The sequence below is a fragment of the Rhizobium sp. 007 genome, from assembly GCF_015353075.1.
Lineage (GTDB): Bacteria > Pseudomonadota > Alphaproteobacteria > Rhizobiales > Rhizobiaceae > Rhizobium.
This window is the reverse complement of record NZ_CP064188.1, coordinates 512423-568574: the sequence shown is the minus strand read 5'-3', so window position 1 is coordinate 568574 and position 56152 is coordinate 512423. Positions and strand designations below refer to the sequence as shown.

General features: G+C 58.9%; 58 protein-coding genes, 2 pseudogenes and 1 riboswitch (2 of these 61 cut by a window edge). Of the genes and pseudogenes, 29 read left to right on the top strand and 31 right to left on the bottom strand.

Annotated features, from left to right (window positions below):
• From ISN39_RS23790 to ISN39_RS23765, 6 genes are all read left to right on the top strand, one after another.
• Positions 1 to 1554, top strand: the 3' portion of a protein-coding gene (locus tag ISN39_RS23790; RefSeq protein ID WP_194730699.1) for a DUF3604 domain-containing protein. Its footprint begins 408 nt before the window's first position; 1554 of the gene's 1962 nt are visible here — the last part of the coding sequence; its start codon lies off the left edge, out of view; it ends in the stop codon at positions 1552 to 1554.
• A gap of 487 nt (positions 1555 to 2041) precedes the next feature.
• Positions 2042 to 2797 carry a DUF2092 domain-containing protein gene (locus ISN39_RS23785; RefSeq protein ID WP_246763404.1) on the top strand — a complete coding sequence of 252 codons (756 nt, stop codon included), beginning with the start codon at positions 2042 to 2044 and terminating at the stop codon, positions 2795 to 2797.
• Positions 2794 to 3006 (top strand): hypothetical protein, encoded by a 213-nt coding sequence (locus tag ISN39_RS23780; protein ID WP_022712582.1) that lies wholly within the window; start codon positions 2794 to 2796, stop codon positions 3004 to 3006. Before ISN39_RS23785 ends, ISN39_RS23780 begins: the two co-directional genes overlap by 4 nt.
• 67 nt (positions 3007 to 3073) lie before the next feature.
• Positions 3074 to 4594, top strand: a complete 1521-nt coding sequence (gene gntH / locus ISN39_RS23775; protein ID WP_194730697.1) for a guanitoxin biosynthesis MBL fold metallo-hydrolase GntH — start codon at positions 3074 to 3076, stop codon at positions 4592 to 4594.
• Positions 4595 to 4596: 2 nt separating this feature from the next.
• A complete protein-coding gene (locus ISN39_RS23770; RefSeq protein ID WP_194730696.1) occupies positions 4597 to 5682 on the top strand; it encodes a GTP-binding protein in 1086 nt (361 codons plus the stop codon).
• A gap of 559 nt (positions 5683 to 6241) precedes the next feature.
• Positions 6242 to 6958 carry a DUF4157 domain-containing protein gene (locus ISN39_RS23765; RefSeq protein WP_194730695.1) on the top strand — a complete coding sequence of 239 codons (717 nt, stop codon included), beginning with the start codon at positions 6242 to 6244 and terminating at the stop codon, positions 6956 to 6958.
• Between the two features lie 729 nt (positions 6959 to 7687).
• Here ISN39_RS23765 and ISN39_RS23760 read toward each other — a convergent pair.
• The gene (locus tag ISN39_RS23760; protein ID WP_074072470.1) at positions 7688 to 8086 is read right to left on the bottom strand and encodes a RidA family protein; all 399 of its coding nucleotides are present in this window, start codon (positions 8084 to 8086) and stop codon (positions 7688 to 7690) included.
• A 169-nt stretch (positions 8087 to 8255) separates the two neighbouring features.
• Here ISN39_RS23760 and ISN39_RS23755 point away from each other — a divergent pair, with 169 nt between their 5' ends.
• The 3 genes from ISN39_RS23755 (at position 8256) to ISN39_RS23745 (ending at position 10623) form a co-directional block, all read left to right on the top strand.
• Positions 8256 to 8843, top strand: coding sequence for a TetR/AcrR family transcriptional regulator (locus ISN39_RS23755; RefSeq protein ID WP_083636005.1), 588 nt, complete (start codon positions 8256 to 8258; stop codon positions 8841 to 8843).
• A gap of 697 nt (positions 8844 to 9540) precedes the next feature.
• A complete protein-coding gene (locus ISN39_RS23750) occupies positions 9541 to 10173 on the top strand; it encodes a glutathione S-transferase family protein (protein ID WP_194730694.1) in 633 nt (210 codons plus the stop codon).
• A 306-nt stretch (positions 10174 to 10479) separates the two neighbouring features.
• Entirely contained in the window at positions 10480 to 10623 is a 144-nt protein-coding gene (locus ISN39_RS23745; RefSeq protein ID WP_194730693.1) for a hypothetical protein, read from the top strand.
• A 22-nt stretch (positions 10624 to 10645) separates the two neighbouring features.
• On the opposite strand, the gene ISN39_RS23740 is transcribed toward ISN39_RS23745, so the two are convergent.
• Positions 10646 to 10918: a hypothetical protein gene (locus tag ISN39_RS23740; protein WP_246763403.1), complete on the bottom strand. Its 273-nt coding sequence runs from the start codon at positions 10916 to 10918 to the stop codon at positions 10646 to 10648.
• Between the two features lie 339 nt (positions 10919 to 11257).
• Positions 11258 to 12166 carry a LysR family transcriptional regulator gene (locus ISN39_RS23735; RefSeq protein WP_194730692.1) on the bottom strand — a complete coding sequence of 303 codons (909 nt, stop codon included), beginning with the start codon at positions 12164 to 12166 and terminating at the stop codon, positions 11258 to 11260.
• A gap of 105 nt (positions 12167 to 12271) precedes the next feature.
• On the opposite strand from ISN39_RS23735, the gene ISN39_RS23730 reads away from it, so the two are divergent.
• Together ISN39_RS23730 and ISN39_RS23725 are read left to right on the top strand one after the other, a co-directional pair.
• Complete coding sequence (locus ISN39_RS23730; protein ID WP_246763402.1) at positions 12272 to 13144, top strand: SDR family NAD(P)-dependent oxidoreductase; 873 nt, start codon at positions 12272 to 12274, stop codon at positions 13142 to 13144.
• A 79-nt stretch (positions 13145 to 13223) separates the two neighbouring features.
• A complete protein-coding gene (locus tag ISN39_RS23725; protein WP_194730691.1) occupies positions 13224 to 14045 on the top strand; it encodes an alpha/beta hydrolase in 822 nt (273 codons plus the stop codon).
• Positions 14046 to 14327: 282 nt separating this feature from the next.
• Here ISN39_RS23725 and ISN39_RS23720 read toward each other — a convergent pair whose 3' ends face one another.
• Positions 14328 to 15095 (bottom strand): alpha/beta hydrolase, encoded by a 768-nt coding sequence (locus ISN39_RS23720; protein ID WP_194730690.1) that lies wholly within the window; start codon positions 15093 to 15095, stop codon positions 14328 to 14330.
• A gap of 233 nt (positions 15096 to 15328) precedes the next feature.
• Between ISN39_RS23720 and ISN39_RS23715 the strand changes: the two genes are divergently transcribed.
• Positions 15329 to 15787 carry a MarR family transcriptional regulator gene (locus ISN39_RS23715; protein ID WP_194730689.1) on the top strand — a complete coding sequence of 153 codons (459 nt, stop codon included), beginning with the start codon at positions 15329 to 15331 and terminating at the stop codon, positions 15785 to 15787.
• Between the two features lie 319 nt (positions 15788 to 16106).
• Positions 16107 to 17756: an EAL domain-containing protein gene (locus ISN39_RS23710; RefSeq protein WP_246763401.1), complete on the top strand. Its 1650-nt coding sequence runs from the start codon at positions 16107 to 16109 to the stop codon at positions 17754 to 17756.
• Positions 17757 to 18019: 263 nt separating this feature from the next.
• On the opposite strand, the gene xth is transcribed toward ISN39_RS23710, so the two are convergent.
• From xth to ISN39_RS23685, 6 genes and pseudogenes are all read right to left on the bottom strand, one after another.
• Positions 18020 to 18793, bottom strand: a complete 774-nt coding sequence (xth, locus tag ISN39_RS23705; RefSeq protein ID WP_194730688.1) for an exodeoxyribonuclease III — start codon at positions 18791 to 18793, stop codon at positions 18020 to 18022.
• Positions 18790 to 18981, bottom strand: a complete 192-nt coding sequence (locus ISN39_RS23700; protein WP_194730687.1) for a hypothetical protein — start codon at positions 18979 to 18981, stop codon at positions 18790 to 18792. The genes xth and ISN39_RS23700 overlap by 4 nt, the downstream gene beginning before the upstream one ends.
• 1342 nt (positions 18982 to 20323) lie before the next feature.
• A pseudogene (locus ISN39_RS36675) lies at positions 20324 to 20416 on the bottom strand (exonuclease); the annotation flags it as partial.
• 139 nt (positions 20417 to 20555) lie between these two features.
• Positions 20556 to 20822: a BON domain-containing protein gene (locus ISN39_RS23695; RefSeq protein WP_194730686.1), complete on the bottom strand. Its 267-nt coding sequence runs from the start codon at positions 20820 to 20822 to the stop codon at positions 20556 to 20558.
• A 79-nt stretch (positions 20823 to 20901) separates the two neighbouring features.
• Complete coding sequence (locus ISN39_RS23690; protein ID WP_074072487.1) at positions 20902 to 21168, bottom strand: DUF1488 domain-containing protein; 267 nt, start codon at positions 21166 to 21168, stop codon at positions 20902 to 20904.
• On the bottom strand, positions 21168 to 21479 hold the full coding sequence (locus ISN39_RS23685; RefSeq protein WP_194730685.1) for a hypothetical protein: 312 nt from the start codon (positions 21477 to 21479) through the stop codon (positions 21168 to 21170). The genes ISN39_RS23690 and ISN39_RS23685 overlap by 1 nt, the downstream gene beginning before the upstream one ends.
• A gap of 355 nt (positions 21480 to 21834) precedes the next feature.
• Here ISN39_RS23685 and ISN39_RS23680 point away from each other — a divergent pair, with 355 nt between their 5' ends.
• Entirely contained in the window at positions 21835 to 22053 is a 219-nt protein-coding gene (locus ISN39_RS23680; RefSeq protein ID WP_028739260.1) for a DUF3072 domain-containing protein, read from the top strand.
• 303 nt (positions 22054 to 22356) lie between these two features.
• Here the strand turns inward: ISN39_RS23680 and ISN39_RS23675 are convergent, their stop codons facing one another.
• On the bottom strand, positions 22357 to 23742 hold the full coding sequence (locus tag ISN39_RS23675) for an MFS transporter (protein ID WP_194730684.1): 1386 nt from the start codon (positions 23740 to 23742) through the stop codon (positions 22357 to 22359).
• A gap of 241 nt (positions 23743 to 23983) precedes the next feature.
• A complete protein-coding gene (locus tag ISN39_RS23670) occupies positions 23984 to 24931 on the bottom strand; it encodes a dihydrodipicolinate synthase family protein (RefSeq protein WP_194730683.1) in 948 nt (315 codons plus the stop codon).
• A gap of 159 nt (positions 24932 to 25090) precedes the next feature.
• Here ISN39_RS23670 and ISN39_RS23665 point away from each other — a divergent pair, with 159 nt between their 5' ends.
• Both ISN39_RS23665 and ISN39_RS23660 read left to right on the top strand, forming a co-directional pair.
• The gene (locus tag ISN39_RS23665) at positions 25091 to 26122 is read left to right on the top strand and encodes a LacI family DNA-binding transcriptional regulator (protein ID WP_194731892.1); all 1032 of its coding nucleotides are present in this window, start codon (positions 25091 to 25093) and stop codon (positions 26120 to 26122) included.
• A 199-nt stretch (positions 26123 to 26321) separates the two neighbouring features.
• Positions 26322 to 27038, top strand: a complete 717-nt coding sequence (locus ISN39_RS23660; protein WP_074072491.1) for an SOS response-associated peptidase — start codon at positions 26322 to 26324, stop codon at positions 27036 to 27038.
• Here the strand turns inward: ISN39_RS23660 and ISN39_RS23655 are convergent.
• On the bottom strand, positions 27007 to 27300 hold the full coding sequence (locus ISN39_RS23655) for a hypothetical protein (protein WP_194730682.1): 294 nt from the start codon (positions 27298 to 27300) through the stop codon (positions 27007 to 27009). The two genes, ISN39_RS23660 and ISN39_RS23655, sit on opposite strands and share 32 nt — an antisense overlap.
• Positions 27301 to 27415: 115 nt before the next feature.
• Between ISN39_RS23655 and ISN39_RS23650 the strand changes: the two genes are divergently transcribed.
• From ISN39_RS23650 to ISN39_RS23635, 4 genes are all read left to right on the top strand, one after another.
• Positions 27416 to 27700: a hypothetical protein gene (locus ISN39_RS23650; RefSeq protein ID WP_194732003.1), complete on the top strand. Its 285-nt coding sequence runs from the start codon at positions 27416 to 27418 to the stop codon at positions 27698 to 27700.
• A 352-nt stretch (positions 27701 to 28052) separates the two neighbouring features.
• On the top strand, positions 28053 to 28310 hold the full coding sequence (locus tag ISN39_RS23645) for a DUF982 domain-containing protein (protein ID WP_194730681.1): 258 nt from the start codon (positions 28053 to 28055) through the stop codon (positions 28308 to 28310).
• Between the two features lie 1466 nt (positions 28311 to 29776).
• Positions 29777 to 30223, top strand: a complete 447-nt coding sequence (locus tag ISN39_RS23640; protein WP_194730680.1) for a hypothetical protein — start codon at positions 29777 to 29779, stop codon at positions 30221 to 30223.
• A 1070-nt stretch (positions 30224 to 31293) separates the two neighbouring features.
• Positions 31294 to 33147, top strand: a complete 1854-nt coding sequence (locus tag ISN39_RS23635; protein ID WP_194730679.1) for an ABC transporter ATP-binding protein — start codon at positions 31294 to 31296, stop codon at positions 33145 to 33147.
• 125 nt (positions 33148 to 33272) lie between these two features.
• Here the strand turns inward: ISN39_RS23635 and ISN39_RS23630 are convergent, their stop codons facing one another.
• The 4 genes from ISN39_RS23630 to ISN39_RS23615 form a co-directional block, all read right to left on the bottom strand.
• The gene (locus tag ISN39_RS23630) at positions 33273 to 34226 is read right to left on the bottom strand and encodes a sugar-binding transcriptional regulator (protein WP_022712627.1); all 954 of its coding nucleotides are present in this window, start codon (positions 34224 to 34226) and stop codon (positions 33273 to 33275) included.
• Between the two features lie 21 nt (positions 34227 to 34247).
• Positions 34248 to 35714, bottom strand: a complete 1467-nt coding sequence (locus ISN39_RS23625) for an FGGY-family carbohydrate kinase (RefSeq protein ID WP_194730678.1) — start codon at positions 35712 to 35714, stop codon at positions 34248 to 34250.
• A gap of 65 nt (positions 35715 to 35779) precedes the next feature.
• Entirely contained in the window at positions 35780 to 36736 is a 957-nt protein-coding gene (locus ISN39_RS23620; protein WP_074072500.1) for a transketolase family protein, read from the bottom strand.
• Entirely contained in the window at positions 36736 to 37572 is an 837-nt protein-coding gene (locus tag ISN39_RS23615; RefSeq protein WP_281438334.1) for a transketolase, read from the bottom strand. Before ISN39_RS23615 ends, ISN39_RS23620 begins: the two co-directional genes overlap by 1 nt.
• A 184-nt stretch (positions 37573 to 37756) precedes the next feature.
• On the opposite strand from ISN39_RS23615, the gene ISN39_RS23610 reads away from it, so the two are divergent.
• The 7 genes from ISN39_RS23610 (at position 37757) to ribB (ending at position 44329) form a co-directional block, all read left to right on the top strand.
• A complete protein-coding gene (locus ISN39_RS23610) occupies positions 37757 to 38737 on the top strand; it encodes an ABC transporter permease (protein WP_194730677.1) in 981 nt (326 codons plus the stop codon).
• A 117-nt stretch (positions 38738 to 38854) separates the two neighbouring features.
• A complete protein-coding gene (locus ISN39_RS23605; RefSeq protein ID WP_194730676.1) occupies positions 38855 to 39784 on the top strand; it encodes a sugar ABC transporter substrate-binding protein in 930 nt (309 codons plus the stop codon).
• A 28-nt stretch (positions 39785 to 39812) separates the two neighbouring features.
• Positions 39813 to 41291, top strand: a complete 1479-nt coding sequence (locus ISN39_RS23600) for a sugar ABC transporter ATP-binding protein (protein ID WP_194730675.1) — start codon at positions 39813 to 39815, stop codon at positions 41289 to 41291.
• A gap of 22 nt (positions 41292 to 41313) precedes the next feature.
• Entirely contained in the window at positions 41314 to 42102 is a 789-nt protein-coding gene (locus ISN39_RS23595) for an SDR family oxidoreductase (RefSeq protein WP_194730674.1), read from the top strand.
• A gap of 4 nt (positions 42103 to 42106) precedes the next feature.
• Positions 42107 to 42475 (top strand): triose-phosphate isomerase, encoded by a 369-nt coding sequence (locus ISN39_RS23590; RefSeq protein WP_194730673.1) that lies wholly within the window; start codon positions 42107 to 42109, stop codon positions 42473 to 42475.
• A gap of 78 nt (positions 42476 to 42553) precedes the next feature.
• On the top strand, positions 42554 to 43336 hold the full coding sequence (locus tag ISN39_RS23585; RefSeq protein ID WP_194730672.1) for a glucose 1-dehydrogenase: 783 nt from the start codon (positions 42554 to 42556) through the stop codon (positions 43334 to 43336).
• A 106-nt stretch (positions 43337 to 43442) separates the two neighbouring features.
• Positions 43443 to 43587: riboswitch (FMN riboswitch) on the top strand.
• A 115-nt stretch (positions 43588 to 43702) separates the two neighbouring features.
• Entirely contained in the window at positions 43703 to 44329 is a 627-nt protein-coding gene (gene ribB / locus ISN39_RS23580) for a 3,4-dihydroxy-2-butanone-4-phosphate synthase (protein ID WP_194730671.1), read from the top strand.
• A 158-nt stretch (positions 44330 to 44487) separates the two neighbouring features.
• On the opposite strand, the gene ISN39_RS23575 is transcribed toward ribB, so the two are convergent.
• The 7 genes from ISN39_RS23575 to ISN39_RS23545 form a co-directional block, all read right to left on the bottom strand.
• Entirely contained in the window at positions 44488 to 44760 is a 273-nt protein-coding gene (locus ISN39_RS23575) for a hypothetical protein (RefSeq protein ID WP_239603134.1), read from the bottom strand.
• A gap of 137 nt (positions 44761 to 44897) precedes the next feature.
• Complete coding sequence (locus ISN39_RS23570) at positions 44898 to 45113, bottom strand: hypothetical protein (RefSeq protein ID WP_194730669.1); 216 nt, start codon at positions 45111 to 45113, stop codon at positions 44898 to 44900.
• 75 nt (positions 45114 to 45188) lie between these two features.
• Positions 45189 to 45491 carry a hypothetical protein gene (locus ISN39_RS23565; RefSeq protein ID WP_194730668.1) on the bottom strand — a complete coding sequence of 101 codons (303 nt, stop codon included), beginning with the start codon at positions 45489 to 45491 and terminating at the stop codon, positions 45189 to 45191.
• 284 nt (positions 45492 to 45775) lie between these two features.
• A complete protein-coding gene (locus ISN39_RS23560) occupies positions 45776 to 46018 on the bottom strand; it encodes a hypothetical protein (protein ID WP_074072515.1) in 243 nt (80 codons plus the stop codon).
• A 170-nt stretch (positions 46019 to 46188) separates the two neighbouring features.
• Positions 46189 to 47922 (bottom strand): cache domain-containing protein, encoded by a 1734-nt coding sequence (locus ISN39_RS23555; protein ID WP_194730667.1) that lies wholly within the window; start codon positions 47920 to 47922, stop codon positions 46189 to 46191.
• A gap of 336 nt (positions 47923 to 48258) precedes the next feature.
• On the bottom strand, positions 48259 to 48594 hold the full coding sequence (locus ISN39_RS23550; protein ID WP_348651982.1) for a gamma-glutamylcyclotransferase: 336 nt from the start codon (positions 48592 to 48594) through the stop codon (positions 48259 to 48261).
• Between the two features lie 132 nt (positions 48595 to 48726).
• Positions 48727 to 49596, bottom strand: coding sequence for a hypothetical protein (locus tag ISN39_RS23545; RefSeq protein ID WP_246763400.1), 870 nt, complete (start codon positions 49594 to 49596; stop codon positions 48727 to 48729).
• 373 nt (positions 49597 to 49969) lie between these two features.
• Here ISN39_RS23545 and ISN39_RS23540 point away from each other — a divergent pair, with 373 nt between their 5' ends.
• Positions 49970 to 50314 (top strand): hypothetical protein, encoded by a 345-nt coding sequence (locus tag ISN39_RS23540; protein ID WP_194730666.1) that lies wholly within the window; start codon positions 49970 to 49972, stop codon positions 50312 to 50314.
• Between the two features lie 285 nt (positions 50315 to 50599).
• Positions 50600 to 51049, top strand: a complete 450-nt coding sequence (locus ISN39_RS23535; RefSeq protein WP_022712647.1) for a DoxX family protein — start codon at positions 50600 to 50602, stop codon at positions 51047 to 51049.
• Positions 51050 to 51200: 151 nt separating this feature from the next.
• On the opposite strand, the pseudogene ISN39_RS23530 reads toward ISN39_RS23535, so the two are convergent.
• From ISN39_RS23530 to ISN39_RS23500, 7 genes and pseudogenes are all read right to left on the bottom strand, one after another.
• Positions 51201 to 51504, bottom strand: a pseudogene (locus ISN39_RS23530) (DUF736 domain-containing protein).
• Between the two features lie 106 nt (positions 51505 to 51610).
• Positions 51611 to 52006, bottom strand: a complete 396-nt coding sequence (locus ISN39_RS23525) for a hypothetical protein (RefSeq protein WP_194730665.1) — start codon at positions 52004 to 52006, stop codon at positions 51611 to 51613.
• Positions 51999 to 52244 (bottom strand): type II toxin-antitoxin system prevent-host-death family antitoxin, encoded by a 246-nt coding sequence (locus ISN39_RS23520; protein WP_194730664.1) that lies wholly within the window; start codon positions 52242 to 52244, stop codon positions 51999 to 52001. Before ISN39_RS23520 ends, ISN39_RS23525 begins: the two co-directional genes overlap by 8 nt.
• Positions 52245 to 52626: 382 nt before the next feature.
• Complete coding sequence (locus ISN39_RS23515; RefSeq protein ID WP_194730663.1) at positions 52627 to 53352, bottom strand: ribonuclease activity regulator RraA; 726 nt, start codon at positions 53350 to 53352, stop codon at positions 52627 to 52629.
• Positions 53353 to 53373: 21 nt separating this feature from the next.
• On the bottom strand, positions 53374 to 55110 hold the full coding sequence (gene araD / locus ISN39_RS23510) for an L-arabinonate dehydratase (protein ID WP_194730662.1): 1737 nt from the start codon (positions 55108 to 55110) through the stop codon (positions 53374 to 53376).
• A 55-nt stretch (positions 55111 to 55165) separates the two neighbouring features.
• The gene (locus ISN39_RS23505) at positions 55166 to 56038 is read right to left on the bottom strand and encodes an ABC transporter permease (protein WP_194730661.1); all 873 of its coding nucleotides are present in this window, start codon (positions 56036 to 56038) and stop codon (positions 55166 to 55168) included.
• A 6-nt stretch (positions 56039 to 56044) separates the two neighbouring features.
• Positions 56045 to 56152: the end of an ABC transporter ATP-binding protein gene (locus ISN39_RS23500; protein WP_022712652.1), read on the bottom strand. The gene runs 711 nt beyond the window's last position; 108 of the gene's 819 nt are visible here — the last part of the coding sequence; the start codon falls outside the window, past its right edge; it ends in the stop codon at positions 56045 to 56047.

The window sequence follows — 56152 nt, the reverse complement described above, 5'->3', positions numbered from 1 at the left end:
GGCAAGCCTGCGATGCTCGCCGATCCGACCGGCCGCAAATGGTACGACATGATTCAATCTGGCAAGGGGGCCGATGCAGCGATTGAGATCATCGTCGCGTTTTCCCATGGAACCTTTCCCAAGGATCTGATGTACTTTCCCGGCACGACCGCCTATCGGGGCGCCTGGCAGGAAACTATTGCCGCGGCAGAGGAGCACAACGATCCGGGCCGCTTCACCGCTTTCATCGGCTACGAATGGACATCCAATACCGACGGCAACAATCTGCATCGCAACGTCATCTTCCGCGACAATGGCGACAAGGCGAGCCAGGTTGAACCGTTTACGGTCTATCCTCCCATGGGCAGCGACAATCCGGTCGACCTCTGGAAGTGGATGGAAGCCTACGAAAGCAAGACCGGCGGAAACGTGCTGGCCATTGCGCACAACGGCAACCTAAGCAACGGCACGATGTTTCCGATCGTCGAGGCTTTGGGAAAGCGACTCGACAGCCAATATGCCGAAACCCGCCTGAAGTGGGAACGGCTCTACGAGGCGACGCAGACCAAGGGCGATAGCGAGGCGCATCCTTTCCTGTCGCCGAACGATGAGTTCGCCGATTTCGAGCGATGGGATAAGGGAAACCTCGACGGAAGCGTCGCAAAGACCAAGGAGATGCTGGAGTTCGAATATGCGCGCTCGGCGCTGAAAAACGGCTTGAAGCTTGACAGGCAACTCGGGGTCAATCCTTACAAGTTTGGATTGATCGGCAGCAGTGACGCGCACACCTCGCTGAGCGCGATGGAGGAAGACAATTTCTTCGGCAAAACAGTGCCCCAGGAGCCGAGCCGGCAGCGCACCACCGCCGCGTTCATCGATAACAAGCAGACCGGCGTGAAGATCATGGACTGGGAGGTTTCCGCGTCGGGCTATGCAGCCGTTTGGGCCATGGAGAACACGCGCGAATCCCTGTGGGATGCGATGGAGCGGCGCGAAACCTATGCCACAACCGGTCCACGCATGGCGGTGCGCCTGTTCGGCGGATGGGATTTCAACGCCGATGACGCGAACACCAGAAATCCGGCCATCGCCGGCTATCTCAAGGGCGTGCCGATGGGCGGCGACTTGGTGTCGGCGCCCGAAGGCAAGGCACCGACCTTCCTGGTTGCCGCCCTCAAAGACCCGATCGGCGCGAACCTCGACCGCTACCAGATCGTCAAGGGCTGGGTCGACGCCGCCGGCAACGTCCATGAAAAGATCTATGACGTCGCCTGGTCGGGCGACCGCAAGCCCGGCGTCGACGGCAAGCTGCCAGCGGTGGGTACCACGGTCGACATCAACAATGCGACGTGGAAGAACACGATCGGAGCGCCCGAACTGGTCGCCGTCTGGACCGACCCGGAATTCGACCCCGCGCAAAGCGCCTTCTACTACGGCCGGGTGCTTGAGATCCCGACGCCGCGATGGACCGCCCATGACGCCAAATACTACGGCATTAAAGTGCCGCCGGAAGCCAAGATGGAAATCCAGGAGCGCGCCTACACATCGCCGATTTGGTATTCACCTGCGCCTTGAACAGGCTATCGGCTTTGCGGGTCGCACTGCTCGTGTGTGCGATGCCGCCGCTCGCCTCGACGGGTGGATAACGATTTTAAGCGCTTCACCCATTCCTCTCGACCGAGGCCGAGGAATGTCGGCAACAGCCTATGGACGGAGCTGCATTTGCGGAGTACGTTTAGTAGCAGATGCTTATATTGTGGGCGTTTCGGCCAATGGGGAGCAACTAAAGCCGCTGCCAAATATGTGGCGGGTTTGATTAGCCTGCCTACATGCCTGGGTGACCTCTCACTGCTCAAGATATACACGCTGAACTGGTGTTGTGCCAGTGATGCGTTCAGCTAAATGTGGTCGGGGAAACCATCTCGGGGTCTGGGTCCGAGGTCAGGCGGCCATTGCGTCGTTCCGCCTCAACCACAGATGCACAAAATGAATCCGGATCAGGTCGATACCTGACGAACGTTCAAGGGAGGCTACCTCGATGAGGACGATAGCGCAAACGGCTATGCTGGCACTGATCATTGTGTCTGGAACGGGTTCGAACGCAAAGGCTGGCGAAGCGGAGGCCAAGGAGCTGGTCAAAGCGATGTCCGACTATCTGGCGGGACAAAAAACCGTCTCGTTCGCCTACGATACCAGTTTCGAGGTCGTCACCACAGAACATCAGAAACTGCAATTGGCGAGTTCAGGCAAGGTGGGAATGGCTCGTCCCGACAAGATTCGCGCCACACGGTTCGGCGGGTTTGCCGATGTCGAGATAACCTTCGACGGAAAGTCCCTGACGCTGATGGGCAAGGACGTCAATCTCTACACCCAGTTCGAAGTGCCCGGTTCGATCGACAATCTGATCGAGGAGTTGAGAACGAAGCATCACCTTCCCGTACCGGGCGCTGATTTACTTCAGTCAAACGTCTACGACGAGTTGATGCGCGACGTTGTCGATGTGAAGGATCTCGGCAGCGGTGTGATTGCTGGCACTGAGTGCGATCATCTCGCGTTTCGGACGAAGGACATCGACTGGCAGATATGGATCGCCCAAGGGGAGCACCCGTACCCATGCAAATATATCATCACGTCCAGTCAAATAGACCAGGGGCCACAATACAGCGTCCAGTTCAGCGAATGGAAGAGCGGTGCAGAATTGGACGCGGAGGATTTCAGCTTTAAGCCCCCGACGGACGCCAAGAAGGTCGACGACCCGAAGCAACTTATCGATATCGACGAGCTTCCAGATAACTTTGTCGTAGGAGAGGCCAAATGAACATATCGACGAAACTCAAAATCGCCGTGCTGGCGGGGATGGTGGCGTTGTTCGGGCTGGAACTGGGATCGGAGCTTTCAATTCCGGGCGTGCACAGTTTTGTGGCGACCAGCGAGGCGAGGGTTGGACGACCCCGTACCCCAGTGAGCGTCGCCGGGGTGGCACGGCGCACGGTGCGTCGCTGCGCGGCCGGTGTGTACTACTGCTAGGGTTTTGCCTCAAGGCTGAGGTTGTGAACCCGTCCCGGAGGGCTTCGATCGGTGAGGTAAACGCGCCATGAAACCGGAAACAACAGAAGAAAAGATCATACGCAATGAAGCTGGCGCTGGTCAGCGGCCGATAAGTCGCCGCGAGGCACTCAAGGCAGCAGGACTGGCCGGAGCCGCGGCTCTGTCAACGGCTACCGTGTCATCGGCGCAAACGGCTGAGGAAACACCAGCCGCGGCCCAGGCGAAAAACCCTTATGGTGGGGTGCCGAGCGGCGGGATCACGCTCCCACCCTACTACCGACCCACCCCGGGCCTAGCGAGCAACAACGTTTATTATCCGGGCCAGGAACAGCTCGGACCCGATGAGATGCGGATTTCCTTCATCGGCAGTACGCCGATCCCGGTCACCCGTGCACAGGCCGGCACCTGCATCATGGTGGAGCTCGGAAACGGGAAGCGGTTCTTCTTTGATTTCGGCTCCGGCTGCGTGCGCAACATCATTGCGATGGCCGTGCCGTTGTCGGTGGTCAACGACATCTTCTTCACTCACCTTCACGTGGATCACTACGCGGACCTGCCGTATCTATTCGCTTTCGCCCCCTGGATGGGGCGCTGGAAGCCGCTGCGCGTGCATGGTCCATCTGGCCGTACGCCCGAGGACGGCATCAAGACGATGATCGAGGGCATGAAGATGATGACGCGTTGGCATACGGACTCCTTCAACGCCTGTCCGATCGGCGACGGCTACGAGGTCGAGGTCAACGAGTTCGATTTCCGGGACGACAACGGCGTCTGCTACGACAAGGATGGCGTGACCATCCGTCACTGGCGGCGATCGCACACCAAGGACGGCGCCTCGGCCTACAGGCTCGACTGGAACGGGTTATCGTTCGTCTGGACCGGCGACGGTCGACCGGACGAACGCACTTTGGAATTGGCGAAGGGGGTGGACGTATTTGTGACCGAGGTGCAGCCGGACACGGCCAATCTCCAGGCGATGAAAATGGGCATGCCGTCAGTCATCATGAGTACGACGATCGACCAGGCTCACAGCCCCCATTACGCGGTGGGCTACATGTTCGACAAGATCCAGCCGCGCCTCGCGATGGTCACGCATACGACTTACGACGAGGAGTTGATCCCGGAGATTACGGCCGGGATCCGTGTTCACTATAACGGGCTGTTCCAGTTCGGCGCGCCAGACGTCGTGGTCGTCAATGTTACAAAGCATGCAATTTGGTCGCGCAAGGCAGCAATTCCCGATTCCGGCAACATGACACGTCCGAGCCCTGCCGAGGCCGTTGAGCTATTCGGCCTGACGCCGACAAATCTGAAGGTTACATTTCCAAATCCGCGAAATCCGCTTGCTGATCAATTGGAGCCGGAAACTCTCAACGGGGACATCGACCCCAAGAAATATTACCCACCGGATGTGTATCGCGAACCGAAGAAGGATTACCCGAGGGACTATACCATCGATGTCCGCGAAATGGCTCTGGTGAAGGCAAAACAGGCCCAGACCAAGCTGTCGGAAAAGGCTGCGCATATCCAGGCCATCATCGACGCTATTGAAGGAAGCAGGGAGTAGCGATGGATCGCGACATCATCTTCCCGCCAGGCGATACCGAAGCGGCGTCGTTCTGCGCGCCCCAGCAATCTGCCGCGCAGGCGGTGCCGTTGACCGTCCTCACTGGCTTTCTCGGAGCAGGCAAGACGACACTCCTGAACCGTATTCTCAATGGCGGTCACGGCCTTCGGGTCGCGGTGCTGGTGAACGACTTCGGTTCGATCAACATCGACGCCGAGCTGGTTGTCGGCATTGAAAGCGACGGGGATATCATCAATCTCGCCAACGGCTGTGTATGCTGCAACATCCGCGAGGATCTGGTCGCAGCGGTGACGCAGGTGATGGCTCGTCCTGAAAAGCCCGAATACGTCCTGCTCGAGGCCAGCGGGGTGGCCGATCCTTCCGGAATCGCACTGGCTTTCATGAACGAAGATATGCGCGACCGCATCAGGCTGGACAGCATCATGTGCGTCGTGGACGCAGAGCAGATCTTTGCTGCACCGGAGATGATGGAACTAAAGCTCCGCCAAGTGGCATTTGCAGACATGCTCATCCTCAACAAGGTCGATCTTGTCACCCAGAAGGAGATCGAGCGGATCAAGGCATGGCTCGACGACCGGTTCCACCGCTATCGGCTCGTCCAGACATCCCGCGGCGACGTGCCTTTGGAAATCCTGCTATCGGTGGGTCGATTCGATCCCTCCCGGCTCGATGGCACATCTTCTCGTGACCAGAGCAGCCATCCTCACGACTGTAATGGACATGATTGTGAGCATAGCGCCCACGGCCATCGGCATGACCACTTGCAAGCCTTCAAGACATGGAGCTACGAGACGTACGCGCCACTTTCCCTGGAACCATTGCGGGAAGCGGTGCGCAAGCTTCCTGCCAGCGTCTACCGATGCAAAGGCGTGGTGCATACGGCCGAAGAACCGGGCCGACGGGTCATTCTTCAGGTTGTCGGCAAGCGAGTTGATATCGCAGTCGGGGACGAATGGAATGGCAAAGAGCCACTAACCCGGATAATCGCCATCGCAGCACATGATGGTGTGGATGGAGTGGACCTCCGCGCGACTTTTGACAGATGCCGTTGTAGCTCCGTTTCATAGCAAAGCAGCCATGTCAGAAGGTGGATCGATCCTGTCGAAGCCAGTTCGGTTATTGATCAGGGAGACTACACGCGAGATTCGGCGGGCAAGAAAGCAACTGGATTCAAACAGTGCCGGGCAAGGAATGGTTCACGATGCTGCGACACTCAGGGTCGATGCCTGTGGATCAATGGCGGTTCTGCGATTGACCTTCAGCGTGTCGACGTACCGATCCGGCTCATAGAGATCTCGCGGCCGTGCCGAAAGCTTTGGACGATCCCGCGGGATCCGGCCTCCGCCAATCTAATACCTGATCGCTGGCGAGATGGGCGACGTACCGCACTTTCCTAGCCTGCTCGGCCTTGGCCCGGTGTCGATCCTAACGCCGCCATGGTGCGACAACGAGTATGCTAGGGCAGCCCCGCAGCCGGGATACGAATGCGAGCCTCCAATAGGACGGGCGCGAGCGTTCGAGCAGAATTGGCGAACCGGCGAGATTTAGTGCGCAAGTGCTAACATTAGCGTCTTGTGATATTGTGCCGAGCTGTTGTCGGTGGCCAAATTCACGAGAACGTGCGTCATGATGACAATGACGATTTTATTACTCACTGTGTCGTTTGCTGTCGCGTGGGCTCGGCTTGGCGACATCGGCCATCCCGAACAATTTCTGCGCAACGCCCAGCGAGAAGCGGGCAATGCACAAAGCGACGTGCCAAATATCTTTGGCCGCATCGGCTGGGAGATCGCGGATATTGGAAAGGAATTGGATCGCGTTCGCTCGGAAGCCCAAGTCTTGACCGCAGCTACGGCATTGGAGCAATGGATCACCGCATCACGAAATACTGCCCGCTCCAGCGGAGTGATGCCAATGCCGCCGGCGCTTCGTCAAGCGCTCGGAAACTTTTACGATGAGCAGATCTATGACATGGTGGCTTTCAAAATTGGTGATAGCGCCCCCCTGAACCTCGCAGACCTGGCCATGCGATATGGCGATGCAGACGCGGTTACATTGATCGACACCGTTATTTTCAGAGATGAAGCTGGAGCAAACGATCCTGGGCTATGGGTTCATGAGCTTAAGCATGTTCAGCAGTTTCGGGACTGGGGAACGCGTAGTTTTTCCATACGGTATTTGAGAGACTGGAAATCTGTTGAGGACGAGGCATACGCCGCCACTGACCGATTCAATACGATCCAACAAAGGACAACGCCACAGACCCGTTCGCCCAACGTCATTCAGCCGACGCCCACTGTACCTCAAGCCGTACAGCCTCTGGCCGAATGCAGTCGGTTGTAGGATAGGGCGCGTGGTATGTGGGGAAATTTCCGGCGGCTCGGCCGAGGCCCCTGCGCTCACTTCCCAGATGTCTGAACCTCGTAAATCCGAAGGGCGCTCGACCCTTTCGGGGAGCGCCCTTCGCCGACCCGGACAGCTTCAAACGCGCGACAAGATCGCTGCAGGATGCCATCACATTTGGGTGGTAGCCTCCATATGTGTCGTCGGAAGGAGAATTCAATAGCTCGCCGGCTCCCAATCAGGTTTCACATAGTGCATGTTCTCAATGGCCTCGCCGCTGATGCGGTGATCAACGTCCAGACAGCCACCCAGATGGCATCCTCGTGAAAGAAGCAGGCGGTCCTTCAAACAAAACCACCGGTCATGACGGCTGACCGACATGTGTCCCAAGCCTTCATTTCGATGCACGTGATAGTAGTGGTTTGCGCGAAATGTCTCCGCCGGGCCCCGCAAGCGGCGCGGATGATCGCCTCATAAGTGTCGAAGACGCGGTTTGAGAGCCGGTTGGGCCACGTGTATTGCCGGATGTTCTCGACCGGTTCAGTTCGCGCGAGACGGCAGAAAGCGCGAGCCCCCAGGTGGACATGACGGCTGCTCTTGCAATGTGCGGCTGCATGCGACACCGGCGGCATCTGCTCGGCTTACACCGTCAAACACCGCCGCGAGCGAAAGCCCCGGCTGCCCTGCTACGCTCTGTAAGCTTGAGCAACCGCTCTGGTAGGAAGTAGCTTATGCCGCTTCAGGAATGCGAGCGATGACCTTGATTTCGAAATCAAAACCGGCGAGCCAGTTCACACCGATTGCGGTCCAGTTGGGATAAGGCGGACTGCTGAAGATCTGGTTTTTGACGGCCATGATGGTCTCGAACTGGTTTTCGGGATCTGTGTGGAACGTGGTCACATCGATAATATCGTCGAAGGTGCAGCTTGCCGCTTTCAGTGTTGCCCTTAGGTTGTCGAAGGCCAGTTCGACCTGACGCCGGAAATCAGGTTCGGGAGTCCCATCGGAATGACTGCCGACCTGCCCGGAGACGAAGAGGAGGTCGCCGGAGCGGATCGCGGCTGAATAGCCGTGTGCTTGGTAAAGTGCATGCCTATCGGCAGGAAAAATTGCGTCGCGTTGCGTCATGTGTCGATCTCTCTTCATCTTGGTGGGTGGCACTCGATGAGCAAAACGCTGCTTGCGGAGCTTCACAGGCTGTCGCATCATTGATATACGCCACGTATGCCAAATAGCAGACATACGCCTCGTATGTCAATACATATACGTCACGTATGTGAAAAACAGGAGTCATCAGATGGCAAAGCGACGCGTCGAGATGATGGAAGAGACCCGCGCAAAGCTGGTTGCGGCCGCGCGAAAGGCATTTGCCGAAAAAGGCTACGCTGCCGCCTCCATGGACGAGCTGACCGCCGAGGTCGGCCTCACTCGGGGAGCGCTTTATCACAACTTCGGGGACAAGCGTGGACTTCTGGCTGCCGTCGTCAACCAGATAGACGCTGAAATGGCCTCGCGAGCGCAGGAGATCGGCGGCCGAGCGGAAAACGCCTGGGAAGGGCTGCTTACTGAGGGTACGGCCTATATCGAAATGGCGCTCGATCCCGAAGTACAGCGGATCGTTCTGCTCGACGGGCCAGCGGTCCTCGGAGATCCATCGCAATGGCCTAGTCAGAGCAACTGCTTGCAGGCCACAAAGCAGACGGTAAAGCGGCTGATCGCCCAAGGAATTTTGAAGCCAGTGGATGCAGAGGCGGCCGCCCGGCTTCTGAATGGCGCCGCGCTCAATGCGGCTCTCTGGATTGCGGCCAGCGAAGATCCGAAAGATGTCTTACCGAAAGCCACCCAGGCCTTCCGTTACCTGGCCACAGGTCTGCTTGCAAACTAACGATCTCATCCACGCTGCCACGCGCCGCGATCGTGCGCCTGCCCCGGATGGCAAAAAAATCCCTCATAGCGGCCCTGCCGCCGGTCGCTCGGACCCTTGGCGTCGCGTGCTCTCTACGGCCCGGAACCGCACGAACCGCGATCACGCAATGGTAGCAGGAAATACGAAATGTCTTCGTTACACTTTTGCTTCAAATGCAACCGCAACACCTGCCCTGCCCGGAGAAGCCAAGGATCGGAAGGACAGGGCAGGTGCGGGATTGTCGAACGGACCGTGAAGTTAGGAGCGCGACCCTCCTTCGTCCCGAGAAATCACAATCAAGCCGCCAAGGTGTCGAATTGCCTCGGTGAAAGAAGTTCCTTGCCGCTTGCACCCCTTGGATATCGTGAAAGCAGCACGGATGACTTTTTTTGTGACCCGCTGTCGGATCGGATTTTCCTCCAACGTCCTTGGAATGCGACGACGAATTCAATGATGGGAGGAGAATGAACATGATGATTGTCGCAGGCCATTACAACGTTCCGACCGCTCGGCCGAGGACTGGGGTGCAGTTCCAACTTGGAAATGTCCAGAAACATCACATCGGTCACTCGGGGCCCCGGTTCTGACAGGCTAGGTGGCCGAAGCGTTATGCTTCCCACCCCCTACACACTTGTCAACGCCGTGACGCTGTCTTTTTGAAACTGAGGAAATCAAGATGATGAAACTATATGGATTAGGTCCGACGCGCTCGCTTCGCGCACTTTGGGCCCTTCAAGAGCTTGATGCGGAATTCGAGTTTGTTCCCGTCAATCTCCTGGCTGGCGAAAACCGTCGCCCCGACTTCCTGCGCCTCAACCCCGCCGGAAAACTCCCAGTGCTGGTTGACGGTGACCTTGTACTTACAGAATCCGCCGCGATCGTCATGTATTTAGCAGAGAAGTATGGTGCCAAAGGGCTTATGCCCGCCGACCTAAGGGAGCGGGCGCGGGCGTATCGCTGGTCTATGTTTGCGGTGACCGAACTTGAACAGCCGCTGTGGCGGATCGCCAAGCACACCTTTATATATCCCGGAGACAAACGACTGCCAGAAGACATAGCTCTCGCCAGAGAGGAGTTTATGGCAATGGCGGCAATACTTGAGCGTCACATGGACGGGCGTCAGTTCATCGTCGGCGACAAAATAACCATCGCTGATTGCGTCACCGCCTATGTTGTGGACTGGGGCAATGAAAATGGGCTGGTTGACGGCTTTCCAAATCTCAAAGCTTATCTTGAGCGGATGTACGCGCGTCCCAAGGCGCCGCAGCGCATCGCCGAAGCCCTCGCAAACCTCCAACCTGTTGCCTGATCGAGATCTTCGGAAGTGCGCTCGGTGACAGGCGATGCCTGCATGCTACCCGAAGTGCGTACCGAGAAACTGCTGCCGTGACCTGAAGAATACGACGAGGGCTCGTCCAAAAGGTTCAAAAATGGCGAGCCCTGTCGCACCTCGTGCCGCGGGAGCTCATCTCAATTCCCGCTGCACTGGGAATCACGGTCCTTTGAGTCCCTGTAAAAATGATGCCAAAAGTCAGCACGCCGGCAAACTAGCTAAAAAGGATTAGTACGGTCGCGCACCTTCAGCGGAGGTGCCGCCGGGTTCTTCAGAAGTCAGATGCCTCTTTCTCAGGGCATCGACAATCTCCATGGCCGTGGCTTCATCAAGGCGTTCGAGCGGCAGCGTTCAGCAATGACAGCGACCTTGCGCGTCTCCGTGTCGACAATCGACCAGCTGCCATCTTCGTCGCGTCTGGCGTAATATTGCGGGCTTATTCGAACTATCACCTTGGTCTCTGTTTTTCGGTGAGCTGAACCGAGGTTTCGGTCACGTCAATGTTTTCATCGCCGGCGATGCTAGCAATTAGCCGCTCCAGGCTTTGTTCGTTGGTGACACCGTGCTGATAGAAATAGATGATCTGGCTTGCGAGTTGGTCGCGCTCAGCATCGCTCGTTATGTGATGGGTAGTACAGATGCGATCGAAGATTCTCTTGCAGATTTCAACATCGTCGTTCTGCAAAGGCATTTCACGGGCAGAGAAATGGTCTCTGGTCATGGTTGGTTTCCTCAACACTCCCTAAGAAGCCAACAGAAACCCCGCCAAAAGCGGGGTAAGGTACCTCACGAAGTTATTGCGACAAGGGCTCGTCTAGAGAGGGGTCGAAGGCGAGCCCAAGCCATCAGTCTAGTGCCCAAGGGATGATCCCACTGGACTACGGTGCACGTCGACTTCAGCGACTGGAGGGCGCTAAAAAAGCGTGCAACCAACAACGCGCATGAGAATGAAAAGTTCCCCGGTATACAGCGCATGCTATACGGGCAGCTTCTCTCAACATCGAGCGTGGTTAACATCGACGCCAATATGACGTCTCTGGGCTGACCGCGGCAAGCGCGCTCAGCGTCCTGCCCGCAAGACCTGTCTTGCCAGATCGATGAAGGCGCGCAGCTTCGGTTGGGCTTGAGCGCGCCGCGGAAAGTAAAGGAAAAGACCAGGCGTCGTCGGCAGGAACTGCTCAAGCACACGAATAAGTTGGCCGGCGCGCAATTCCGCTTCTACGGCGATATCGGCGACATAGGCGAGGCCAAGGCCGGCCCGCGCCCAGGAGACGAGCAGCGCACCGTCGTTGACGATCAGGCTACCCGGCGGGTCGACGGAGAAGCTCCGGCCGTCGCGTTCGAATTCCCACCTGTAGAGCGCGCCCGAATTCGGAAAGCGATACCGAATTGCCTCATGGCCCGCCAGGTCCTGTGGTGCCTCCGGTCGGCCGCGAGCGGCGAGATATGCGGGGCTTGCCACGACCGCCCAGGTAATGTCCCGGGAAAGACGCACCGCGACCATATCGCGCTCGACATACTCGCCGATGCGGATGCCGGCATCGAAACTGCGCGCGGACAGGTCGATTGTCGCATCCTCGACCGCCACTTCGACTGCGACCCTCGGATACTCGCGCCTCAGCGCGGGAACGACAGGCTCCATAACCAACGGCACCGCCATGCGCGGCACTGTGAGGCGCAACAATCCCGACGGTTCGTGCACTGAGGCGACGTCCTCGACAGCGGCGATGATTTCGGCGGCCGCAGGAGCGGTGCGCGCCAGCAGAGCCGCGCCGGCTTCCGTCAGGCCGACGCGCCGTGTCGTGCGGATGAACAAAGGCGTCCCAAGCTTTTCTTCGAGGGACTTCACCGCCTGGCTTACGGCAGCTGGCGACACACCCAGTCGCGCAGCCGCTGCGGTGAAGCTGCCCGCCGCCGCCGCCGCAAGGAAAGCTGGGAGGCCAAAGAATGGATCCTGTCGCAAGCTCATGCGTCGATTATTAACCCATGCTTTAAAATGCTGAAAGGAGATTGGGATTTTTCCCGGCAATTTCCTCAGTTAGGCTCTGCCCATCGACGGTATAGGAGATAGGACATGACCGACGCAATTATATCCGACACAATGGTTCTGCCACGCCGCGACATTCTCACTGGCATGCTTGTTGCTGGCGCAACGGTTGGCGCGGGGTTCGCCGCTAAACCGGCAGCGGCGCAGGCTCCCGGTGTCCTTCAGGGTAAAGTCGCAATCGTTACCGGGGGAACGTCTGGCATCGGCGCGGCGACCGCCGGCGTCCTAGCTCAGGCCGGAGCCAAGGTTGCGTTCAACGGCCGGCGAGAAGCACTCGGGCGCGAAGTGGAAGGGCGGATTCGGGCCACTGGCGGCGAGGTCGTCTATATCAAATCGGACGTGCGCGACGCCCATCAGGTCGAGCGTTTCGTAGCTGAAACAGTCGAGCGTTACGGCCGCCTCGACATTGCCTTCAACAATGCTGGCATCGACCTGCCGCCAGCGCCAATCGCCGGCACCGATATTGCCGGCTTCGATGATCAGATTGCGACGAACCTGCGCGGTGTCTTCGTCGCCATGAAATACGAGCTGCCGCATCTCGTCCGCTCCGAAGGGGTGATGATCAACATGTCTTCGATCGGCGGCCGGCATGCCTTTCCAAACATCGTCGCCTACGGAGCTTCAAAGGCTGCCGTCATCCACATGACTCGCGCCGCCGCACAGGAGTACGGACGGCACGTACGCATCAACGCCATCGCGCCAGGAGCGATCGAGACTCCAATGCTCGAGCGGGTGCGGCGCGACTGGAAGGTGACGACCGAACAACTCGTTGGCCCCTACCCTATGCGGCGCGCCGGCACGCCGGAGGAGGTTGCGTCCCTGGTCGTTTTCCTCGCCAGCGATGCCAGTTCCTATATAAGCGGACACGTCATCGGGATCGACGGCGGCGATCTTGCTTAGTTTTCTGGCTCCGAAAGCGGACCTCACCAATCCCCACGGGTCATGCTAACATTATGAAGTTGGCATTGAGGGTGAACGTTTGGTCGAACCGATTTCGCAAGAGCAATTTTCGGCGCTGAAGCGGAACGCCGTTCTTTCGAATGGGCTTCGGCTTGCCTATGTCGAGATGGGCGACCCTGACGGGGTGCCGATCCTCCTGCTCCACGGATTTACCGACAGCGCCAGAAGTTGGAGCCTCGCCGCGCCATATCTCGCGACAGGCTTCCGCGTGGTTGCGCCGGACCTGCGCGGCCACGGGCATTCTGACAAGCCTGAGGGCTGCTACACGATACCCGAGATGGCAACTGATGTCCGGTTCCTCATAGAGACGCTGGGTCTTGTGCCGACCCACGTGGTCGGCCATTCGCTTGGTGGGCGGCTTGCGCAAGCGGTCGCTGAGCGCTGGCCTCGTCTCGTTCGCAAAATCGTTCTCTTATCGACCTCGGCCGCGCTGCGCGAACGTCGGGGGTGGTTGTGGGAAACCATCCAGATGCTCCGCGATCCGATCGATCCAGAATGCGCATTCATACGGGAATGGTGTGCTGGAAAACCTCCGGTCGACGAGAATTTTCTTGCCCATGCTCGACGCGAAAGCGCCGCGTTGCCGTCACGCATCTGGCATTCGATTTATTACGAGCAGCTTGCCTATGACCCGTCGCCACTTCTCCAGGATATTTCCGCGCCGACCCTCATCCTGCGAGGTGAGGAGGATATGATCGCGACTGAGGAACATCAGGCCCAGATGCTTGAAGCGATCGCCGGCGCGGAGCTCATTTCTCTTCCCGGCCACGGCCATAACCTCCACTGGGAAGACCCTGAACGAGTGGCCGGCTTAGTTCGGACTTTTCTGGAACGCCCATGATAAGCCGGAGCTGAGTTGCATTAAGCCCCTTGTGACGGATTCCCTCGGGAACCTCAATGCGCGCAAGCTGTGTCAGAGGAATGCACGATCTCCCGACCTAGGCTTGCCTATCAACTATCCGGAGGCGGCCGGGACATGATGCTCGGCATCAGCCGTGGCACCGGCCAGATCCTTCGAATATCGCAGCAGCGCATTGCGGGAAGCACCCGATTCGCATCGGCACGAAGGTGGGCCGGTGCGAGGACGCACCGGCCCCTTTCGATTGCGAAATGGCGGAGGCCTCTATTGCGCGGCTTCTTCGATCAAGTCGGCGACGACTTGCGGCTTCGAGGTCATCACGACATGGGAAGCGCCTTCGACCACGACAGTGTGCTTGGAGCCTGCCCGCTCCGCCATGAAGCCTAGCGCCTTTGCCGGGATATTCTTGTCACCATCGCCATAGATGAACCATGAAGGCAAGGTTTTCCAGGCGGGCTCGCCGGATTTCTCAGTCAGCGCCGCCTCGGCGATCGGGCGCTGTCCCGCCGCCATAAGAGCGGCTTGTTCCGACGGTACGTCGTGAGCAAACTGCTGGTGGAACTTTGCCTTGTCGATGTAAAGGTCTACGCCGCCATCGGGCAACTTGACGGGGGCCGCGAGCGCTTGGCCAAGTGTGCCACCCGGAAATTTGCCGGCCAGGTCCGCTGCCGCTTCTCCAGCTTCCGGTGCGAAGGCTGCGACATAGACGAGCGACTTGACGTTGTCATGACCCCTTGCCGCGTTCGAGATCACTTGCCCGCCATAGGAGTGGCCGACGAGAACGACGGGGCCTTCGATACTGCTCACGACGTTTGAGACATATGCGGCATCACTCGAAACACTGCGCAGTGGGTTGGCCGCGGCGACGACCGGATAGCCGTCCTTTTCGAGAATTTGGATGACGCCGTTCCAGCTCGAAGAGTCGGCAAATGCGCCATGCACGAGGACGACGGTGGGCTTGGCCGACTGTGCGGCAGCGGCACCTGCAAAAAGAGCACCAGCAAGGGCGACGGCGGTAACAAACTTGGACATGTCATTTCCTTTCTATCGTTGGTGGTTTCAGGTCTCGGAGTGGCTCAGCCGTTTTTAAGTGATGTTCAGTTTTTGAGGCAAACACGTTGGCACTGAAATTAGCGAAACAGCATCCAGCATGTAAGTTGTGTGTGATTTGTTTGCGTGCAATCTAAATAGACGAGCGGGATATTGCAGTCAATAGCTTGCAAACAGATCGCGCACAAGATATTTTCAGAAGGATGGAGAGTGCCATGAACGCCAACGCAGCCGATACTGAACTCGACCTCCCTGATATCGGAAAAATGCTATGTTTTTCCATCTATTCGGCGGGCCACGCCTTCAACCAGCTCTATCGGCCCCTGCTTGCCGATCTCGGTCTTACCTACCCTCAATATCTGGTTTTGGTTTCGCTCTGGAGCCGCGACGGACGCACCGTCAAGGAACTCGGAGAGGCTTTGTTCCTGGACTCCAGTACCTTGACGCCCTTGCTGAAGCGACTGGAGTCGGCGGGTCTTGTCACTCGCACACGCAATCGGCAGGACGAGCGCCAGGTGCTCCTTCACCTCACGGCTGAGGGTCAGGCGCTTAAGGATCGTACCGCGCCAGTTTTAAAGTGCATCAGCGAAGTTGTGGGGATCGATGCCGAAACAGCGCGAAAGATCAAGGTCGCAATCGAAGCGATCCGCGACGCTATCCACGAAAGGGCGTAGAAAGACGCTCCGAGCCGGCCGCAATCTCGCTGATTGGCGCGATAAAAAGCACGAGGCTTCTCTCGTGTGGTTACCATATGAACGTTGTTTGCGTCTCCCGACGGCGTTTGATTGCGAAGCTGGCTTTGGTGGCAGATGCTGCGTCATACCGCACTTTTCGATATGCCGGCAGGATCGCGAGGGATCTGAATGAAGGCCGATTCCGGACACTTTCTTTTCATTTGACGCTCCCTAGTTGTTATCTTGCTGACCAAAGCGAAACCTGATTGAAAAAATGACCTTCAGCATGTCAGCAATGTCTCAACAGCCTGAGGTGGGAATGAAAGATTCTAATGTGGCTGCGTCTATGAACGGTCAAGCTGATGAATTTGTTTCTTATTATGGGAATAGCCTAAGACTGGTAAAATGCTCTGCAAAGGTTGCGCAGGCCTACAGAATCGTAGCCGCGGCCGATGCGACTCTTTGGCAGGTATATCCAGAACTGCTGGACCCCGACCGCAAATCGCTTGTCGAGGCCGTGCTTGCCGGCGCCATCCCGTGCAATATTGCGATTGAACCTGGCGCGTCCAATGACGGGCGCAACCTTCTCCTTTTCAGCACAGAACGGGGACTCGGCGTCATCGAGACGCGAAACGAGGCGGCTCGTTCGAAGGCGCCGAATGGAGATACAGATCGAGCTTTGCTTCTTCATCAGGCTAGGCATGACGCATTGACGGGACTGGCCAACCGTCGCCAGTTCAGCAGCGATCTTCAGGCGAATCTCCCGATGCTTGCCGGGCACAAGCTTGCATTGATGCAGATCGATCTCGATGACTTCAAGCCGGTCAACGACACCCTTGGTCATGGCGCCGGCGATATCGTGCTCAAGATGACGGCGGAACGGATCCAGGCCGTGCTTCGCGACGGTGAGACCGCCTACAGGCTCGCAGGCGATGAATTTGCCGTCATTCAATGCTGTGACGACCAACCCGCTGAAGCAGAGCGTCTGGCCGAATCCCTGGTCCGCGCGTTCAAAGATCCGTTTACCATCGACGGGATCAGTGTGTTTGTGGGCGCAAGCGTCGGAATTGCCATTGCCCCGATTGACGGCACCGACGGCGAACAATTGATGAAGGCTGCCGACATTGCGCTCTACGCGGCCAAGAATGACGGACGCGGCCGGGCGAGAACGTTCAACCGCTCGATGATGATTATGCTGGAACAGCGTGAGATGCTGAGGCGCAGCTTACGCGTTGCCCTCCAGGAACAACAGTTCTTCATCGAGTATCAGCCGCTCGTCGAGATCGGGGACGGGATCATAGGCTTCGAGGCCCTGCTGCGCTGGCGTCATCCTTATGCTGGTGTTGTTCCGCCGGGTCTTTTCATTCCCATGGCCGAAGCCGACGGCCTGATGGGCGATATTGGAGCGTGGGTGCTTGAACAGGCTTGCCGTGAGGCGTCGACCTGGCCCTCGCATTTTATTGTATCGGTCAATCTTTCTCCGGCGGAATTCCTGCGCGCCGGCTTCACCGACCGAATTACCCGCATCCTCGACGAGGTCGGGTTCCCGGCCGATAGGCTGGAGCTCGAAATAACCGAAACCGTCTTGCTTGAGCGCACGACCAACAACCTTGATACGCTCCACACCCTTGAGGTTTTGGGTACCCGGATCGCGCTCGACGACTTTGGCACTCGCTATTCGTCCCTGAGCTACTTACAGAACTTCCCGTTCGACACGATCAAGATCGACAAGCACTTCATCAACGATGTCGAGACGAACCCGAAGAGCCAGACGATCGTGCGCTTCATCATCGGCCTTGCGCATGGATTGGGGATGCGGGTTACGGCAGAAGGCGTCGAGACAGCCGGTCAAGCGGGTTGGCTTGGCAGAAAAAAATGCGACCGACTGCAAGGAAACCTATTGGGCGCCCCGATGTCTGCCGAAGCGATTGGCGATTTTCTGCGTCAATCGTCGTTCGAGATGCTTTAAGCTCTACCAAGCTCGCTCCCCCCGGCAGGGGCGTCCTTCGACCTCAAATCACACACAGGCGATGCGCGCACCTTGTGTTCGTCAAGCGGGGAAAGCCGCGAGCCAGCCGAAGATGCGGCGATATCCGCGCCAGCGGCGCGTGCCCGTCAGCAACACCCCCATCCGGACCTCCTCTGGCGGAGCCCCTGAATCACATCATTCGTCTAAATTCGTAGACGGCGCTCGACCAGCGCCGCCCACCGGCGTGACGATCGCAGTTTTTGTCAATCGCAGATTTCTATCCAAACTGGCGCGTGATCACTCGCGTGCGTTAGCGATCGGACAGACTTGTCGACGCCCGCAGCTACCAGATCGTCGGCCAACGATGCGCTTAGCAGAAAGTGATCGATCCGAAGGCCGGCGTCGCGAGCGAACGCGTTCCGAAAATATTTCCAGAATGTGTAGATGCGTTGATCAGGATAGAGATGCCGGATCGCATCGGTCCAGCCTTGCGAAACAAGATCAGCGTAGGCCGCCCTCACCTCAGGCCGGAACAAAGCGTCGTCTCGCCATCGCTCAGGGGCGTAGACGTCGATATCGGTCGGCATGACGTTGAAATCACCTATCAGCGCGCTTGGAACATCCAGTTCCAGAAGCTCCGCAGCGTAGCTTTTAAGGCGCTCGAACCAGCGAAGCTTATAGTCGAATTTCGGGCCTGGCGCCGGATTGCCGTTGGGAAGATAGATGCACCCGATGATGATGCCGTCGATAACTGCTTCAATATACCGGCTATGCGTGTCGTCAGGATCGCCGGGCAGTCCACGCCTGGTTTTTACAGGCTCCTTTCCTTTCGCCAGGATGGCGACACCGTTCCAGCTTTTCTGGCCATGCCAGATGGCGCCATATCCCGCCTTCTCAAGCGCGCGTCGTGGGAACTTTTCGTCAGGCGTTTTCAGCTCCTGCAGACATGCAATATCCGGCGAGGCTTCCTTCAGCCAGCGCAGGAGAACATCGAGCCGGCCATTTATGCCGTTGACGTTGAAGGTGGCGATTTTCACGACCGACCAGAGCTCGGCGTGGCGGTTGCGCGGTCACATTCGCCGGCCTTTGGCTCGTCTTTCGCCTTGTGACGGCAATCGGCGAAAAGCAAGCCGCCGACGTCGGCGCTCGCCTCAAACCGTCCCTTCTCGTTGCGCCGAGCGTAGCGTTCCTCGGAGCTGGCATCGGTGAGCTTGCGCTTGATCATGTCATTTCATCCTCCTGGTTGCCGTCCCATTCACAACGCATGTCGCGACAATAAGATGCATTGAATCAAAGGCATGTTCTTGGCTTGGAAAGCACGAGACTGAGCGCCGCCGAGCCATTACGGGGCATTTTGTATTAAGATATGCAGCCCGCTGGCCGGAATGGTGCTGCCTTCCCAGCATTTCGAACGGGAACATTTGAACGCCCGACCGTTGCGTAATGGATTTCCGGCCGGGTAAATAGTTCACCCCTGATACGTGCTATGCGCCGTCCTCCATGCCCCACAATCAGCTAGCGCAGGAACTATCGTTTTTGTCATGCGTTCATTTGCCGGACGTGGTCGCTAACGTCCCTCTTCGTCACACTAGCCCGCTTTGGCGGGCATTTTTTTGTACATACGGAGACGGCTTCGGGCCCTAAAGATTGAGTGGATGATGGTTGGGCGTGCTTCCATAAATATTGCGCTCGGCCGCCTGGATGGGGCCTAAGCATCGCTTGCGGTCGGACTTCGGGCGAATTCCAAGCGTCGCGGGACCCTTCTTGCACCGTTCGCGATCAGGTTGCGTCCGCGAAGGGGACGCCCTGACAATTGGGCCAATGCAGATGACGGCAAGCGTGCCATCATCCGCCGTGTCGTGCCCTCGTGTAGCAACGCTTTCGCAAGAGAGCGTGCGAAATCGTTAGAGCGCCAAGACGGATATTTGTGAAGCTGCAAAAAATGTGGGGACAATTACCCAAAAGAGGTAATTCGATTTGGCGGGTTCTCATGCTAGGAAAAACTAACGCGGCAGTTGTATTTAGTCGTCGCGAATTGGGCGGGTCGCATCGGCGGATGCGGCCTGTCTCGTTTTCAAGCCCTGCGGGCCTGGCTGATGTCCACAAGCGTCGCATGAACCCCTCGAGCCACGGAACTGCTCAGCCGTTTTCCGCGGCAGGTGGATCGCACATCGAGGCCCCGCCGCACCAAGCAATGAAAGCCTCAGCCACGATTGCGGGTGGCTCTCGCCGCGGGGGCCGATCGTGATGTGGGAACCGGACTGGCCGAGCTTCATCGGGGCACATGCTCACAGTGTTAACGACGTTGAGGAATCGTGACTCGACTCATCCCCGACCTCGATGGTTCTATTTGAGGACAGGTTGGGGAGTTGGTCGATGGGATATGAGTGGGATGACGCCCGCGAGCGTCGGGCTTACGCTATAAAGGTCGTCTCGATAGTGCTGGCGTCAGCGGTGACGGCAGGAGTTCCAACTTGGATCGTTGCAAAAGCCATGGGGCTTTGAAAGCGTAGCGATCAATCCTCAGAGGCTGGCTCGGCGATACCCGCCGTGACATTTGCGTCTATGATTTTATCGGGATCGTGAGCCGCGCACCAAAATCGGTATTGCGAACCTTCAAGGCAAAGAAATTCGCAGTCAAATATGATTGCAGTCTTCATGACCACCGTCGCTCTTTGGCGAGTCCCTCGGTAGCGGGAATATATGTTACCGTGAAACCGACGACGATCCTTCGGCGACTAACTTCGGCACCGTAACTGATTTTTCGAAAAGGTCACGCCGTCATGGTGAAGACGGCGGTCACAAAGTTTGCGACAATTCATTGCGGACTTTTTGCACGCCCTTGGTTTGCTGAGTAACCTCCACGGCCCTGGAAATCTCGGCTCGGCCGGAGACCCAGCCGGAAAGAGTGATCTCGGCTCCGTGAGCCGATACGAAAATATAGGTCGGATCGATATCGGCGGCACATGCCAACGCGTCGTAAACGGCCGACTCGATATCAGCCGCTTCCGGAAGTGCCGTTGCGGCGCGAGCTACCACACCCAGATCTTTTCTATCGACTGACATACCTTGTCTCCAGGGCTTATCTAAGGTTCTCGATCACACCCGTCCTTGCGGGACATTGACCGCCTATAGATCTAACGGGCTATCGACGGATGTCCTCTGCCGTCAGTGTGTAATTGTTTCTGCGGCTACGGTTATAGGCTTTGGATGCGGCCTCCAGAATCGATGGTCGCTCTGCGTCGAACGCATCGAGGCACTCAATCTCGGACCGACTAGGTTGATCCGTGGACCGCAGAGCGGTCGCTTCGATCAGAAATCGGACTTCGAACATTCCATCGTAGCCCAAGAAGCGGACCCCCTTCCGATTTTCGTCGAAACTGCGACTTCTATTTGGGAAGCTGAGGGGCATTACCACTTCTCTCCATCAGGGTTTGATTGTGTTGATACTTGATCGGAACGAGCAGCCGGGGATGCCGGGGCAGGCATTGCGCTTGAGCTCCCGCGGCCCCCATTCATCGAAGGCTTCAGACCACGTATGACCGGCACGGAGGCTTGCTCGCTGCGGTTGAGAAGCGCAAACAGCAACCCGGCCTCACCGACGCGCGTGTTCAGCACATGCCCGATGAGAAACTTCGTCGCGCTCAGAATGACCGGGAGGTCCTCGATCGGGCGAAGTTCATAAACGCCGGCTTTCGCGAGGACACGATCCATCGTGCTCATAGTGGCGGTCGTAAGATGACTGGAAAGTTTAGGGGACGACATTACCGTCCTCCTGTCGGGGCTTCGAAAGACCGATCCGAAAAGGCGGCGCCCGTTCCAACATGCCACCATCGCCCTTATATGGGGACGCCGATCGGCATTGCAACGACTGCTTGGATCAAATAAAAATTGCACGAGCCGGATAGAGTTCAATTGCCGGTCGCCGGGAAGCTTGCATTCGCAGCTTTGTGGGACGCATGCCTGTCAACTTGCCTGCGCGCTCGACCTCCAACGGGTTGCCGGATACACCGATCTCCTAACTCGGAACCTACGGAACCTTGGGCCGTTTCATCAACGCAACGGAGGAGCTCAAGCGATGACTAAGACGGCAAATACGACCAATTCGAACCTGGAAAAGGATCCTGAAGACTGGGTCAGTGGCGACGAGCCTATGACAGGAGCCCAGCAATCCTATCTGAAGACGTTGTCCGAGCAGGCGAACGCCCCGGAGCTTTTCTCGGTGAAACTGACGAAAGCGGAAGCCTCGAAACGGATCGACGAACTCCGCTCGAAACTTGGCCTTCCAGACCGATGAGACCTTAAGGCACCGCACTGTTGCACCCTTAATTTCGGTCTCGGTGCTTAATAGCGTATGCTTCGTTGGCAAACTCCTCCGCAACAACGTCGAACCGCCTTTGCGCTCCGAGCACGTCCAGGTTCGTGCACCGAACAGTGGGGCAAACCTTGCGGTCGATATCCGTAAGGTGCGTCCGCTGGATCACTTGGCGGTGCTGCGCCATTTTGGCAATGAGGTCTAGATCGCCGTTCTCAAGATCTGGCGGCCTCACACCCGCCAGATCTATACCTCATTGAGGGGACCACCCCCGCCTTCAACGCATTACGGCGACAACTCTTCCAGCACACGGCCCTTGGTTTCGATTGCAAAGAGCGCGGTGATGAGAGCTCCGACCAGCAAGATTGCGGCAAAGGTCGCAAAGACATACCCGATGCCCATCGACGACATTACGAAGCCCACGACGATCGGGCCAGCCGAAGAGCCGAGACGCAGCCAGGCGCTACCCGTCCCCGTTCCGACGGCGCGCAGACGCGTCGGGTAAATCTCCGCCGAGTAAAGGTAGAGCGAGAACGTCACCGTCTGAACGATCGCGTAGGAAAGGCCGGCGAGAACCAGAACCTGGATAGGTGACGTCGCGCCCAGCCAGGCGAGCAGGAGGAGCGGGATTGGTGCGATCAGGAGCGCTCCGGTGTACCACCTCTTGCGGCCAACCTTGTCGATCGATAGTGCGCAGATGATGGCCGCAATAACGCCGCCCACCGACGTCATGAAGCCGTAGAGAATACTCGTTTCCAGGGGCAGGTTGAACGTCTGACGATAGAGCGTCGGCAGCCATGTAATCGTTCCATTGGCAACCATGTAGGCGCAGAACCACATAGCCCAAATCGACAGAGTCCGCTTCAGGTAGATACCCTGAAAAAGCTCGCGCCAGTCGGACTTGCGCCGAGCGGGCACTACGACAATTTGCGGCTCCGGCAGTTCTTTGCCGGCGGCGCGGGCATTGTTTTCCAACCGGGTCACGATGCGATCGGCCTCGTCATATCGGCCGTTGGCTACTAACCAGCGTGGGGATTCATTCAAGAACCAGCGCAGAGGGATCATCAGGATCGCAGGGACGAGGCCGACCACGAACATCGCCTTCCAGCCATAGGCCGGCACCATGAAGTAGCCGATAAGACCGGCTCCGACGAGGCCAAGCAAGAACATTACCTCATAGAGAAGGAAGAAACGGCCGCGCCCCTTGGATCCGATGAGCTCATTGATATAGGCGCTGGCGACCGGCACCTCACCGCCTGTTCCAATACCTTGCAAGAAACGGAATGCCATCATCGTTCCGGCGCCCGCTGCAAACAGGCAAGCAACGTCCATGCTGACGAATAGAAGGATCGTGAAGAGCAAAACCTTCAGGCGACCGATCTTTTCGGCCAACCAGCCAAACAGGACCGCCCCGAGCAACTGCCCGAGATATCCCATAGACAGGATCATGCCGGTCTGGGATGGATTTAACCCCCATTCGCGCACGAGAACTGGCATGGCATAGGCGATTGCGATGACGGTATAGCCGTCAAAGAAGGTCGCGGCGCCGACAATGTTGCGCGCCCAGAACACTTCGCGGGTGACGGGAAGTCGCTCCAGGCGGGCGCTGATTTCGGCCTGAGGGTCAAAGCTGCGCGCTTGGGTGGATGGGATCGGTTGTTGGATGTTCATTCTGTTCCTCCTTTTGCCCCCGCGCTCGTCTCTCTCCCAGCCGAAGGCGCAAATCCACGATTTGAAGTGACCGCTCCGCCCCCCGAGGACGGCGGAAAACCGCAATCCGAGGGGCGTTAGCCGATCGGTAACCCGCCTTAGTGGAACATCGAGGCGTCCGCTCGCGGTACAGCCTCCGGATTTCCGCGACGTTTCCTCCCGTCTTCGAAAGGCCCCGCGGCAGTCGCGGAGGCTTCAGGGATCATTCTGCGGCGAGCAACTGTTCGACCCGACCGATGCCGGCTGCGTCGAAGGCTGCAAAGACTTCGGCTTCTGCCTTTTCGCCAAGGTTCTTCAACGGTTCGCGGATCGTTGCGTGATCCAGAATCCCGCGGTGAACGAGGCCGAGCTTCAGCGCGACCGTGCCTTCCATGTGCGAACCGCGATGATAGACCGCGCGGGTTACCGGCAAGAGCCGTTCAAAGATTGCGCGGGCGGCCGGATAATCCTGTGCCTTACCAGCGTTGATGAGGTCGATCAGCAGTTCCGGTGCGATATTGCCGTAGCCGACGAGCAAACCATCAACGTCGAACATCGTCGGCAGCAGCCACTCGTCATGGCAGCTGAGAACCTGAAGATTCGGATTGGCCTTCTTCAGCTCGGGGATTTCGACATACCAGCGCTTCATGTTGCGGACGCCGTTCTTGGTGGCGACCACGCCTGGCTGGGTCGCGATCGCAAGCTGCGTGTCGAGGTCGTAAGAGGCCTTGGTCGTATCCGGATACTGGAACAGGATGCACTGAAGACCGGATTCTTCCCAAATTGCCTTATAGCGGTCCTGCGGCGCCCCCTTCTGGAAGCCGAACCGCAGCCAACCATGGTTAGGATAAACGAGCGCGCCGGTCGCGCCGGCTTCCTTGCATTTTTTGGCCTCCGCGGCGGCGACCCTGGTGCCTTCCCCGGTAATCCCCGCAATGATCGGCACAGCGCCGTCGACGGCCTCCACATAGGTGCCAATGAGAGCCAGACGTTCTTCTTCTGTCAGGAATGTGCCCTCGCCAGCATGGCCGAGAATGACAAGGCTTTTTACGCCTTTCATCGAAACCAGCCACTTGGCGATTTTAGCATTGGCCTTGTGATCGACGTCGCCGCCGCGAGTGAAAGCGGTTACCGGCGCTGGGCTTAGACCGCGCAGATCCATCGGTTGCATTTGGTTTTCCTCCTTCGATCGCTGTCCTTACGATCAGCGATGGGATCGTTTGTGGGAACGTTCCCACTATCGTTGCCGAAAATTCTGGAGTCAACAGTTTTTTTAGGGCATCCTAAGAAGATGCAAGCGGTCACAACACCTGGAAAGCGGAAAGTCGTAATGAATTCAAAGGCAAATGAGGCGTCGCGTCAGTCACGCGTGACCTTGCACGGAGTGGCGGCTGCAGCGGGCGTGTCCAAGTCCACGGTTTCGCGAATTCTCGACGAGAGACTGCCTCGTTCCGAGAGTGAAACCGCCAGGCGTGTCAGACAGATTGCCGAAGATCTCGGATATGTTCGTGACCTTTCCGCCGCGAGCCTGAGGCGCGGCAGCACCATGACGATCGGTGTTATCGTACCACGTCTCACTGATACGGTTATGGCGATGCTCTACGAGTCCCTCGCCAAAGCTTGCAGTCGCGCCGGCCGCTTCGCGATCGTCGCGACGACAGACGACAAGCCAAAAGCCGACCGCCTGGCCGCGGAAACCTTGCTCAAACGTGGCGTCGACGGGCTCATTCTCTCGACTGCCCGCGAGGACGATAATTTTCCTGAGGAGCTGACCAACCGAGGCGTGCCTTTCGTTCTCGCACTGCGCACAGACGGCCGAAGTCTGTCCTCTGTCGGCGACGACAAGCTCGGCGGCTATCTGGCGACCCGGCATCTCCTTGATCTTGGGCATCGCCGTATCGGTGTTATTGCGGGACCGTCGTATGCCTCCAGTTCCCGCGGGCGCGTCGAGGGCTACAAGCAGGCCCTCAACGAAGCTGGGGTAACAATCGATCCGGCCTACATCGTTCCATCGACCTTCGGCATTGATTCCGGATCGGAGGCCGCCGAAACTCTCATGCGGGTCGAGCCGCGGCCAACCGCAATCTTCGCGGTCAATGATAACACAGCGATCGGTGGACTCTCCGGCCTGGCGAGGCTTGGCCTCTCGGTCCCCGATGACGTCTCGCTTGTGGGCTACAACGACATCCCGATCGTCAGTCACCTGGCAACGCCACTGACCACATTGCGTGTGCCTTTTGATCAGATCGCATCGAATGCCCTTGATCTCTTGGGTAGGGACATTCCTAACGAGGACCGTATTCGGGTGTCAGCACCTACTCTCATTCCAAGAAGATCATCGGGTGCCGTCCGTCGCCAATGAGCGATCGCGCACCTGTCCGATCGCGCAACCGTGTCACCACGGACATGCCACGAGCCGGAGCCGTCGCGGCAATTATCGCATTTGCGCTCGTTGCACCGACATACGAGCGAGAGGCTTCCAGATGAATAGCGTCAGACGTTGCTCAAAGGCAAAATGGCGCGTTAAATAGAGCTCTTGAGAATTTCGAGTGAGCCCTGACATGTGCGGACGCGTATTCATCAAAACCAACCTCGAAAGCATGATGAATGCCTTTGCTTTCGCCGATCGCAAAGGCGTGCTCGGCCTGGCCAACCAGTTCCCGAGGTATAACGGCGCCCCGTCGCTCGACTATCCGATCATCATCAGGGAAATGGTGCGCGAACCGGATGTCATGGGACCGGTGTTCGTCAGCGCGGGGTGGGGCTTGATACCTGGATGGATGAAACCGGGAGGGCGGCCGCAGGTCAATGTCCGCTCAGAAGGCATCGCCAGGAACAGCAAATTCAAGGTTGCCTATCGCGCTCGCCGCTGCCTTGTTCCAATCGACGGCTTCTTCGAATGGAAGGACATCTTGGGCACGGGCAAGAACAAACAACCGTATGCCGTCGCCATGAAGTCAGGCGCACCCTTCGCACTTGCCGGCATCTGGGAAGCTTGGCGCAATGCGGCCGACGTCGATGTTCGCACCTTCGCCATCATCACCTGCCCGGCGAATGCAACGATGGCTGCGATCCACGACCGTATGCCGGTCATTCTGCATCCAGAGGACTACGAGCGCTGGCTGTCGCCGGAGCCGGAGCCCGATGATCTGATGAAACCGTTCCCCTCCGAACTGATGACCATGTGGCCGATCGGCAAAGCCGTAGGCTCACCGAAAAACGACACGCCGGACATTATCGAGCAGATCAATCCTGATCCAGAACCGCCGATGTTGTGAGAATTCCCACGGCGTGGCGGCTGCTTTCAACGATGCAGGGCGTTTGGCCTCGACAAAAAGAGGATGGACGCATGACAGTGCACTTGGTGCTCAACACAGTTGGAAAACTTGCGAAGAGAACCGACAGGTTCGCCACGCCGCGCGGCTCGCCGAGCTTGGTCGCACCCACCCAATGGATGTCTAGTCGCAACAGGAAATTGCGGCCGTTGCGCTTCTGCTGTTCGATGAGTTCGCGGCTGCTACGCCCTTCGTCCTGGCCCATTGAGCCAGCGCCCCAAGACTATTAATTAAGAGCTTGCTAATTTTATGATGTTGAAGCAACCTCTAAGGTTCGCCCCGTTTCGTGGGCTTCGCTGCCTTCAGCGAAAGGAGGTTCTATGTCTTCCGACATCCATTACATGCCATACGGCTGCCGCGCGGAACAAGACGGCAAATGGACGGTATTTGACACCGTCACCGGCTATCCCGCCATGATAGGGTGCAAGCAACTGACTGATCTGACTGAAAAAAATGCCACTGAACTGATGGACATCCTCAACCGGAACACTGTTGGGTCCAAATGGCAGCGCCTTCCCAGATATGCAATCCAGGGACTTCCATCACAGATAAGCGGCAGCGATCTCGACCAGAAGACGCATTCGCCGTCACCCAGGCATCAGTGATCGCTTTTCGTAAACGTTCGGTGTCGTCTCGCTACCGCCGCCCATTGGCCATCAGCTCAAACGCCCACCACCAGGTCAGACACCTTCATTCTTTTCATGATGTGGAACCCGTGGCAATGGGGTGCGGCAGCCCGAGACATCTGCGAGCGCCGGCTGGGGCCAAACGATATCGTCCGCCGCGCGAAAGCCGCTTCACTTCCTGTGCATGTCCGATGGTGAGGAGCGCAGCTGGAATTCATTGCGATCAGGCTGGACCTCTTCTAGTCCGCGCCTTGCCAGGGATGCCAGACGTTCTCCACTTGCATCGCGCGGCCGTCCATCGTTAACCTGCTTTTCTGGCGAGGGGCGGAATATGAGTAACAGACGTTGGGATCACCCCGTAATGATCATCTGCAGGAGGACCGGGCAGCTCTCGACCATCGCATCCACAGCCGAGGCGCTCGAGGTTCTCACGAATTCTTGGCCGGTGGCGGAGGGAAAGGCGTTCATGGCCGCGTTGCTGATCTGCTCCGACGTCGAAGCCGGTATCCGAGAACCTGACGAAGCCCGCGCAAGCTTCATCGCAGCAGCGAAAGAAGCAGGTGTTCCGTTCGACACTATGGGCGGTTAGGGAAGAGATGCCTCCCGAAGTGCGCTTGACTAGGCATTAAACAATCTTATCAGACGGCGGCGTTTCGCCGCAAAACCAGCGACTTCCGGTGGCGGCAATGAGGGTAGCCGAGCGACTTTGTTTCCCCTGGCGAGCTTGGCGCTGCAGCTGTGTTTCACCTTCCTTGCTCCTCGCGGGCATTTCTTCAATGCTGGTCTGGTGCCGCCTCCTGTGGCATAGCAAGGTCGCGCCGTCTTGGTTCGGCAATTGCTTCGTCCAGCGCTTGGATCAAGAAATGCAACATACCCGCGGCAGGCTCTTTGTCTGCCATGGCGCCCCGGGCGTAAAGCTCGATAAAGTTTGGAATTTCGCTGATGGCAGCCCTCCCCAAGAGGTTGTGCCTCCCTTACCATAATCTCAATATGTGAGCCGCAGTCACGTTTTGTGGAAAACCAACGCCCGGCTAGGACCAAAGTCCCGCCAATATTCAGACTTCGGTCCAATATCATCCGCCTCAAGCATAATGCATGTTCTGAGTGACCCCAAGTGCGCATTGCGCGCGCGAAAGGTTAGGGCTCTCCTCGTGCAGCCAGGGAGGGCCCTCAACTTGTACTGCGTACTCCAAGTGTCGCAAAGCTCCGAAGGCAGCAGCGGCACAAGGTACGGCCAGGGCTCGCCTTAGCCCACCCATCCGAAGGCGAGCCCTCGTCGTAACTTGTCCGTCGGTGCAGTATGCCGTCCGCGCAAACACTGCTTGAAACAACCGCAAGATCTGTCTTCCCAAAGCCGCCCCCGGTTAAGGAGAGACTGGTGTGCATGCTACTTAAGGCAAGAAAGGGCCGAGCACCTTGATTTCCGAGCCGGGCAGCGTCGGCGGCGACGAGTGCAATTGAACCGACCGTGGCCCGGCAGAACGATCCTCAAATGGAACCGAGCACGAGAAAGAGAGCGGCCCAGAACATAGCTGAGAGTTCGGCCGCCACCAAGAACCCAATCGTCCGCTCGTACATCCCGTCCTCCTCCAGATGGAACGAGGGCCTGCCGCACATCAGATGACGAGCCCTCCCTACCCGCGAAATCGTCTGCTAAGACGTATCAGGATCGCGTGTTTACCGGTCTTGGCGAAGACGCGATATCGTAAGATCTCAGGATACTGGACTCCCTCTCTTTGTCTGTTTCCCGATGTCGTGCGACGGCAACGAAAAACGGCATGGATTTGTTCCGTTCGCCTTTGACTGCCCGGTAGAAGGCTTGGAACATCAACATTCTGCCGCTTACTTGTGGAGTGCTGCGGGAGACAGGAGTATCCTAGCTGCGATCGTGCCGCCTTACAGAGCGGCGCTTGAAAAACACCCCGCCGTTAGAAGCTGTTTGCACGGCATTCTTGTTAACGCCGAGCGAGGTTCAGGATGATCTCGCCATCGCCCGATGTCTGCGGCGCGCCAGAGATCTTCAATCGGAGGTAACCTAGCAGGGAGGTTGATTTCATGTTTATCGACAGCAAAGAAATGTCCGTGGAGCGTCGGCACTTCGTCTACGGTGGCGCCGCCGCCTTTAGCGCCATAGCGGCCGCACTGGCGGGCGGCGGTAGCTCGGCGCAGGCCCAAACCTACCGAGCCGACGAGGGAAAGGAGTTGGCGCCGGGTGTCCGCGCTGTGGAGCTCGGCAAGGGGGCTGCGATGATCCCCGGCTACAAGACAGTCTCGCTCATCGATCTCGTGTTTCAGCCGCAGTCGAACCTGCCTGTCAGCGCCATGCCCAATGCTATGATCTGCCACATCACCGAAGGGGAACTAATGGTTCTGCAAGACGGCAAGGAGTTCCAGGCCAAAAAAAATCACGTGTGGACCTGTGCCGAGGGGACGAAAGAGGGCGCTCGCAACGACGCAAGCGCACTTGCGGTTATGCGGATTGCCAACCTGCTGGCCGTTTGACGCAACGGCGGCAAAGGAGGCCTCGGTGCCGACGAACAGGTGCAACGCGTTCGCCCGCCTTGTCGGCACCCAAGCTTTGCTTGGATGGTAATTGATCGGCACCGCTCCGTTTTGACAGCATTTGTTAACAAACTGAGCTCTCGATCTTTCCGTCGGGCCAGCCCTGATCTTCCTTGATGTCGCTATGGTTTTGCAGGTGCGGCTCTTGGATCATGCCGGTGTAGCAACACAGGCACGATGCCGAGTCGAACGAGGAACAGGACCCCATTTCCTTGGATGGAATCGGACGCACCCACGAACTACTCTGTGGAGGTGCCTTCGCCGCGGCGCTCGCGAATGGCGTCAAGTCTTTTCAAGAAGGGGCCGAAAGCCTCGTCAGTGTCTGAAGGCACGGCAAATGTCGGCAGCGATTGCAACTGCCGAACAAGAGCTTTGTCAGTTTCGTACGGCAGATACTGCAGCACGGCCGGTTCGTCTGGTTCCGATGTCATGCGGCCGAAACGGAAAACAGCCGGGATTGTTCCGCCAACGGGGCGAATTATATTACTAATACTCACGAAGGGCGTACACCAGGCTGCTGTTTTGCGGGAACTCCTGCTTCTCATTTATGCCCTTTCGCGGGCCATAAAGGTCGAGATCCGGCGTCCACGGCGATACTGATCTGGCGCGCTGATGCTGCACCCATCCCGCAAGGCCTCTTCGTGCTGTTTACAAACCGCTAACAACTTCCAGATCGACGGCTCCGATAGATCATCCGGCGGTAGCCCGGCAGTGTTACGCTCCCCAATCTCGTTGAACAGGCGAACCAGCTTCGATCCTTGTTTGATGTCGGCGACGAGGCGTCGCAGGCCGCTCTTGAGAGCAACTCCTGCCACGCCGAGACCGATGTCGGGACTGTGTGCGATCGCGTGCCCGCTTGCTGTCCCACGATATCAGATCCGTTTTTCACGACCTCAATTTCGAACATCTGCTGAGATTTTCTAGTTGAGATTGCAGCCGGAAGATGGTCCTATGCGAACCCGCGTAGCTGTGTCCCCAAGCCCTCCCCCGATTTTTGACCCGAGCGGCCCATGTCGATTTCAGATGCGATCTACCGTCCCTTCGAGACGCTGGTCCAGCCGCTCGAGATCCCCTACCGCCCGCTGCCCTCCGAGGGCCCGGTCGCGGTCCTTCTGCACTTCATCTCGATGTTCCGCGGCGTTCTGATCGTCCTGGCGCTTTCCTCGATGGTGGTCGAGGCCATCAGCCTGACGATCGTCTGGGGGCTTTCGGTCATCGTCGACGGCGTGACGGCTCAAGGCGCCCTCGCCTTCCTGCACAGCGAATGGCCGCTTCTTGCCTTTCTCGGCCTCCTGATCTTTCCGGGCACGCCGGTCGCCTCGTTCCTTGTAAATACCCTCACCTCGCATACGCTGGGCGTCGGCATGCCGGCCGCCATCCAGTGGCAGGGTCACAAGGCGGTGGAACGGCAGGATCTAGCCTTCTTTCACGAACTCTTTGCCGGACAGGTTGCCTCCCGTCTGTCGCAGGTGGCGTCCGCGGTACAGCAGCAGATCATTGCCGCATTCCAGTCCATCCCGCGCTTTCTGCTGCAGATGGTCGGCTCGATGATCCTGCTCAGCACGTTGTCCTGGCAGCTCGCCCTGCCGGTCCTCGTCTGGATCATCCTCAACGTCGCGCTTGCCGTCAGGCTTGCGCCGATCTTTGCCGAACGCTCGCGCCGCACCGCCAAGCAGCGCAGCCTGGTCGCCGGCGCCATCACTGATCTCTACAGCAACATGCAGATGATCAAACAGTTCGCTGCTGAAGACAGCGAGGCGGGCGCCATCCGCCGCATCCTACAGAAGGCCGTGCAAACGCAGCACAAGGAACAACGCATCTACCGGACGTCGGAACTGATCGTCGTAGCGCTCAACATGGCGCTCTGGCTGTCGATTCTTTCGATCGGTTTCTCGGGCCTCGTCAACGGCTTTCTCACGGTAGGCGAGTTCGTCGCGGCGGTCTACATCCTCCACCGGTTGTCCGGGCACACCTTCACCTTCCTGCAGATGGGCCAGCAGATCTTCCAGGCGATAGGCACCATCAAGGACGCCATGCCGGTGATGACGACGCCGCCCACCATCATCGACGGGCCGGACGCGGCCGAACTGACTGTCAACCGTGGGGAGATCCGTTTCGAGAATGTCCGCTTCGCCTATAAAACCGGCAAGCGGGTGATCGATGGGCTGTCGCTGACGGTGCGGCCCGGCGAAAAAGTAGGTCTCGTCGGCTTGTCCGGGGCGGGCAAGACAACGCTGGTTAGCCTGCTGCTGCGCTTCTACGACATAGGCGACGGCGCGATCTTGATCGACGGACAGGACATCCGCATGGTCGCGCAGGCAAGCCTTCGCCGCGCGATCGGGGTCATCGCGCAGGACGTCTCGCTGTTGCACCGTTCGATCGGTGACAACATTCGCTACGGCCGGCCAGAGGCGAAGCAGGACGAGATCGAACAGGCGGCAAAGACAGCAAGGGCCGATGCGTTCATTGCCGATCTTGCGGACGGCGAAGGCCGCAAGGGTTTTGACGCCTTCGTCGGCGACCGCGGCATCAAGCTCTCCGGCGGCCAGCGCCAGCGTATCGCCATTGCGCGCGTCCTGTTGAAGAACGCGCCCATTCTGGTGCTCGACGAGGCGACCTCCGCACTCGACAGCGAATCTGAGGCAGCCATCCAGGAAAAACTCAATCTGGTGATGGAGGGAAAGACGGTCATTGCCATCGCACACCGCCTTTCAACCATCGCCAGGATGGATCGAATCGTCGTGCTCGATCAGGGGCGCATCGTGGAAGAAGGCAGCCCGGACGAACTGGTCGAACAGGATGGCCTGTTTGCCCGCCTTTGGAAACGTCAGACAGGCGGCTTCATTCCTGAAGACATCAATTGACTTTGCGGGCATCGCCTACGAGATGGCGGACCACTGCTGCAGCCTCGCAGGGCCTGTGCAGTTCGCCTCCCGGCCCGTTGGCAGACAATGCAGGCGCCGACGCTTTGGGTCGTCCAAGGCTGGCTTTACAGATCAATGAGTCGTTGAGCGGTGAACTTGTCCGTGACAAGCATGTCGATGACCCCAATTCGAAGGGCGCCGGCGATGGCGGCGGTCTTCTTAAACCCGCCGGCTAAGGCAATCACGCGATCCACACGTTCGAGGTCTTCGAGCGGGATACCAATAACGCGCTCGTCGAGCGGCGTCTTAACCGCCTTACCGTTCCTGTCGAAGAACCGGAGCGAGATATCGCCAACGGCTCCCGCTTCAGCCAGGTCGGAAAGCTCCCGCGACGAAAAGATGTTGCCCGATCGCGCAAGGAGCTCGGAGGGCTCGACCGCTCCAATTCCGACAATTGCCAGTGTGATGCTGCCGAACAGGTCCATCGTCTCACGGACGAACGGATCGGCTTGCATGAGCAGCTTGGCCTCGCGCGAGGTCGTCACGCCTTGCACCGGAAGCAGCTTCGGCTCCGCGCCGGTCAGGCGCGCCAGTCGAGTCGTCAGCTGAGTGGCATGTGTCTGCACCGAGGGATCGCCCATGCCCCCGAGCGTCTGGACGACATACTTCGCCTGGGCGCTTTTCTGCGGGTGAATGTTTTCGACCATCTTGAAGATGGTCTGACTCCAACTCGAAACTCCAATGATCTCGCCAGGGGCAAGCGTGACCTCAAGGAGATGGGCGGCCGCTTCCCCAATCCGTGCCATGACCGCGCCGTCTCGATCCTCGCTGCATTCGACGACAACGGCTTCGGGTAGTCCGTACTTCTGTCTGAGAGCGCCCTCAAGCTCACTGTACGTGCCGACTGGAGGAATGACGCTCGTCCGAACGATGTCCTCGGCCTCGGCACGTTTCAGCATTCGGGAGACCGTGGCCTGCGACAGGCGAAGATGCTGCGCTATCTCAGCCTGCCGTCGCCCCTCGATGTGGTACATCTGGGCCACTCTTGACATGAGGCGGAGTTCGTTGAGGCGAGCCATGGCTGATCCCGGTGGGAATTTTTATTCACCTTTAGCCATTGTTTGGCGCGACGTCGAGCGGGCGAGAGCATCATTCCAGGTATTCAGGAGCGCTGCCCGGTCCACAGGTTCCGGGGCAATGATCTGCGTGCTTCTGGGTAATCCCGCGATGACTTCGAGATCGCGCCACAGACCAAGCGACAGTCCTGCCAGATATGCGGCGCCAAGGGCCGACGCCTCGGGGGCCTCGCATTGGATGACGGCATGCTCGACAAGGTTCGACACGCACTGCATCAGGAAGCGGTTCTGGCTTGGTCCGCCGTCGACATAAAGGGCGCCGAGTTCGCCGTCACTCTGTGCTCGCATGGCCGCGATCACGTCGTGGACCTGAAACGCGATCGAATCGGTTACCGAACGTGCCATCTGCGCACGCGTCGTACTGAAATTGATCTGAGAGAAAAGGGCGCGAGCGTCAGAGTTCCAGTACGGTGCGCCCAGTCCTACGAAGGCTGGCACGAATCCCGGTCCGCCTGCTTCGGCGGTCTCCGCGAGGTCGATCAGCGCAGCGACGTCCGCAAGGCCGAGAATGCCCGCCATCCATGGAAGGCTCGCGGCAGAAACGAGGATGTTACCTTCGAAAGCGAAAGTCGGCGTTCCGTCGATGCGCCAGGCGACGGTGGTCGTGACGCCGTTGCGTGGGGCGATGAACCGCGGAAGGGTCGTCATCACCGAAGACCCCGTTCCGAAGGTTATCTTTCCATCACCAGGTTTAAACGCCCCATGGCCGAACAGGGCTGCATGGCTGTCCCCGATCGCGGCCCTGATAGGGGTGCCGTCCGGTACGCCCTGCAGCCCCGTTGTTGTCCCGAAATCGGCGGAGCTGTCGAGCACCTCCGGGAGGAGTGCGTTATCGACACCGAAAATTTCGCCGAGCTCCTTACTCCACGTCTGCTCCTCAAGGTCGAACAATTGGCTCCTGGCGGCGTTCGAGGCATCGCACACGTGCCGGCGTCCGCCGGTCATGCAGTGTACGAGCCAACTGTCGATCGTTCCCAGCCGCACTGGTCGGCCGTTCGGCACACGATCAAGCAGCCATCGGAATTTCGAACCTGGGAACATCGGGTCGAGAGGTAGGCCCGTGAGCGCCTGCACCCGATCCAGATGTCCTTCGACGAGGAGACGCTCGCAATCAGGTGCCGTGCGCCTGCATTGCCAACTGAGGACCGGTCCCAGCGCTTCTCCCGTCTCAGCATCCCAAACCGTGACCGACTCGCGCTGATTGGAAATTGCCACAGCCGCAATGGTCACGTCCGGGACCGCTTTCAGGCAGACTTCGATCGCCTCGCAAACAGACGTGTAGAGACGGTTCGGTTCTTGTTCGACCCAGCCGGACTTCGGATAGGAAATCCCCACAGCCGCGGAGGCTCTGCCGAGGACTTCTCCCTTTTCGGAAACCAGAACTGCCTTTGAATTGGTCGTGCCCTGATCGATCGCCAGAATAGCGAGCATCGTATCCTCCACAAATTAAAAGACCGGGGCGGCTGAGCGTCCCGGCTCGATCGCGTGCGACCGGCTTATTTGCGCTTGATAAGCACCTGGGCGGCATCCGCGATTGCCGACGGAGCCATGCCGAATTCATCGAGAAGGAACTCAGCCGAACCGGTCGGAGCATAGACGCCCGGAACGCCCAGGCGCTTCATCGGAACGGGCGCATTGTCGACCACCACCTCGGCGACTGCGGAGCCAAGCCCGCCGAAAATCGAATGCTCTTCTGCCGTCACAATCGCTCCGGTTTCCTTGGCAGCGGCAATGATGGCATCCTCGTCTATAGGGCGAACCGTCGCGAAGTTGAGAACCCTGGCCTGAATGCCACGTTCCGTGAGGATTTCGGCAGCTTTCAGCATACGGTGAGTCAATGTGCCGTTCGCAATGAGCGTGACGTCGGAACCTTCGCGCAGAAGATTTGCCTTGCCAAGCTCGAACTTGTGACCTTCCGCAAGAAGGTCGGGCACGCCCACGCGCGAAAGCCGGAGGAAGCATGGCCCGTGGTAGGTCGCCGCCCACTCGACGGCCGCGGCGGTCTCGATGCGGTCGCAGGGCGCAATTACAGGAAGGTTCGGCAGGACTCGCGTCCAGGCGAAATCCTCGATCGAATGATGGGTTGGACCGAGCTCGCCATATGCCATTCCAGAGGAGATGCCCACGAGCTTAACATTCGCGTTCGAGTAAGAGATGTCCGCCTTGATCTGTTCAAGCGATCTTCCGGTCAGGAACGGAGAGGCGCCGCAGACGTATGGTAGGTGCCCGCCGTTGGCCAGGCCCGCTCCAACGCCGACCATGTTCTGTTCCGCGATGCCGACATTGACCAGGCGCTCCGGAAATTTCGACCTGAAGCCGCCAAGCTTCGACGAGCCTACCGAGTCATTGCAGACCGCTACAACTTTCTCGTTCTCGGTCGCCAGGCGTTCGAGCGTCGCTGCGAACGCGTCGCGGCAGTCGTAAAGCTTGGGTGCGTTTACTGGGGCGTTCATTACAGTGCCTCCGACAGTTCTGCCACTGCGATTTCGTATTGTTCCTTGTTCGGAACCTTGTGATGCCAGTCGACACGATCCTGCATGAACGAGATTCCTTGTCCCTTGTTCGTGTGCGCGACAATGCAATGCGGGCGGTCGCCTCGATGTTCGAGCGCAGGAACGATCTCGTGCATATTGTTACCGTCAATCTCGCTCACCTCCCAGCCGAATGCTTCTAGTTTCGGACGAAGTGGAGCGATGTCGTTAGTGTCGGCAAGTGCCGCACCCTGCTGGAACCTGTTGTGGTCGATGATCAACGTCAAGTTATCCAGCTTGAATTGGGCGGCTGCCATGATTGCCTCCCAGTTGGAACCCTCCTGCATCTCCCCGTCGCCGGTGACAACGTACGTATGATACATCGCTCCGGAGAGCTTGGCGGCCTTCGCCATGCCCACCGAAACCGGCAGACCATGGCCGAGCGGACCGGTATTCGTTTCGACGCCTGGAACCTTGTTGCAGTTGGGATGTCCATTCAGTCTCGAGTGCGGCTGCAGAAAGGTGGAAATCTCCTCTTCGGGAATGAAACCGCGCTTTGCCAGGGTTACGTACAGGGCGCACGCCGTATGCCCCTTGGAAAGGACAAACCTGTCTCGATCGGGATGCTTCGGCTGGTCCGGCCAGACTTTCAGGACGCGGAAGTAAAGAGCCGTGAGGATGTCGATGACCGACATCTCACCGCCGATGTGGCCGGCGCCTGCTTCAAAAACTGCCCGAAGATCGCGCAATCGGATCTCGCGAGCGAGGCGCTCGAGTTCTGTGGTATCCATGGATTCCTCATGTGCATAATTATTCAGTCGGCAATATTTTTGCACATGATGCCATTTAGTCAAGCCCCTTACGCGAACATCGCACACCCAGTGGCGCGGACAAATGCTGTTGACAGCCGCAAACCAACTTGTTAATGAATTTTCCAACGGGTGTGAATAATTATTCCTGCCTGCACGAATATTGGCTACCAGCTAGACCCAGGGAGGAACGATGGTGGCGCTCGACATCAATGAACAGAGGCTTTCATCCGGCACCTGGCTGAGCAAGCTCAAGGGTGCCACCGGCCCGCTCGTGGGGCTGCTCGCGCTTTGCGTCTTCCTGAGCTTCAGCACAGACGCGTTTCTCTCGGTTCGAAACGGCCTCAATATCCTCGATCAGATCACCGTCCTTGGCATCATGGCGGTTGGAATGACCTTCGTCATCCTCATCGGCGGCATTGACCTGTCGGTCGGTTCGGTTCTTGCCCTTGCGATGATGGTCATGGGCTGGACCGCCAATATCGCCGGCCTTCCGCTTCCCGTCGGGGTCGCTTTCGGTCTGACCGCATCCGCGGTTTCGGGGCTGATCGTAGGCCTGCTGGTGACGCAGTTCAGGGTTCCGGCGTTCATCGCCACTCTGGCCATGATGTCGGCGGCTCGCGGCGTCGCAAACATGATCACGGACGGTCAGCAGATCGTGGGATTCCCTGACTGGTTCATGATGCTCGCAATCGATCGCCATTTCGGTGTGCTGACGGCCACCGTCTTTCTGATGCTTGCCGTCGTCCTTGCCGCTTGGCTATTCCTGCACTTTCGTTCCGAAGGTCGAATGCTCTACGCCGTGGGCGGAAATCCGGAGGTCGCCCGCCTGGCGGGCATCAACGTCCAGCTCGTGACGATCGGCGTCTATGTGATCAGCGCAGTCCTTGCAGGACTAGCAGGCATCGTGCTCGCGGCCCGCCTGGACTCGGTCCAGCCGTCCAGTGGCTTTGGCTATGAGTTGGACACCATCGCTGCGGTCGTCATCGGCGGGACTTCGCTCTCTGGCGGCGCCGGCGGTATCGGGGGGACGCTCATCGGTGTTCTCATCATCGGCGTCCTTCGTAACGGTCTCAATCTTCTCAATGTCTCGCCGTTCCTTCAGCAGGTGATCATCGGCATCGTCATCGTGCTTGCGGTCGGCGCGGAGACAATTCGTCGGCGTCGCGCCTGACGAGCCGGCCGCCGAGTTGGCCCGCTCCACGAATTCCGCCCCCAAAGGTTGGGGCGGATCAATACCCCGAGGGGGAGGAATGACCCGAGGGTTCCATCAAACAACGGAGGAATTAAAATGAAAATTGCGCGCACCATGCTCGCGTCTGCCGCACTACTTGTTCTCACGCTCGGGCCCGTACATGCGGCGGAGCTGAAGAAGCTCGGCCTGGCCGTTGCCAACCTTCAGGCAAACTTCTTCAATCAGATCAAGCAGTCCGTCGAGGACGAAGCCAAGAAGCATGGCATCGAAGTCGTCACGGTCGACGCGAAGGGCGACGGACCGACGCAGGTCAACCAGATCCAGGATCTTCTGACCCAGAACATCGACGCACTGATCTACATTCCGGCGGGTGCGGCCGCAGCGACCGTTCCGGTCAAGCTTGCCAAGAATGCCGGCGTTCCGGTGGTGAACGTTGACCGAAACGCCGACGGAGCACCCGGCGACACCTTCCTTGCAACGGATTCCGTCGCGTCCGCCAAGGCCGTCTGCGACTACATTCTGAAGCAAGCCGGCGGCAAGGGCAAAATGGTTATCATCCATGGCCAGAAGGGGACGACGCCCGAGGTCGACCGCTCCAAGGGATGCGCTGAATCCCTCAAGTCCAATCCGGACGTGAAGGTTGTTGCCGAGCAGTACTCGAACATCTGGAGCCAGGACGAAGGATTCCAGATCATGCAGAACATGCTCCAGGCAAATCCCGACGTCTCGATCGTATTTGCCCAGGCCGACGCACTCGCACTTGGCGCCGCGCAGGCAATCAAGGTCGCCAATCCCTCTCAGAAGATCGTGGTGGGCGGCTTCGACGGTGACACAGCAGCCCTTGAAGCGCTCAGCAAGGGTGTCTTCGACGTGACTGCAACGCAGCAAACGCAGAAGATGGGACGCGACGCGGTCGCAAACGCCGCCAAGCTCGTCGCCGGAGAGAAGGTACCGCCGGTACAGCTCTTGGATGCCACGCTGACGACCAAGGAAAACGTCGCAGGTTTCATCGCCAGCCACCCGTAACAAAGTCGAGGTCTTGAGGAGGTGTGCCGTGACCGATCCGGTTCTTTCCCTGAGGGGCATATCCAAGCGATATGGACCGCTCCAGGTTCTGAGGAATGTCAGCCTTGACGTCTATCCGGGCGAAGTTGTTGCACTTCTGGGTGAGAACGGAGCGGGCAAGTCAACGCTCTCCGGCATCATCGCCGGGTCACGCACGCCATCCGAAGGATCAATGACATGGCTGGGGCAGCCTTATGCCCCGGCCACCCCAAGGGAGGCGATCGACAAGGGTGTCGTCCTGATCCACCAGGAGCTGCAACTCCTTCCGCAGCTTTCCATTGCAGAAAACGTCTTCATCGGACGCTGGCCCATGAAGAACGGCGTCGTCGACCGCGCCCAGATGGTTCGCCGCGCAACGGAGCAGCTCGCTCGCCTGAACCTTCATATACCAGCAACGCGGAGAGTCGCTGGCCTTTCGACCGCAAATCAGCAGCTCATCGAAATCGCGAAAGCGCTGGCTCTGAATGCAAAGCTCCTGATACTGGACGAGCCGACCGCAGCACTCGGTGGCGCGGAGACGGAAGCTCTTTTCGAACAGGTCCGAAAGCTTCGGTCCGAAGGCGTTGGCATCATCTACATCTCCCACCGCATGGAGGAGATCAGGCAGATTACCGACCGGATCGTCGTGCTTCGCGACGGTGAGCGCGTGCAGGAATTCGCCGACAGCGCGACGCCCGTGCGCACGATTGTCGAGAGCATGGTTGGACGTTCGCTCGACCGTCTGTTCCCAACCCTGCCCGTTCCGACGGACCATTCGGTACTTGAGGTGTCGGGGCTGAGTTCTCCGGACAATTCGTTCCGCGACGTTACCTTCGACGTGAAGGCAGGCGAAATCCTTGGAATTGCCGGCCTGGTCGGCGCCGGCCGCACGGAACTTGTGCGCGCCATCTCGGGTGCGGATCCGATCAGTGCAGGCTCGATCAAGCTGGAAGGCGAAGAACTGAGGCTCCGCGATCCTGCCGACGCGATCGCCAAAGGCATCGTAATGGTTCCGGAAGATCGCAAGGACCAGGGTCTGGTGGTCGGGCACCGGATCGGCGAGAACATTATCTACGCCAATCTCGACATGCTGGGTGGACGTTGGATCACACCCCGCGTCAAGCGCTCGTTCGCGCAGAAGGCGGTTGCCAAGTTCGGCGTCAAGGGTCGCGCAGAGCAATATGCTTCGGACCTGTCCGGCGGCAACCAGCAGAAGGTCGTCATCGCGAAATGGCTCATGCGCAATCCCAAGGTCGTGGTCCTCGACGAACCCACGAGAGGCATCGACGTCGGCGCCCGAGCGGGCATCTACGACATCATCGTCAATCTTGCGAAACAGGGCGTGGCGGTCATCGTCGTGAGCTCGGACCTCGAGGAAGTTCTCGGCGTCTCAAATCGCATTCTCGTGCTTGCCCAGGGCAAGCAGGCAGGCATTCTCAATCGTGACGAGGCAAATGACGTCTCGGTCATGGAGCTCGCTACAATCTAAATAGACAGAGAAAGGAAGAGCGGTGTCCGACATCACTCTGAACGCCCCGAAGCTTTTCGATCTCAGCGGCCAGGTTGCCATCGTGACCGGAGCCGGCAGCGGAATTGGGCAGCGCATTGCCATGGGTCTTGCACAGTGCGGCGCCGACGTCGCGCTGCTCGACCGCCGAACCGATGACGGACTGGCCAACACGGCTAGACACATTCAGGGCGCAGGCCGCCGCTCCATCCAGATCGAAGCGGACGTCACGCGCAAGTCATCCCTCAGCGCGGCGGTAGCACGCACCGAGGCAGAGCTCGGCGCACTGACGCTTGCCGTCAATGCCGCGGGTATTGCCAACGCCAACCCGGCGGAAGAGATGGAAGAGGATCAGTACCAGACGTTGATGGACATCAACCTGAAAGGGGTCTTCCTTTCTTGCCAGGCCGAGGCCCGCGCCATGTTGAAGAACGGACGCGGATCCATCGTCAATATCGCGTCCATGTCCGGCGTGATCGTCAACCGGGGACTGAGCCAGGCGCACTATAACGCTTCCAAGGCCGGCGTGATCCATATGTCGAAGTCCATGGCGATGGAATGGGTCGGCCGTGGCATCCGCGTCAACACGATCTCGCCCGGATACACGGCGACGCCGATGAACACGCGTCCCGAGATGGTCCATCAGACCAAGCTCTTCGAAGAGCAGACGCCGATGCAGCGCATGGCAACGGTCGACGAGATGGTCGGTCCGGCCGTGTTCCTGCTGTCGAATGCGGCAAGTTTCGTGACAGGCGTCGATCTGCTTGTCGACGGCGGTTTCTGCTGCTGGTGATGCCATGCGAAAGCTGATTGCCGGCAGCTGGAAAATACACGGTCTCGCTTCCTCCCTGGCCGAGATCGAGGCGCTGAAGGGACTTACGAGCGAGGCGGCGTGCGACATCGTCGTCCGCTCGCCCTTCACGCCGATCGAGAACCCCGCGAAGCGCTCGCAGGGTTCGACCGCGATTACCGTCGCGCGACACCGCCAGCGAAAGGCGCCGGGCGCCTGCACCGCACACGTCTGGGAGGACACGCTCGTCGATGGGGGTGCATGCTTGGTAATTCTAGGCCATTCCGAACGTCGCGCGTTCCACGACGACATTGACGCCATAGCCAGAGGGGCCACTGTCGCTCACAAGGCCGAGATCATTTCTGCAGCCACTTGAAGGCAGCATGACGCAACAGGAACTGCCGGCTCTGTGGCCGACGACCGATATCGCCTGGCAACGGGAAAGGAAGAGAGAATGAAACGCTTCGAAAACAAGACCGTCGTCATCACGGGAGCCAGCCGCGGGATCGGCGCGGCGATCGCCAAGCGGTTTGCGAGAGAAGGCGCCAATCTCGTGGTCTCAGCAAACGAAGAGTCGGTCCATGCAGTCGCCGAGCAAATCAAAACCGATGCCGGCAATGCTATCTCCTTCGTCGGAGACGTCACCGACAAAGCCAGCGTGAAGGCTCTCTATGACGCGGCGGAGAAAGCTTACGGCACTGTCGACGTGTCGATCCAGAACGCCGGCGTCATCACCATCGCCCGCATCGAAGACATGACGGAAGGCGAGTGGGACAGGGTCATGGCCGTCAACACCAAGGGCGTCTTCTTGTGCGCGCAGGAAGCAATTCTGCGCATGCGCAGGCTGGGACGCGGCGGCCGCATCATCAACACCGCCTCCGGCCAAGCCCGCGACGGGTTCATCTACACCCCACACTACGCCGCTTCAAAAATGGGCGTCGTCGGGATCACCCAGAGCCTTGCCAAGGAAGTCGCGACCGAAAACATCACCGTGAATGCCTTCTGCCCCGGTATCATCGAAACGGACATGTGGGCCTATAACGATCAGGCCTGGGGCAAACTCCTCGGCAACTACGGCCCCGGAGAACTCATGAAAGAGTGGGTCGAAGGGATTCCCATGAAGCGGGCAGGATCTGGCGAGGATGTCGCCGGTCTCGTCACCTTCCTTGCCAGCGACGATGCTGCCTACATCACCGGCCAGACGATCAACGTCGATGGCGGTCTGATCATGTCGTAGCTTTATTCGACATTGAGGAACGGTGCGTACACCGCGAAAAACAGATTCTCGATGGGCCGGCAGCCGGCAGCCTCTTGCAGAACACGGCATCGATCCTCTATGTTACACGCGTTCTCAGGGCGGGGTGCAATTCCCCACCGGCGGTATCGAGGCAACTCGGAGCCCGCGAGCGCCTTCGTGGATGCGGAGGGTCAGCAGATCCGGTGAGATGCCGGAGCCGACGGTTACAGTCCGGATGGAAGAGAGCAATGCAGCGGACGCCGCCTCAAGTGCGGCGTTTCCTATGCTTGTTCGCCCAAGGGAAAATGGTGGCTTTGACAGGCCATGCACGCCGCTCACAACGGCTAACCCTTGAAAGGCAAGAAAATGGCAATTTCCAAAATCGACGATGCGGTCGCCGCTATTGCGCGGGGCGAGATCGTCGTCGTTGTCGATGACCGTGACCGGGAAAACGAAGGCGATCTCGTGATCGCGTCGGAGGCCGTCACTCCGCAAGCGATCGCGTTCATGATGAACCACGCCCGTGGCCTTATCTGCGTTGCGATGGAAGGCGACAGGCTCGACGAGCTCGATATTCCTTTGATGGTTCCACGCAACACCGAGGTGCTGAAGACTGCCTTCACCGTCTCCGTGGACTACATTCCCGAAACGACGACTGGGATATCGGCCGCCGACAGGGCTGCCACCGTTCAAGCACTCGTCAGAAAAGGCTCTCGCCCCGAGGATTTTGCCCGACCAGGTCATATCTTTCCGCTTCGAGCCCACCCGAACGGCGTTCTTTCCCGCCCTGGCCACACCGAAGCAGCGGTGGATCTCGCCAAGCTTGCCGGTCTGTCCCCGTCCGGGGTGATTTGCGAGGTGGCCAACGACGATGGCACGATGGCACGCCTTCCCGAACTCGAACGGTTTTCTGAACGGCATGGCCTCCATCTGATCACCATCGAAGACTTGATCGCCTACAGGGCAGCGAGTGTTCCCGTTAAGGCAGCCTGAAATCCGGTTGCCCGTCTTCTTTTAGGTTTGAGCGGTCTTCCTCCCGTAGCCGCTCGAATCTGGTCCGGCGCTCGCGACCTTCCGATGAACGATACGAGCGTATCGGCGCATCGAAAGGCGGGTGACCCCGTGGCTGCGGCCCGCATAGTCGAAGGAACTTACATAGATTGTGTGCCTCGCCATTCGACAACATCCGCGCTTTGAACCCAGATGGTTTCCTCTTCGCCGGCGCGGCCATGCTCCAATTTATATGTGGCGACCTCGCCGAAGGTGTCGGCATATGCCAGCAGGCGCTCCAGCGACGCGTCGGGCGGCGACGCTACTCTCTCCAAAGCTTCGCGCGTCACGATCACGAGCCAGTTCGCCGCGATGTCGGTCATTGGGATGTGGCCGTTCTCATTGGTGACGAACGGCGGCATGTTCGGGCGCATTTTAAGCGACATTGCTCCTCCTCAGTCGAACAACATTATGTCTCCGGCGGCTCGACGGTCCTTCTGAGCTTCCTTGTGCCAGTGATCAGCGGAAAGATCGCGATGGCGATCAGCGCCGGCATCATCAAAGTTGGATTTCAGGAGCGCAGGCTTCGGAGCAATGCGGGGTCCTGCTTAAAGCCGTCGATCTCATTCTGGGCCTTAAAATATGCCTCTCTCCAGAGCCTGTAGCGAACCGGATCCGTTTGGGGATCATACGGATTGTCACCCAGTAACTTTCCAGTTTTTGGCGCTAGCGCGCCCATGTTTTCGGCTTGCCAGTCGTCCACTTCCCTTCTGCTGCCTTCAAACATCGTCCACTTCCTCGTCTATCAAAGCGTTCGCTAGTTCTGCCGCCGCATGATCGAGCCTCGCCTTTGAGCAGGGCGTTAATGAACAATAGAACGGAGCTCCGTCGGAAGACCTTGGATCGCGAAGCGATGAAGCGGTGAACCTGCAAAAGCCGTCTCCATTTTCCGAGACTTCCCGAATTGCCGATCAAGTTCATTGGCGAGGTCGGTGGGATCCGTCATTCCCTGTTGAAAGAGGCGGACCATCAGCTTGGCTGCTGCATTGAAAGGTCGAGGCGGTTCGATAAGAATATCGTCTGTATAGCCGGCATCACTCAGCACCTGCTGCAGCATGCTGAGGTCTTGGCTCGTCAGATATTTCGTAGAGAATTCGGAAGACATAAGGCCCTCCTTTCGGTCGGGGCAAGGGCAAGGCAGCCCTCAAACAGCAGCGCCCGTGATGATGCCTGCTGGAGGCGGGAACCATGCGCTGCCCCCGGAAGCAAAGCAAATGAAATCTTTCGAAGATGCTAAAATACACTCCGACTGGCAAGCGGGCCGCATTTGCCGGATCAGCCGCAATGAACACGCGGCGTAGATATCAGGCAGAGCACCTTGATCGAGATCCGCGACCGACAGAACTTCGACAGTTCCCACTCGGTGCGGAGGCAGCAGCCGGCGAGGCGCTAGTGAATCGCCGACGAAGACCGCGCGTTCACGCGTGTTGCCAGCTCTCCGATGTGGGTGCCGATGAGCAGTGTCGCGATGTCGTCTGAGGTGCGATAACCGTCATTAAAGAATGCAAGGGCAGCAGCACATAAGAAATCCGTTGTCTTCTCATCAGGAGCGACCTGATAATAGTGATACCATTCACCGACAGCCCGCGAGAGCACGGCAAAATCGGGTTCCCGCACCAGTCTTTGCAGCATGATTGATCTCCCATTCCTGAGACTAAATGCTAGGTCGGGCGAAATTTTCTTCAACGGAAGAAGGTGCTCCTTATTCAGAGCGAATGACCTCAACGTCAGGCAGGTCTGCAAACAACCTGCAGCGGACGGGGTTCAGTGCCTTTGACGGTTCGTCGGAGCAGCAGCCTTTCTCAACTGCGGCCCGCTTTGCGCGGATTCTCGATTGCGCCATCCTCGCTTTGTGCGCGGGCAACTTGGAAAGACGTCGCCGGATGATTATCCGTCGGATCTCCCGGCAGAAAAAATGCAAGTTCAAATATCAGGCCGCCGGTCCCGTAGGTGGAAAGGCTTTTTGCCTGATATTTTGCCGGGAAGGCCTTTTCGATCAGCACCGAGCCGAACCCTCTAGCGTTGGGCCGAGTGACCTCGGGCCCCCCGGTTTCCTGCCAGGTCAGCAGAACCCGCCGGTCCTTGAGGGTCCAGTTAACGACAATCCGGCCCTCGTCGGTGCTGAGTGCGCCGTATTTCATCGCGTTCGTGCCGAGCTCGTGCACGACCAGCGACAGGGCCAGCGTGAGTTCCGCCGGTAGAGAAACCTGTGGACCGGTTACTTCCATTCGGCTGGCATCGACCTCATGGTGGGGGCGCAGCGACTTTCGGATCGTCTCGGACATATCCGCCGAATGGGCCTCTCTTGTGAGAATGAGGTCGTAGGCTCCTGCCAGCGCCGTTAGCCTTTTGGAGAACACGGCATAACGCGAAGGATCGCTCTTCGCAAAACTCTGTCGGGCGATCGCCTGCACCAGAGCGTAGCCGTTCTTGACTCTGTGGGCCATCTCCCGCGACAGCAGGTCTCTTTCGTCCTCCGCCTCCTTCGCTTGCCGGTGCCGGGCGTCCAGTTCGTCAAGGAGACTGTCCAGTGTCGCACCCACAGCACCGAGTTCATCTTTCGCCGGATTCATTCCCGTGCGCACGTCGGTCCTGCCGGCGCGCCAGTCTCCCATCACGCGAGCGATGTGGTGGATGGGTCTGACGATGAACCGGTTGCCTATGAGAACGGCGGCCAGAAAGGCGAGCAGCGCGCCTCCGAGGATAGACAGCGCATTGACTTCCGTCGCTCGGTTGATCGGTGCGAATGCCTCTTCCTTCGAGATGCTGGCGCCGATGTAGAGCGGGTTGTTTGGAAGCTTGATCGGGCGATATCCAAGGATCCGTTCGATACCGTCCTGTCCTGTAACCTCGATGATACCTGGGAAATCCGCATAGATCAGGTGTTGAAAGGCATGAGGTATGGCGGTTCCGACAAAGCGCTCGGGATATGGCACGCGTGCCAGTATCGTCCCCTTGCCGTCTGCGATCGTTATGGCGTTGCCACCCTCTACGCCGCGTTCTGCGATCCTGTCCTGCAGCCATTCCAAGCGCAGGCCCGTAACCAGCACGCGTTGGGCGACCCCCTCCTTCATCAGCGGCATCGCTACCGGAAGGACTGCACCCTTCGACATCCGGCTGTCGGTGTAGGTGCCGACCACAAACCGGCCTGACGCCAGGGCTTGCCTGAAGTAGTCCCGATCCGCGAACCGGACGCCACTCGGCGGCTCGACGCTGCCGCAGACAGGATGCCCCGCCAAGTCGGTCACAAAAATCGTGCGAATATTGGACACGCTCGAGGCGACCGACCGAAGGGCCCGGTCGCAAGCCGCCGCGTCGAGATCCTGGATCGCGGGCATTGAGGCAACGGCGACAAGAAGACCATGCAGCCCTTCGATGATCCGTTCGACTTCGGAAGCCGCCAGCCGCGCGGCCTGCGCAGCGTTGCCCCTGATTTCCTCGTTGCGCTGAAGGCGTGTCTCTACTTCGTTATAAACGAGCATCGCGACAACGGGCGCTAGCGCCGCAACCGCGACTGCAACGAGCTTCAGTCTCATTCTTCCGCCCTTTGGATCGTATGGATCCGTTCCCCAACCGGGTTTCGATAGCATGACTATTCAGGCCTGACTATCCATGTGTGTCATTCGTACGCTGGATCGCCGTCCATGCCAGAACGTGGCCAGAGGCCCTGAATGAGACGCCCTGAGTTTAGGAAACGAAGATGGGAAGCCGCTGATGAAAGAATCGTTCATCAGCGTCGCGCGCGGCCAATGCGAACCGACTGCTGGAGAAAGAGGGCTGAGGACGGCACTCGAAGCTGCAGTGCATTAGAGGCGCACCCTCTCGCACCGCATGCTTGCAATGCTCATATCTTATGTCGGCAGCCAATGCGCCTAGGGCGCGAGCACGTAAATAAAGGCCTCTAGTTGCCCATCCGGCGTACTGATCTTCGCCCGTTCACGGCGATACCCCGCCCCTTCAAATGCGTCGAGCCGTTCCCAGTGATCCGGGAGATCCAGCGACTCGAACAAAAGCACGTCCACTGCCGCGCCGCCTTCATCGAGCAGCAAGCCTGGAAAACCAAGGGCAGCTCCCCATCCGGATTCCACGAGAGTCCCTCGAACCGTCCCCTTGCGCCAGGTTCCTTCAAGGCCGTCGAGCTGGTGATGGTTCACCCGGCCGGGGGCCAGCGATCCGTATGTTGCAAGCCGGTGTTCGACGGTCATCATGTCATCCTGTCCAATAGGTCTGTGAGCAGCCATTTGGTTCTCTCGCGATGCGTGACGCAGGCAGACCTTCGCAGTCGCGCATCAAACTCGAATTTAGGCGCCGCTTATGCAGATGTATATGAATGCACTCAATTACTTTCGTCTGCGCCGTTCCCGGGAGCGCGCCAGCCGGCGGGCGGGCCTCAGCTCATCGATGCTCGGAAGCCACCATTCTCGCCTCCGGTTTTCTGGAACCGGCTTCGCGGGCCATGTGCAGATCAGTTCGTCCAGCGTCGGCGTCCGCCACAGTCCCCAGACGTGGTCGTCCGTCGCACCCGGATAGAAATCCGCAACGGCATCTGGCTCGACGAGTTCGCCGGTGATCTCAGTGAAGACGATGACACCGTACTGTTCGGTCGCCACGGGCCGCTGCAACGGAGGCAGGTCGTTGCACGCCAGCGGATAGCGACGACGCTTCCTCTCGGCCGAGCGAAGTCGGGCGCGCCTGTCGTCCTCGGTTCCCTTTCGCTCTTCAGCCCTGCGCTTTCGTTCTTCGGGCTCGTTCCGCCGGGCCGCCGCCTCGATCGTCGCCCATCGCCGCCTTAGGTCGTCGAACGACCGGAAGGGCACATGCCAGACCCTAAGATCGCTGTCCCAATAGGCCCAGGGAACTTCGCGCAGCTCATCGACGACAGTCCGGGAAAACGGCGTCCGGACCCGTAAGCCCGCCTGCCCGACCTCCAGATAGGGACTTTCGATCGGATCGAACTGGAAGGCGTCGCGTCCCTTCTCGTCCGCATAGGCTTCGACCTGCGTTGCCTCATACGCCCGCCAGCGGGCGATCCGGCGACCGGCAGTTTTCCCGGGAACGAACCACGCCTTGAGGTCATCGCTCCACCGCGCGTGGGGAAAAGCCGCACGAAAACGCTCGACCGTCAGTCGGTCGTAGGGGAATGAGGTGGTTTCCCCGATCTTCTCTTTGAAGGCGCCTTCGGGCGTCTGCTGTTCTCGGCGGTTCGACATGGTGAGTTTATCTTTCCCTGGAGAAACGCTCTGACGTGCCGCGCGGTTTCGGCCAGCTGCGATCAGATTTGCCTCCGACGCTCGCGCGCATGCGGTGAAGCAAGAGGTCAATTCCATCGGCGTCAGTGGATTTCCTCATGTCAGAAGGATCGGTTGGGTGCGGGCAGCGTTGCGACCTGTCACCAAGGCTTTTGGTCCTCTCTTGACGATGACAAGGAGAGGGCCTAGACGGCGGCACCGCGCTGAGATGCAGGCGGACTGGGAGAGGCCTGGCTTGACGAGGAGCCGGGTCTTTTGCCGCAGGGCGGAGCAAAAATTCCCTTAGTCTGTTTCTCACCGGATTTGCACGTTGAAGAACTGGAGAGAGGCACTTATGCGCTATATTTTTAAATCGGCTTTGATCGGTCTTGCCGCACTCAGTTGCGTTACGATCAGCCATTCCTTTGCAGGCGCGCAGGAACTGGAACTGCGGGTAGGTCCAGGTGGAGTTGGCATTTACGATCGCGACCGCGATCGGGACCGGTATTACGATCGCCGCTATAGGCCGGCTCGCCGGGCATGCGACCCGGACGATGCGCTTGACAGTGCGCGCGATGCAGGTCTCCGTCGAGCTCGTATCGTTCGTGTCTCGTCACGCAGTGTCGTGGTCCAAGGCTTTACGCGCCGTGGTCCCGAACGGATGGTATTTGCCAACGTGCGCGGCTGCCCCGAGATCTAAAATCTGTTTCCTGGAAGCTCTAGTAAGAGCATTCAAAGGCCCGCCACTTTCATGAGTGGCGGGCTATTTGTTTCCGACAACTCTTCGGGCCGGACCCTGTGGTCAAGGACAGAGCTCGCAACAGGGCATATGCAGCGTCTGCCCGCTCCGCAGCCCGCATTCGCTATTGTGACGTCGAAATCACGTCATTGTTAACTCAAGCGATCATATTTTACCTCGTCGGACTTGGCTCTTGAACCGGTTCACGGCAGATGTGTTGCATCGCAATGAACGGAAAGGTCACCCATGACAGATTTTGCCGATAGCCGACCCCGCCCGATGGTGCCGGCACTTCAGAGAATTTACATGCCATTTAACACCATCGCTGAAACGGCTCTGCGTGTCATCGCCGGCGGACTGCTGGTGACCCATGGCTACGGCAAGATCCTGAATCCCTTCGGAGCTGTCGGCATGGTGGAAGGTCTCGGCTTCTATCCCGGTTTATTCTGGTCGCCGTTGCTGGCGGCAACCGAATTCTTCGGGGGCATTTTGATCGCAATCGGGCTGTTCACGCGGCCAGCCGCTTTCGCTGCAATGATCGTGCTCCTGGTCACTGTCTATTTCCATGGCGTGGTGCGAGGTGAAGGCTTTGGTGGCGCCGAGAAATCGATCCTCTGGACTGCCATTTTCTTGTTCTTCGCGGTTCGGGGATCGAATTCGCAGTCTGTAGATGCCAAACTTGGCAAGCAGATCTGAATCCGAAGTCTAGCCACCTGGGGAAGCGGGCACGGCCTCGCCGTTGCCCCTTTTTGACTGCTACAATCGCAACCCAGAGCGCACGCAGATGAAACGAGGGCCGGAACGGACCGGGCTTAGCGCCGCTTCCAACCGGGGCTCCTCCTTTCCGTCAGCGGCGCGTGTTGCGTGACCAGATGAGCTGCGGGCCTTCCTGGCCTTGAATCTCGGTCAGAGTGGCGTAGATCGGAGCTAGGCGCTCGGATCGTCGAGCTTGACTGAATGTAGTTGCGTTCGGTTTCGCGGGCCTGTTTCTGCCAGCCGGCACCGAACCCGACATTGCCGGCCAGCATCCGGAAGTCGGGAGCGTCTTCAAAGGTGCATTCGACACGGACGATATTCGCTTTGACGTTGAGGGTGAGGGTCTTGATGGTGCCGACGAAGCCGTCGGTCGATGTTGCCGGGGTCGCGCCCATCGCGGCCTCACGATGGCTGTCGATAAGACCGGGGACGATCGGCGCGCCCGCAGGGCTGCAACGAAGTGGAGGACGGCCATGGGCCCTCTGAGGCGGGCGTCAGGCATCAGGTACGCGTGATACCAGCGAGCCTTCGGGCTGCGGCCGCATTTTTGACGGTCAGCGCGGTTTTCTTGAGGAAGGCAGGACTGAAACTGCCCAGAGGCGTCGTTGACTCGGAGTCAAATGCCTTGTCGAGTTCAACCCTATTGTACTCGTCGAGAATGATCCAGCACGGAAAATCCAGCCCTGCGCGACGGCATTCCATTTGGCTGATCGCAAGAGAAAGCCGCTCCGTGTCGGGCAGTTGCGATGTGACGGGAAACAGAAACACAGCTCCCGGCACTGCCGCGGTGCGAACGACGACGCAAACGGGCCTTGCCTTGCGGCCGGACTCTTCACCTGCGGTCGCCTGGCGTTTCCACAGGTAGAAAAAGCGGACGATCTGCCCAGGTTCAAGCATTATCGCCCTCGATAATATCCTCAAGACCGGTCATAAGTTCACGGTGGATGTCTTCGGGAGCATCCATCAGGTCGTATGCAACGGTATGGGAACGACCGATGAGCTTGCGGTATTGTTCCGCGGTCAGAATGACGAGTTTGTCCTTGCCGCGCTTTGTCAAGGTGACGGGTTCGATCAAAGCCGCTTCAAGGATTTCACCCGAAGCGCGGTTCATGTCTGAGAAGGTGAATTGCTTCATTGCCAAGTCTCCGTACCGAATTACCTATAATACGTATTCTATGCGATTTACGCAATTCGGATGGCGATCAGCGCCAGTCCCGGCGGTCAAAAGCAGCGAGGCGGCCGACCTCCTCGCTGCCGACGATGCGCGACACGACGGGCGTGAACCGGATCCCTGCTCCCTCCGCGTCGGGGAACGATCGAAGCGGTCGGCCTTCTTGGAACGGCGGAGCGTCCAGCTTCGTCCCGTTCTGGCTCGAAAGCGGCCAGGGCGTTTGGCAACAGCTCACGGCTATTCCTCAACGGCCGGAGCCTGCGTCGGAATGATGGCCGCGAGCTGGTTTCCGGATCTCCTGACCTCAACTGAGCCTTCGGGTTCGGGGAATGCGGCTTACTCGGGCTCAGCGCCCGGTTCTTTTACGCCATTGAGCATAGTCGTTTTGCGCTTTGTCCGTCGTTGGCGGATAAAGGCCGATCACGGCAGCGCCGTCTTGGACCTGTTCAAGAACAAAATCCTCGAAGCTTTCCATGCCGGCGCATTCTTCGGCGATCTCATCGGCCAAATGCGCTGGAATGACCATGACGCCGTCACCATCGCCGACGAGCACGTCCCCGGGGAAAACGGGGGCGTCACCGCAGCAGATCGGCACGTTGATGTCGAGCGCTTCGTGGAGAGTTAGATTGGTCGGCGCCGACGGGCGCTGATGGTAGGCCGGCATATCCAACCTGCCGATGCCTTCGGCGTCGCGAAAGCCTCCGTCAGATACGACGCCGGCGCAACCGCGCATCGCAAGCCTTGTAACGAGGATAGAGCCTGCCGATGCGGCCCGCGCATCTTTCCTGCTGTCCATGACAAGCACCCAACCAGGCGGGCAGGTTTCGACCGCGACACGCTGCGGGTGGTCCGCGTTGCGGAACACAGTGATGGGATTGCGATCCTCACGCGCCGGAATGTAGCGAAGGGTGAAGGCCTGTCCGACCATGTTTTTGCCCTTCCAGGCGACCGGGTGGACGTTCTGGATGAACTGGTTGCGCAGGCCGCGTTTGTAGAGCGCAGTGGCAACGGAGGCGGTCGACGCCTTCATCAATTTTGCGCGGGTTTCGTCGGAAAGAGCGTAGTCGGTCATTATCATCTCCGGCTGGAAAGATCAGTTGATCGCTGGTTCATCGACCTGAGGGCCGAACTCCGTCTTCAGGAAATCGAAATCGCAGCCCTTGTCGGCCTGTTCGATATGTTTGGAGAATAGGAAGCCGTAGCCGCGGCCATAGCGTGGGGCCGGCGGCTTCCAAGACTGGCGGCGAAGGGCGAGTTCTTCGTCCGGCACGAGCATGTTCAAGCTGCGATTGGGGATATCGAGCTCGACGATGTCGCCAGTCTTCAAAAGCGCCAGCGGGCCACCGACATAGGCTTCCGGCGCCACATGCAGCACACAGGCGCCGAACGAAGTGCCGGACATGCGCGCATCCGACAGTCGTACCATGTCCCGCAGGCCGAGCTTCAACAGCGCCTTGGGCATGGGAATCATTCCCCACTCAGGCATTCCCGGTCCGCCCTGGGGGCCGGCGTTGCGCAAGACGAGAACGGTCTCCGGCGTCATCGGATAGTCGGGATCGTCGATGATCGTTTTCAGCTCGGCGTAGCTATCAGCCACGAGAGCCGGACCTTTATGCCGGTGGAATTTCGGGTCGCAGGCGGCGGGCTTGATCACCGCGCCGTCGGGACTGAGATTGCCCTTGAGCACGGCAAGCGATCCCTCGTGATAGACCGGGTTCGACAGCGGCCGGATGACGTCGTCGTTCCAGACCTTTGCCAAGTCTAGGCCCTCCGTAAGCGGCTTGCCGGTGACGGTGATCGCCGACGAATTGAGCTTGTCGCCCAGTTGCTTCATCAGCGCCCGGAGACCACCGGCGTAGTAGAAATCCTCCATCAGGTACGTCGCACCCGATGGCCGGATATTGGCAATGACGGGCGTTTCGCGTCCGATGCGGTCGAGATCGTCCAGTTCCAGCGGGATCCCGGCGCGACGCGCCATGGCGATCAAATGGATAATGGCATTCGTGGAACAGCCGGTCGCCATCGCCACGGTCACGGCATTCTCCACCGCTGCCGCCGTGACGATCATGTCCGGCGTCAGGTCCTCCCAGACCATATCGACGATGCGCCGGCCGCATTGCGTGGACATGCGCTGATGACCTGCATCGGCGGCGGGGATGGAGGAGGCGCCAGGAAGCGTCAGTCCCATAGCCTCGGCGATCGCCGTCATTGTCGATGCAGTTCCCATGGTCATGCAGTGGCCATAGGAACGGGCAATACCGCCTTCGATCCCTTGCCACTCTTCCTTGGAAATCGTGCCGGCGCGGCGTTCGTCCCAGAACTTGAATCCGTCGGTACCGGAACCCAGATGCCTGCCCGCCCAGTTGCCGCGCAGCATCGGTCCGGCAGGCAGGTAGATAAAGGGAAGCCCCATGCTGAGTGCGCCCATCACCAGGCCCGGAGTGGTCTTGTCGCAACCGCCCATGAGGACCGCGCCGTCGATGGGATGGGAGCGCAGCAATTCCTCGCTCTCCATCGCCAGCATATTGCGGTAGAGCATGGTCGTTGGCTTGACGAAATTTTCAGACAGTGACAGCGCTGGAAGCTCCATTGGGAAGCCTCCCGCCTGCAGCACGCCGCGCTTGACCCATTCCACTCTGTCCTTGAAGTGCATGTGGCAGGGCTGCGCATCCGACCAGGTGTTGAGAATGGCGATGATCGGGCGGCCCTCCCAGTCGGCGGGGTCATAGCCCATCTGCATGGTGCGCGATCTGTGGCCGAAGGATCGTTGATCATCGGGGACCATCCAGCGGGCGGAGCGCAGCTGCTCGTAAGTTTTGCGGTTTTTCATGGCATTGTCCGAGAAGGATGATGAACGGAGGCAAATACAAACAAGGAAGCAGTCTTCATTCCTTCATGCCCCATTTCTGGATAGTGTGGCGTTCAATCGTCTGGAAGACCAAATTTTCAACCACCAGACCGATGACGATGACGGTCAGCAGTCCGGCAAAAACGGCCGGGATGTCGAGAAGATTGCGGTTTTCGAAGATGAACCAGCCAAGGCCGCCCTGCCCGGACGAGACGCCGAAGACGAGTTCGGCGGCAATCAGTGTGCGCCAGGCGAAGGCCCAGCCAATCTTAAGACCGGTAAGGATCGAGGGAAACGCAGCCGGGATGAGAATGCGAACGACGTAGGACAAGCCGGACAGGCCGTAATTGGCCCCGACCATGCGCAGAGTGCGGGAGACGCCGAGAAACCCGGAATGGGTGTTCAGCGCCACGGCCCAGAGCACGGAATGCACGAGCACGAAGACGAGGCTTGAGGCGCCCAGGCCGAACCAGATGAGCGCCAGCGGCAGAAGTGAAATGGCCGGAAGCGGGTTGAACATGGCGGTCATCGTCTCGAGGAAGTCCGTGCCGATGCGCGTGTTGATCGCCAGCACGGTCAGGATGGCCGCCAGGATCGTTCCCGCCGCATATCCCATCAAAAGGATCTTCAAGGTGGTCCAGATGCGCGCCGGCAGCGTGCCATCCGCGAAGCGATCGACGAGCGTCACCAGCGTGTCGGCGAGGGTCGGAAATAGAAGTGGGTTGTCGAGGTAAGTGGCGTAGACCTGCCACAGGAGCGCAAGCGCGATAATCAGCAGGGCCTTTCGGACAGCGCCGATACCCCAGATGAGTTCAACTGGCCCGAGCTTCTGCTCGATCGCGGCAATGTTGGCATAGGCCGGGCGCGCGTTGGCGCTTTCTTCGGCCAGCAGGATCTGTGGTGCGCTCATGATGGCTTACTCCCGATGGCCTGGTTCAGAGAACAGAAGATCGTGGATATCCCGCTCGAGTGCAGCTGCGGTCCCGTCCTCGTTCGAGGCTTTGTCGACATCCACGACTTCCGC

Bases quoted from the DNA above. Each gene is read 5' to 3' on its own strand.
- ISN39_RS23785 (WP_246763404.1), top strand. From the start codon at position 2,042: ATGCTGGCACTGATCATTGTGTCTGGAACGGGTTCGAACGCAAAGGCT.
- ISN39_RS23780 (WP_022712582.1), top strand. From the start codon at position 2,794: ATGAACATATCGACGAAACTCAAAATCGCCGTGCTGGCGGGGATGGTG.
- gntH (WP_194730697.1), top strand. From the start codon at position 3,074: ATGAAACCGGAAACAACAGAAGAAAAGATCATACGCAATGAAGCTGGC.
- ISN39_RS23770 (WP_194730696.1), top strand. From the start codon at position 4,597: ATGGATCGCGACATCATCTTCCCGCCAGGCGATACCGAAGCGGCGTCG.
- ISN39_RS23765 (WP_194730695.1), top strand. From the start codon at position 6,242: ATGATGACAATGACGATTTTATTACTCACTGTGTCGTTTGCTGTCGCG.
- ISN39_RS23760 (WP_074072470.1), bottom strand. From the start codon at position 8,086: ATGACGCAACGCGACGCAATTTTTCCTGCCGATAGGCATGCACTTTAC.
- ISN39_RS23755 (WP_083636005.1), top strand. From the start codon at position 8,256: ATGGCAAAGCGACGCGTCGAGATGATGGAAGAGACCCGCGCAAAGCTG.
- ISN39_RS23750 (WP_194730694.1), top strand. From the start codon at position 9,541: ATGATGAAACTATATGGATTAGGTCCGACGCGCTCGCTTCGCGCACTT.
- ISN39_RS23745 (WP_194730693.1), top strand. From the start codon at position 10,480: ATGCCTCTTTCTCAGGGCATCGACAATCTCCATGGCCGTGGCTTCATC.
- ISN39_RS23740 (WP_246763403.1), bottom strand. From the start codon at position 10,918: ATGACCAGAGACCATTTCTCTGCCCGTGAAATGCCTTTGCAGAACGAC.
- ISN39_RS23735 (WP_194730692.1), bottom strand. From the start codon at position 12,166: ATGAGCTTGCGACAGGATCCATTCTTTGGCCTCCCAGCTTTCCTTGCG.
- ISN39_RS23730 (WP_246763402.1), top strand. From the start codon at position 12,272: ATGACCGACGCAATTATATCCGACACAATGGTTCTGCCACGCCGCGAC.
- ISN39_RS23720 (WP_194730690.1), bottom strand. From the start codon at position 15,095: ATGTCCAAGTTTGTTACCGCCGTCGCCCTTGCTGGTGCTCTTTTTGCA.
- ISN39_RS23715 (WP_194730689.1), top strand. From the start codon at position 15,329: ATGAACGCCAACGCAGCCGATACTGAACTCGACCTCCCTGATATCGGA.
- ISN39_RS23710 (WP_246763401.1), top strand. From the start codon at position 16,107: ATGAAAGATTCTAATGTGGCTGCGTCTATGAACGGTCAAGCTGATGAA.
- ISN39_RS23700 (WP_194730687.1), bottom strand. From the start codon at position 18,981: ATGATCAAGCGCAAGCTCACCGATGCCAGCTCCGAGGAACGCTACGCT.
- ISN39_RS23695 (WP_194730686.1), bottom strand. From the start codon at position 20,822: ATGTCAGTCGATAGAAAAGATCTGGGTGTGGTAGCTCGCGCCGCAACG.
- ISN39_RS23690 (WP_074072487.1), bottom strand. From the start codon at position 21,168: ATGCCCCTCAGCTTCCCAAATAGAAGTCGCAGTTTCGACGAAAATCGG.
- ISN39_RS23685 (WP_194730685.1), bottom strand. From the start codon at position 21,479: ATGAGCACGATGGATCGTGTCCTCGCGAAAGCCGGCGTTTATGAACTT.
- ISN39_RS23680 (WP_028739260.1), top strand. From the start codon at position 21,835: ATGACTAAGACGGCAAATACGACCAATTCGAACCTGGAAAAGGATCCT.
- ISN39_RS23675 (WP_194730684.1), bottom strand. From the start codon at position 23,742: ATGAACATCCAACAACCGATCCCATCCACCCAAGCGCGCAGCTTTGAC.
- ISN39_RS23670 (WP_194730683.1), bottom strand. From the start codon at position 24,931: ATGCAACCGATGGATCTGCGCGGTCTAAGCCCAGCGCCGGTAACCGCT.
- ISN39_RS23665 (WP_194731892.1), top strand. From the start codon at position 25,091: ATGAATTCAAAGGCAAATGAGGCGTCGCGTCAGTCACGCGTGACCTTG.
- ISN39_RS23660 (WP_074072491.1), top strand. From the start codon at position 26,322: ATGTGCGGACGCGTATTCATCAAAACCAACCTCGAAAGCATGATGAAT.
- ISN39_RS23655 (WP_194730682.1), bottom strand. From the start codon at position 27,300: ATGGGCCAGGACGAAGGGCGTAGCAGCCGCGAACTCATCGAACAGCAG.
- ISN39_RS23650 (WP_194732003.1), top strand. From the start codon at position 27,416: ATGTCTTCCGACATCCATTACATGCCATACGGCTGCCGCGCGGAACAA.
- ISN39_RS23645 (WP_194730681.1), top strand. From the start codon at position 28,053: ATGAGTAACAGACGTTGGGATCACCCCGTAATGATCATCTGCAGGAGG.
- ISN39_RS23640 (WP_194730680.1), top strand. From the start codon at position 29,777: ATGTTTATCGACAGCAAAGAAATGTCCGTGGAGCGTCGGCACTTCGTC.
- ISN39_RS23635 (WP_194730679.1), top strand. From the start codon at position 31,294: ATGTCGATTTCAGATGCGATCTACCGTCCCTTCGAGACGCTGGTCCAG.
- ISN39_RS23630 (WP_022712627.1), bottom strand. From the start codon at position 34,226: ATGGCTCGCCTCAACGAACTCCGCCTCATGTCAAGAGTGGCCCAGATG.
- ISN39_RS23625 (WP_194730678.1), bottom strand. From the start codon at position 35,714: ATGCTCGCTATTCTGGCGATCGATCAGGGCACGACCAATTCAAAGGCA.
- ISN39_RS23620 (WP_074072500.1), bottom strand. From the start codon at position 36,736: ATGAACGCCCCAGTAAACGCACCCAAGCTTTACGACTGCCGCGACGCG.
- ISN39_RS23610 (WP_194730677.1), top strand. From the start codon at position 37,757: ATGGTGGCGCTCGACATCAATGAACAGAGGCTTTCATCCGGCACCTGG.
- ISN39_RS23605 (WP_194730676.1), top strand. From the start codon at position 38,855: ATGAAAATTGCGCGCACCATGCTCGCGTCTGCCGCACTACTTGTTCTC.
- ISN39_RS23590 (WP_194730673.1), top strand. From the start codon at position 42,107: ATGCGAAAGCTGATTGCCGGCAGCTGGAAAATACACGGTCTCGCTTCC.
- ISN39_RS23585 (WP_194730672.1), top strand. From the start codon at position 42,554: ATGAAACGCTTCGAAAACAAGACCGTCGTCATCACGGGAGCCAGCCGC.
- ribB (WP_194730671.1), top strand. From the start codon at position 43,703: ATGGCAATTTCCAAAATCGACGATGCGGTCGCCGCTATTGCGCGGGGC.
- ISN39_RS23575 (WP_239603134.1), bottom strand. From the start codon at position 44,760: ATGCGCCCGAACATGCCGCCGTTCGTCACCAATGAGAACGGCCACATC.
- ISN39_RS23570 (WP_194730669.1), bottom strand. From the start codon at position 45,113: ATGTTTGAAGGCAGCAGAAGGGAAGTGGACGACTGGCAAGCCGAAAAC.
- ISN39_RS23565 (WP_194730668.1), bottom strand. From the start codon at position 45,491: ATGTCTTCCGAATTCTCTACGAAATATCTGACGAGCCAAGACCTCAGC.
- ISN39_RS23560 (WP_074072515.1), bottom strand. From the start codon at position 46,018: ATGCTGCAAAGACTGGTGCGGGAACCCGATTTTGCCGTGCTCTCGCGG.
- ISN39_RS23555 (WP_194730667.1), bottom strand. From the start codon at position 47,922: ATGAGACTGAAGCTCGTTGCAGTCGCGGTTGCGGCGCTAGCGCCCGTT.
- ISN39_RS23550 (WP_348651982.1), bottom strand. From the start codon at position 48,594: ATGATGACCGTCGAACACCGGCTTGCAACATACGGATCGCTGGCCCCC.
- ISN39_RS23545 (WP_246763400.1), bottom strand. From the start codon at position 49,596: ATGTCGAACCGCCGAGAACAGCAGACGCCCGAAGGCGCCTTCAAAGAG.
- ISN39_RS23540 (WP_194730666.1), top strand. From the start codon at position 49,970: ATGCGCTATATTTTTAAATCGGCTTTGATCGGTCTTGCCGCACTCAGT.
- ISN39_RS23535 (WP_022712647.1), top strand. From the start codon at position 50,600: ATGACAGATTTTGCCGATAGCCGACCCCGCCCGATGGTGCCGGCACTT.
- ISN39_RS23525 (WP_194730665.1), bottom strand. From the start codon at position 52,006: ATGCTTGAACCTGGGCAGATCGTCCGCTTTTTCTACCTGTGGAAACGC.
- ISN39_RS23520 (WP_194730664.1), bottom strand. From the start codon at position 52,244: ATGAAGCAATTCACCTTCTCAGACATGAACCGCGCTTCGGGTGAAATC.
- ISN39_RS23515 (WP_194730663.1), bottom strand. From the start codon at position 53,352: ATGACCGACTACGCTCTTTCCGACGAAACCCGCGCAAAATTGATGAAG.
- araD (WP_194730662.1), bottom strand. From the start codon at position 55,110: ATGAAAAACCGCAAAACTTACGAGCAGCTGCGCTCCGCCCGCTGGATG.
- ISN39_RS23505 (WP_194730661.1), bottom strand. From the start codon at position 56,038: ATGAGCGCACCACAGATCCTGCTGGCCGAAGAAAGCGCCAACGCGCGC.